Raw genomic sequence first — 41,987 nt, 5'->3', positions numbered from 1 at the left:
TGTGGGTAGCGGAGAAATTCCAATCGAACCTGGAGATAGCTGGTTCTCCCCGAAATAGCTTTAGGGCTAGCCTTAAGTGTAAGAGTCTTGGAGGTAGAGCACTGATTGGACTAGGGGTCCTCATCGGATTACCGAATTCAGTCAAACTCCGAATGCCAATGACTTATCCTTAGGAGTCAGACTGCGAGTGATAAGATCCGTAGTCAAAAGGGAAACAGCCCAGACCGCCAGCTAAGGTCCCAAAGTGTGTATTAAGTGGAAAAGGATGTGGAGTTGCTTAGACAACTAGGATGTTGGCTTAGAAGCAGCCACCATTTAAAGAGTGCGTAATAGCTCACTAGTCGAGTGACTCTGCGCCGAAAATGTACCGGGGCTAAATACACCACCGAAGCTGCGGATTGATACCGAATGGTATCAGTGGTAGGGGAGCGTTCTAAGGACAGTGAAGTCAGACCGTAAGGACTGGTGGAGTGCTTAGAAGTGAGAATGCCGGTATGAGTAGCGAAAGACGGGTGAGAATCCCGTCCACCGAATGCCTAAGGTTTCCTGAGGAAGGCTCGTCCGCTCAGGGTTAGTCAGGACCTAAGCCGAGGCCGACAGGCGTAGGCGATGGACAACAGGTTGATATTCCTGTACCACCTCTTTATCGTTTGAGCAATGGAGGGACGCAGAAGGATAGAAGAAGCGTGCGATTGGTTGTGCACGTCCAAGCAGTTAGGCTGATAAGTAGGCAAATCCGCTTATCATAAAGGCTGAGCTGTGATGGGGAAGCTCCTTATGGAGCGAAGTCTTTGATTCCCCGCTGCCAAGAAAAGCTTCTAGCGAGATAAAAGGTGCCTGTACCGCAAACCGACACAGGTAGGCGAGGAGAGAATCCTAAGGTGTGCGAGAGAACTCTGGTTAAGGAACTCGGCAAAATGACCCCGTAACTTCGGGAGAAGGGGTGCTTTCTTAACGGAAAGCCGCAGTGAATAGGCCCAAGCGACTGTTTAGCAAAAACACAGCTCTCTGCGAAGCCGTAAGGCGAAGTATAGGGGGTGACACCTGCCCGGTGCTGGAAGGTTAAGGAGAGGGGTTAGCGTAAGCGAAGCTCTGAACTGAAGCCCCAGTAAACGGCGGCCGTAACTATAACGGTCCTAAGGTAGCGAAATTCCTTGTCGGGTAAGTTCCGACCCGCACGAAAGGTGTAACGATTTGGGCACTGTCTCAACCAGAGACTCGGTGAAATTATAGTACCTGTGAAGATGCAGGTTACCCGCGACAGGACGGAAAGACCCCGTGGAGCTTTACTGTAGCCTGATATTGAATTTTGGTACAGTTTGTACAGGATAGGCGGGAGCCATTGAAACCGGAGCGCTAGCTTCGGTGGAGGCGCTGGTGGGATACCGCCCTGACTGTATTGAAATTCTAACCTACGGGTCTTATCGACCCGGGAGACAGTGTCAGGTGGGCAGTTTGACTGGGGCGGTCGCCTCCTAAAGTGTAACGGAGGCGCCCAAAGGTTCCCTCAGAATGGTTGGAAATCATTCGTAGAGTGCAAAGGCATAAGGGAGCTTGACTGCGAGACCTACAAGTCGAGCAGGGACGAAAGTCGGGCTTAGTGATCCGGTGGTTCCGCATGGAAGGGCCATCGCTCAACGGATAAAAGCTACCCCGGGGATAACAGGCTTATCTCCCCCAAGAGTCCACATCGACGGGGAGGTTTGGCACCTCGATGTCGGCTCATCGCATCCTGGGGCTGTAGTCGGTCCCAAGGGTTGGGCTGTTCGCCCATTAAAGCGGTACGCGAGCTGGGTTCAGAACGTCGTGAGACAGTTCGGTCCCTATCCGTCGTGGGCGTAGGAAATTTGAGAGGAGCTGTCCTTAGTACGAGAGGACCGGGATGGACGCACCGCTGGTGTACCAGTTGTTCTGCCAAGGGCATAGCTGGGTAGCTATGTGCGGAAGGGATAAGTGCTGAAAGCATCTAAGCATGAAGCCCCCCTCAAGATGAGATTTCCCATAGCGTAAGCTAGTAAGATCCCTGAAAGATGATCAGGTTGATAGGTTCGAGGTGGAAGCATGGTGACATGTGGAGCTGACGAATACTAATAGATCGAGGACTTAACCATATAATATGTAGCAATGTTATCTAGTTTTGAAGGAATATGCCTTCATAGTTTGGTGATGATGGCAGAGAGGTCACACCCGTTCCCATACCGAACACGGAAGTTAAGCTCTCTAGCGCCGATGGTAGTTGGGACCTTGTCCCTGTGAGAGTAGGACGTCGCCAAGCAAAAACCTAAGTCATTTTGACTTAGGTTTTTTTGTGTTTATTTTTATTTACCGAAGGCTATAATCCATAAATTTAATAAAGCTAAAGACGAAAAAAGAATGAAATAGAGACTGTTTAAAATAATAGCAATGATTTTTTGTGTTCCTGATTTTCCTAATGCCACTAAAGTAATACTTAAAATAGGACAAATTATTACTATCATAAGTATATATTTTAAATAATGAGATGCTATAAATAAGTATTTAATAATTACAGAAATTACTGCAATAGAGAAAAATAAATAGGATAATAGCATAGTTCTTTCTTTAACAGTTATCCTCCTTAGAAATTAAATCGTTATAATAATACAAGAGTGTATATATTTTGATTTAAAACATACTGAAGTGCCATTTAAACGATTATACGTAAAATAGATCTCTAGAAATATATATTCTAATTCCCTTTTCTTCTTGCATATAGTTGCAATTCTTCTTTTGAATATAACTAAAACACGAACGTTATTGACTACTAATAAAAAAACATTCGATTATTTATTGACATTGTTTATGAAATATTGTTAATATAACCATAGAAACAATAATATAAGACCTCATATAATCGCGGGGATATGGCCTGCAAGTCTCTACCTAACGACCGTTATTCGTTAGACTATGAGGGAAAGTCACTCGGTATTTTTCTATTCACAAGGGATACGTATGCCTGAGTAGAGCGCTTTCTCTCATAGTAAAAGAGAAACTGTTCTATTTCAGGCTTTTTTTATTTGAATCGGGGGGATTCTAATATGAAATCACTAGTTGGAGTCATAATGGGAAGCACGTCAGACTGGGAAACAATGAAATATGCTTGTGACATTTTAGATGAATTAAATATACCGTATGAGAAAAAAGTTGTATCCGCTCATCGGACTCCGGATTATATGTTTGAATATGCAGAGACGGCTCGTGAACGTGGATTGAAAGTTATTATTGCTGGAGCTGGTGGAGCAGCACATTTACCAGGAATGGTTGCAGCGAAGACAAATCTTCCTGTAATTGGAGTTCCAGTTCAATCAAAAGCATTAAAAGGCTTAGATTCATTATTATCCATCGTCCAAATGCCAGGAGGTGTTCCAGTTGCAACTGTTGCAATTGGTAAAGCCGGTTCAACGAATGCTGGATTACTTGCCGCACAAATACTTGGATCATTCCATGATGATATACATGATGCATTAGAATTGAGACGAGAAGCGATTGAAAAAGATGTGCGTGAAGGTAGTGAGCTAGTATGACGAGGATCATTTTACCTGGAAAAACAATCGGTATTATTGGAGGCGGCCAGCTAGGAAGAATGATGGCATTGGCAGCTAAGGAAATGGGATATAAAATTGCTGTTTTAGATCCTACAAAGCATTCACCATGTGCACAAGTTGCTGATATTGAAATTGTTGCACCATATGATGATTTAAAAGCAATTCAGCATTTAGCAGAGATAAGTGATGTTGTCACATATGAATTTGAGAATATTGATTATAGATGTTTACAATGGCTTGAAAAACATGCGTACTTACCACAAGGTAGTCAGTTGTTAAATACAACGCAAAATCGTTTTACAGAAAAGAATGCGATTGAGAAGGCTGGGTTACCAGTAGCAACGTATAGATTAGTTCAAAATCAAGATCAGCTTACAGAAGCAATTGCTGAGTTATCATTCCCTTCCGTCTTAAAAACGACGACAGGTGGATATGATGGGAAAGGACAAGTTGTTTTAAGAAGTGAAGCTGATGTTGAGACAGCAAGAAATCTTGTGGATAAAGCAGAATGTATTTTAGAGAAATGGGTGCCTTTTGAAAAAGAAGTATCAGTTATTGTGATTCGTAGTGTAAGTGGTGAAACAAAAGTGTTTCCAGTAGCAGAAAATATTCATGTAAATAACATTTTACATGAATCTATCGTTCCAGCTCGCATTACAGAAGAGCTTTCTCAAAAAGCAATTGCTTATGCAAAGGTACTTGCGGATGAATTAGAACTTGTGGGAACACTAGCTGTAGAGATGTTTGCTACAGATAATGGTGAGATTTATATTAATGAATTAGCGCCAAGACCTCACAATTCAGGACACTATACACAGGATGCATGTGAGACGAGTCAATTTGGTCAACATATTCGAGCAATCTGTAATTTACCTCTAGGAGAAACAAATTTGTTAAAACCAGTTGTCATGGTAAACATTTTAGGCGAACATATAGAAGGGGTCCTAAGACAAGTGAATAGATTAACCGGGTGCTATTTACACTTGTATGGAAAAGAAGAAGCAAAAGCACAGCGAAAAATGGGGCATGTTAATATTTTAAATGATAATATTGAAGTCGCTCTAGAAAAAGCGAAGAGTTTGCATATTTGGGACCATCAAGAACAACTGTTGGAGGGAAAAAGATGATTAGTCGTTATACACGCCCAGAAATGGGTGCAATTTGGACGGAAGAGAACAAATTTAAAGCATGGTTAGAAGTTGAGATTTTAGCTTGTGAAGCATGGGCTGAGCTTGGCGATATTCCAAAAGAAGATGTTAAGAAAATTCGTGAGCATGCATCATTTGATATTGATCGTATTTATGAAATTGAAAAAGAAACACGTCATGACGTAGTTGCATTCACTCGTGCTGTATCAGAAACGCCAGCATTAGGTGAGGAACGTAAATGGGTTCATTACGGTTTAACATCTACAGACGTAGTGGATACAGCATTATCTTACATCTTAAAACAAGCGAATGAAATTATATTAAAAGACTTAGAGAACTTTGTAAGCATTTTAGCTAACAAAGCGAAAGAGCATAAATACACAATCATGATGGGAAGAACACATGGTGTTCATGCAGAACCAACAACATTTGGTTTAAAACTTGGTCTTTGGTATGAAGAAATGAAACGTAACGTAGAGCGTTTCAAACAAGCTGCTGATACAGTTCGTGTTGGTAAACTATCTGGTGCGGTTGGTACATATGCAAATATCGATCCATTCGTAGAAAAATATGTTTGTGAAAACTTAGGATTAGAAGCAGCACCAATTTCAACACAAACATTGCAACGTGATCGTCACGCACACTACATGTCAACACTTGCACTAATTGCAACATCTATCGAAAAGATGGCAGTTGAGATTCGTGGTTTACAAAAGAGTGAAACACGTGAAGTTGAAGAAGCTTTCGCAAAAGGTCAAAAAGGTTCTTCTGCAATGCCACATAAACGTAATCCAATTGGTTCTGAAAATATGACTGGTTTAGCTCGTGTTATCCGCGGTTATATGATGACGGCTTACGAAAATGTTCCATTATGGCATGAGCGTGACATTTCTCACTCTTCGGCAGAACGCGTAATTTTACCAGATGCTACAATCGCGTTAAATTACATGTTAAATCGCTTTGGTAATATCGTTAAAAACTTAACTGTATACCCAGAGAATATGAAACGCAATATGACAAGAACATACGGCTTAATTTATTCTCAGCGCGTAATGCTTACACTAATCGACAAAGGTATGGTACGTGAAGAAGCTTATGATATCGTACAGCCTAAAGCGATGGAAGCTTGGGAAACACAAGTACAATTTAAAGAGCTTGTAGAAGCTGATGAGCGTATTACAAGCAAGTTAACACAAGAAGAAATTAATGAATGCTTCAACTATGAGCATCATATGCAACACGTTGATACAATCTTTGAACGCCTTGGATTAAACGAAGCGTAAAATTTCATATGGCACAGAATAGAGTCATTCTGTGCCATTCTTTATAAAAACATTATTCACATTTTTCAAACTACAGGGGGCTTGCGAAATGCAAAAGCTAGAATTGCTGTATGAAGGTAAGGCAAAAAGAATTTATCGTACAGAATCAGCAGATATGGTTTGGGTAGAGTACAAAGATAGTGCGACTGCTTTCAATGGGGAGAAAAAAGAGACGATTACAGGGAAAGGTCGTTTGAACAATGAAATTACAACTTTATTGTTCAGAAAGTTACAAGAAGTGGGAATTAAAACACATTTTGTTGAGAAGTTATCTGAAACAGAACAACTTGTTAAAAAAGTGAGTATTATTCCTTTAGAAGTTGTCACAAGAAATGTAATTGCAGGAAGTCTTTCAAAACGATTAGGAATGGAAGAGGGAACTGTACTTGCAGAACCAATCGTAGAATTTTACTTCAAAGATGATGATTTAGGAGATCCGCTTGTAACGGAAGATCATATTCGTGTATTAAACGTTGCATCACCAGAGCAAGTAAGCGTATTACGAGATATGGCTCTACAAATCAATCAAGTGTTGATTGATCATTTCGCAAGCTGTCGTGTAAGATTAGTAGATTTCAAATTAGAGTTTGGTGTAACGGAAGAAGGAGAAATCATTTTAGCGGATGAAATTTCACCAGATACTTGCCGTTTATGGGATGAAACGAGCAATGAAAAGTTTGATAAAGACGTATTCCGTCGCGATCTTGGAAATTTAACAGATGCTTATGAAGAGATTTTAAAACGTTTAGGGGGAATTTCACATGTATAAAGTTAAGGTATATGTAACATTAAGAGAAAGCGTATTAGATCCACAAGGAACAGCAGTAAAAGGAGCACTTCATAGTCTTTCATTCACAGAAGTACAAGATGTTCGAATCGGAAAGTACATGGAACTAACAATTGATAAATCTGTATCTGATTTAGATAGCAAGGTAAAGGAAATGTGTGAAAAACTATTAGCGAACGTTGTAATGGAAGACTTCCGTTATGAAGTTGAGGAGGTTGTCGCACAGTGAAATTTGCCGTAATAGTATTTCCGGGTTCGAACTGTGATGTCGATATGTTCCATGCAATTAAAGATGAGCTTGGCGAAGAAGTAGATTACGTTTGGCACGATACAGAGAATTTAGATGAATATGATGCAATTCTACTACCAGGTGGATTTTCTTATGGTGACTACTTACGCTGCGGTGCTATCTCTCGCTTTGCTAATGCAATGAAAGCAGTGCAAAAAGCTGCTGAGCAAGGAAAGCCGATTTTAGGTGTATGTAATGGATTCCAGATTCTTGTTGAATCAGGATTACTACCAGGAGCGTTAATGAGAAACGAAAACTTAAAATTTATGTGTCGCACTGTTCAGTTGCGTGTTGAAAATAATGAAACGATGTTTACATCACAATATGGAAAAGATGAAGTAATTAATATTCCAATCGCGCATGGTGAGGGGAATTACTATTGTGATGAAGCGACGCTTAAACAATTAAAAGAGAACAATCAAATCGCATTCCGTTACGTAGAAAACCCTAACGGTAGCGTTTCAGATATTGCTGGTATTGTAAATGAAAAAGGAAATGTACTTGGTATGATGCCACACCCAGAGCGTGCTGTAGATGAATTACTTGGTGGTGCTGAAGGGTTAAAAGTCTTTCAATCTATCTTAAAACAGTGGAGGGAAACATATGTCGTTAATGCTTGAACCAAATCCAACACAAATTAAAGAAGAGCGTATATATGCGGAAATGGGGCTAACAGACGAAGAGTTTGCCATGGTTGAAAAGATTTTAGGTCGTCTGCCAAATTATACAGAAACAGGGTTATTCTCTGTAATGTGGTCTGAACATTGTAGTTATAAAAATTCGAAACCAGTTCTTCGTAAGTTTCCAACGACAGGTGAGCGCGTTCTGCAAGGACCTGGAGAAGGTGCTGGAATTGTAGATATCGGTGATAATCAAGCAGTTGTATTTAAAATGGAAAGTCATAACCATCCTTCAGCTATTGAACCATATCAAGGAGCTGCAACAGGTGTTGGTGGTATTATTCGTGACGTATTCTCTATGGGAGCACGTCCGGTAGCTCTATTAAACTCACTTCGTTTCGGTGAATTACAGTCACCACGTGTGAAATATTTATTCGAAGAAGTAGTAGCAGGAATTGCAGGATACGGTAACTGTATCGGTATTCCGACTGTTGGCGGCGAAGTACAATTTGATCCATGTTATGAAGGAAATCCACTTGTAAATGCAATGTGCGTAGGTTTGATTAACCACGAAGACATTAAAAAAGGGCAAGCGCACGGTGCTGGTAACACAGTAATGTACGTAGGAGCATCAACTGGTCGTGACGGTATTCACGGTGCAACATTCGCGTCGGAAGAACTATCTGAAAGCTCAGAAGCGAAACGTCCAGCGGTTCAAGTAGGGGATCCATTTATGGAAAAGCTTCTTATTGAAGCGTGTTTAGAATTAATTCAATCCGATGCACTTGTTGGAATTCAAGATATGGGTGCGGCTGGTTTAACATCATCATCTGCAGAAATGGCAAGTAAAGCAGGAATGGGTATTGAAATGTACTTAGATGATGTACCACAGCGTGAAACAGGAATGACACCATATGAAATGATGCTATCTGAATCACAAGAGCGTATGTTAATTGTCGTGAAAAAAGGTAGAGAACAAGAAATAGTAGATTTATTTGAGAAGTATGGTCTTGCAGCGGTTACGATGGGGAAAGTAACAGAAGATAAAATGCTTCGTTTATTCCATAAAGGTGAAAAGGTAGCTGAAGTTCCAGCAGATGCTTTAGCAGAAGAAGCACCAATTTATCATAAGCCATCAAAAGAAGCAGCATACTTTGCTGAATTCCAAGCAATGAAAATGGAAACGCCAAAAGTAGAAAATTATAAAGAAACGTTATTCGCTTTATTACAGCAACCAACAATTGCAAGTAAAGAGTGGGTATACGATCAATACGATTACCAAGTTCGCACAAGCACAGTTGTTACGCCAGGTTCAGATGCTGCAGTTGTACGTGTACGCGGTACAGAAAAAGGATTAGCAATGACGACAGATTGTAACTCTCGCTACATTTATCTAGACCCAGAGATGGGCGGTAAAATTGCAGTAGCAGAGGCAGCGCGTAATATCGTATGTTCTGGCGGAGAGCCACTTGCAATTACAGATTGCTTAAACTTCGGTAACCCAGAAAAACCAGAAATCTTCTGGCAGATTGAGAAATCAGTAGACGGTATGAGTGAAGCTTGTCGCACATTACAAACACCAGTTATCGGCGGAAACGTATCGATGTATAACGAGCGTAGTGGTGAAGCTGTATATCCAACACCAACTGTTGGGATGGTCGGACTTGTGCATGACTTAAAACATGTAACAACACAAGAGTTTAAGCAAGCTGGTGATTTAGTGTATGTAATTGGTGAGACGAAAGCTGAGTTTGGCGGAAGTGAATTACAGAAAATGATTCACGGCAAAATTTTCGGTCAATCACCAAGTATCGATTTAGATGTAGAATTAAAACGCCAAAAACAAGTATTAGAAGCAATTCAAGCTGGTCTTGTTCAATCTGCACATGATGTTGCTGAAGGTGGTTTAGCAGTTGCGATTTCAGAAAGTGCAATTGGTGCTAAAGGCTTAGGTGCTACTGTGAAATTAGATGGAGAAGCAACAGCAGCATTATTCGCTGAATCACAGTCTCGCTTCGTGATAACTGTAAAACGTGAAAATAAAGAGGCGTTTGAGAAAGCAGTAGAAGCAATCCAAGTTGGAGAAGTAACAAGTACAAATGAAGTAACAATTCATAATGAAGAAAATGAAGTATTACTTACAGCAAATGTAGATGAAATGAGAAAGGCTTGGAAAGGGGCAATCCCATGCTTGCTGAAATAAAGGGGTTAAACGAAGAATGTGGCGTTTTCGGAATTTGGGGGCATGAAAATGCAGCACAAGTTTCATACTACGGATTGCACAGTTTACAGCATCGTGGGCAAGAAGGCGCAGGCATTGTCGTAAATAATGGGGAAAAAATCGTCGGTCACAAGGGGTTAGGTTTAATATCAGAAGTGTTTTCAAGAGGCGAGCTAGAAGGATTAAATGGAAAATCAGCAATCGGACATGTACGATATGCAACAGCTGGTGGAAGTGAAGTTGCTAACGTTCAACCATTGTTGTTCCGTTTTTCCGATCATAGTATGGCGTTAGCTCATAACGGAAATTTAATTAACGCAAAAATGCTTCGTCGTGAATTAGAAGCAGAGGGCAGTATTTTTCAAACTAGTTCAGATACAGAAGTACTTTTACATCTTATTAAACGTAGCACGAAAGATTCTTTAATTGAAAGTGTAAAAGAGGCTTTAAATAAAGTGAAAGGTGCGTTTGCGTATCTTTTACTAACTGGAAATGAAATGATCGTTGCATTAGATCCGAATGGGTTCCGTCCGCTTTCAATTGGAAAGATGGGGGATGCTTACGTTGTAGCATCTGAAACATGTGCTTTTGATGTAGTAGGTGCAACATACATTCGCGATGTAGAACCGGGTGAATTACTTATCATTAATGATGAAGGAATTCACGTAGATCGTTTCACAAACGATGTAGAACATGCAATTTGTAGTATGGAATATATTTACTTTGCACGACCAGATTCTAATATTGCTGGTGTTAACGTCCATGCAGCACGTAAGAATATGGGGAAACGTTTAGCGGCAGAAGCTCCTATTGAAGCAGATGTTGTTACTGGTGTACCAGACTCTAGTATTTCAGCTGCGATTGGCTATGCGGAGGCGACAGGTATTCCATATGAGTTAGGATTAATTAAAAATCGTTACGTTGGACGTACGTTTATTCAACCTTCTCAAGAACTGCGCGAGCAAGGGGTTAAGATGAAGCTTTCCGCAGTAAGAGGTGTAGTTGAAGGGAAACGAGTTGTTATGATTGATGACTCTATCGTAAGAGGAACGACAAGTAAACGAATTGTTCGTATGCTTCGTGAGGCTGGAGCGACAGAAGTTCACGTAAGAATTGCTTCACCACCTCTGAAATATCCATGTTTCTATGGCATTGATATTCAAACGAGAAAAGAATTAATTGCAGCAAATCATACAGTAGAAGAAATCCGTGAAATGATCGGAGCAGATTCTTTAACATTTTTAAGCGAAGATGGATTAGTAGATGCAATTGGGCGTCCATATGAAGGGAAATATGGCGGCCTATGCATGGCTTACTTTAATGGGGACTATCCAACAGCTCTTTATGATTATGAGCAAGAGCTTTTAGAAAGTATGAAATAAGAAAAGTGAGAAAAGCTTCTACTTCTTTTGATGTAGGAGCTAGATCCTTTCTTAAAATAGCCCGCCCTGGATGGGGAGAAATTAAAAGACGAGGTGTAAATAACGATGGCGAATGCATATAAGCAAGCAGGAGTAGATATTGAAGCTGGATATGAAGCGGTATCTCGCATGAAAAAACACGTACAAACAACTATGAGAAAAGAAGTACTAGGCGGTTTAGGCGGTTTTGGAGGTATGTTTGATCTATCAAAATTTGCATTAGAAGAACCTGTATTAGTATCTGGAACAGATGGCGTGGGAACGAAATTGATGCTCGCTTTTATGGCAGATAAACATGACACAATTGGTATTGATGCAGTAGCAATGTGTGTAAATGATATTGTTGTCCAAGGAGCAGAGCCGCTTTTCTTCCTTGATTATATTGCTTGTGGTAAAGCTGAACCTAGTAAAATTGAAAACATCGTCAAAGGTATATCAGAGGGCTGTCGCCAAGCTGGTTGTGCATTAATCGGTGGAGAAACAGCTGAAATGCCAGGAATGTATTCTACGGAAGAATATGATTTAGCTGGTTTTACAGTTGGGATTGTTGATAAAAAGAAAATTGTAACAGGTGAAAAGATTGAAGCTGGTCACGTGCTAATTGGCTTAGCATCTAGCGGTATTCATAGCAATGGTTACTCTTTAGTACGAAAAGTGTTATTAGAAGATGGGGAACTATCTTTAGAGCGTATTTATGGCCGCTTAGAACTACCTCTTGGTGAAGAATTATTAAAACCAACGAAAATTTATGTCAAACCTATTTTAGAACTATTGAAGAAACATGAAGTATACGGTATGGCGCATATTACAGGTGGTGGATTTATTGAAAATATTCCACGCATGTTGCCAGAAGGAATCGGTGCTGAGATTGAACTAGGATCTTGGGAAATTCAGCCGATCTTTAGTTTGCTTCAAGAAGTTGGAAAACTGGAAGAGAAAGAAATGTTCAATATTTTTAACATGGGTATTGGTATGGTAGTAGCAGTGAAGGAAGAAGATGCAAAAGATGTTGTTCGTCTTCTTGAAGAGCAAGGAGAAATGGCTCGTATTATTGGACGTACTATACAAGGAGCTGGCGTTACTTTTAATGGGGGCACAGCACTATGAGTAGATTAGCAGTTTTTGCTTCTGGAAGTGGATCTAACTTTCAATCTCTCGTTAATGCGGTAGAAGAAAAAAGATTGGATGCAGAAATTAGTTTATTAGTATGTGATAAACCAGAAGCACGAGCTGTTGGACGGGCAAATTATCATCATATTCCGTGTTTTGCTTTTTCAGCGAAAGCATATGAGTCAAAAGAAGCGTTTGAAAAAGAGATATTAAAGAAGCTAGAAGAATATGAAATTGATTATGTTATTTTAGCTGGATATATGCGTTTAATCGGGCCGACGTTACTAGAAGCATACGGCGGGAAGATTATTAATATTCATCCATCATTACTACCGAGCTTTCCGGGTAAAGATGCTGTCGGTCAAGCGTTAGAAGCAGGTGTGAAAGTAACTGGAGTAACAATTCATTATGTAGATGCAGGTATGGATACAGGGCCAATTATTGCACAAGAAGCAGTGGTTGTTTCTGAAGGGGATACGAGAGAAAGCTTACAAAAGAAAATTCAACAAGTTGAACATAAATTATACGTAAATACAGTGAATCAAATTGTTCAGTCTGTGAAAGAATCAACTGTTAACTAACATACAACCAGGGGTGAAGGATAAATGAAAAAGCGTGCATTAGTAAGTGTTTCAGATAAAACAGGAGTAGTAGAATTTGTTAAAGGGTTACTAGAACAAGGGATTGAAGTTATTTCAACAGGTGGTACGAAAAAGTTACTAGAAGAAAATGGCTTACAAGTAATCGGCATTTCTGAAGTAACTGGTTTCCCTGAAATTATGGATGGCCGTGTGAAAACATTACATCCAAATATTCATGGTGGTCTATTAGCAGTTCGTGATAATGAAACACATGTAACACAAATGAATGAGTTAGGTATAGAGCCAATTGACTTTGTTGTTGTTAACTTATACCCATTTAAAGAAACAATCGCTAAGCCTGATGTAACATTTGCTGATGCAATTGAAAATATTGATATCGGTGGCCCAACAATGATTCGCTCTGCTGCGAAAAATCATAAATTCGTATCGGTAATTGTAGATCCAGTAGATTATGATATTGTGTTAGCAGAACTGAAAGAGAACGGTGAAGTAGCAGAGGAAACAAAACGTAAACTAGCAGCGAAAGTATTCCGTCATACAGCAGCGTATGATGCGTTAATTTCTAACTACTTAACAGAGCAAATGGGTGAAGAAAGTCCAGAAACATTAACTGTGACATTTGAGAAAAAGCAAGACTTACGCTATGGCGAGAACCCACATCAAAAAGCAACTTTCTATAAAGCGCCATTCGCAGCAACGTCTTCTGTTGCATACGCAGAACAATTACACGGTAAGGAATTATCGTATAACAATATTAATGATGCAGACGCAGCGCTTAGCATCGTAAAAGAATTTACAGAACCAGCAGTAGTAGCAGTAAAGCATATGAATCCATGTGGTGTTGGAGTAGGAACTAATATTCACGAAGCATATACTCGTGCTTATGAAGCAGATCCAGTATCAATCTTCGGCGGTATTATTGCAGCAAATCGTGAAATTGATAAAGCTACAGCAGAAAAGTTACATGAAATTTTCTTAGAAATTGTTATCGCACCTTCGTTCTCGCAAGAAGCTTTAGAAGTGTTGCAAAGTAAGAAGAACTTACGTTTATTAACTATAAATATTGAAAAAGCGACAAGTGCAAGCAAAAAACTAACTTCTGTACAAGGTGGACTTCTCGTTCAAGAGGAAGATACGTTATCATTAGATGAAAGTACAATTTCAATTCCAACGAAACGTGAACCCTCAGAGCAAGAATGGAAAGATTTAAAACTAGCTTGGAAAGTTGTAAAACATGTGAAATCAAACGCAATTGTTTTAGCGAAAGATGACATGACAATTGGTGTCGGTGCGGGACAGATGAACCGTGTAGGTTCTGCAAAAATCGCAATTACACAAGCTGGTGAAAAAGCACAAGGTAGCGCGCTTGCATCTGATGCTTTCTTCCCAATGCCAGATACATTAGAAGAAGCAGCAAAAGCAGGAATTACAGCAATCATTCAACCGGGCGGATCAATCCGTGATGAAGATTCTATTAAAGTGGCAGATACTTATGGGATTGCTATGGTGTTCACTGGCGTACGTCATTTCAAACACTAATAGAGGATGTTTAAAAAGTCCGGTTAAGATAACCTTCGCATGTCGTCGTTGCATCGCCAGTGCGGTACTCATGTAGAAAAGCTACACTCCGTGTCCTCCTGGCAAATGCGCCTAGACCTGCTCGGTTCTCTTAATCCTCCTTTTTAAACCTTTATTGATATGGATGTTTAAAAAGTCCGGTCGAGATAACCTTCGCATGTCGTCGTTGCATCGCCAGTGCGGTACTCATGTAGGAAAGCTACACTCCGTGTCCTCCTGGCAAATGCGCCTAGACCTGCTCGGTTCTCTTAATCCTCCTTTTTAAACCTTTATTGATATGGATGTTTAAAAAGTCTGGTCGAGATAACCTTTTATTGATATGAAAAAGCAAACTAGGAGCATAGCTTCTAGTTTGTACTTATTTAATTATTGGGGGATGAAATATGAATGTTTTAGTAATTGGCCGCGGTGGGCGTGAGCATGCTTTAGCTTGGAAGTTTGCACAATCTGAAAAAGTAGAAAAGGTATATGTAGCACCAGGTAATGAAGGTATGAGAGATGTTGCAACACCAGTTGATATTGATGAAAATGATTTTGATGCATTAGTTTTATTTGCAAAAGAGAATAATGTTGAGTTAACTTTCGTTGGACCAGAAATTCCGCTTATGAATGGAATTGTTGATCGTTTTAAAGAAGAGGGACTTCGCGTATTTGGTCCGAATAAAGCGGCTGCTGTTATTGAAGGTAGTAAAGCTTTTACAAAAGAGCTTATGAAAAAGTATGATATTCCAACTGCGGCGTACGAAACTTTTACAGATTATGAAGAAGCAGTACAGTACATTCAAAAAGTTGGTGCACCAATCGTTATTAAAGCTGACGGCCTAGCTGCTGGTAAAGGTGTAACGGTAGCGATGACGCTTGAAGAGGCATTACAAGCTGTGAAAGAAATGCTGCAAGATGTGAAATTCGGCGCGGCAAGTAAGAAGGTCGTTATTGAAGAGTTTTTAGATGGACAAGAATTTTCATTAATGGCATTCGTGAATGGAACAACTGTACATCCAATGATAATCGCCCAAGATCATAAAAGAGCTTTTGATGGTGATAAAGGTCCAAATACGGGCGGAATGGGTACATATTCTCCAGTACCACAAATTCCAGAAACAGCAGTTCAAGAAGCGATTCAAACCGTATTGCATCCAACTGCTAAGGCGATGATTGAAGAAAACCGTTCGTTTACAGGTATTTTATACGCAGGTCTTATTTTAACAAATGATGGTCCGAAGGTAATTGAATTTAATGCACGCTTCGGTGATCCTGAAACAGAAGTTGTATTACCTCGATTAGAAAACGATTTAGTTGATGTATGTAACGCTGTATTAGATGAAAGTGAACTAACGTTACAATGGTCAGAAGAAGCGGTAATCGGTGTTGTACTTGCTTCTAAAGGATATCCAGAAGCATATAAAAAAGGTGATATTATTAGCGGACTAGATGCACTGCAAGATGTGATTGTTTTCCATGCAGGTACAGCAATGAAACATGGGAACTTTGTAACGAACGGTGGCCGTGTATTATTTGTTGCTTGTAAGGCAAATAGTTTACAAGAAGCAAAAGATAAAGTATATAAAGAAATCGGTAAAATTGAGAGTGATGGTCTATTTTATCGAAGTGATATAGGATATCGTGCAATTGGGCATGAGATGACGAAAAGTTAATATGTAAAAATCCCGCTGAGGAATCAGCGGGATTTTTTATGCATCTTCATCTTTTTTTAATTTCCCTTTTTGCTTTGCCATTTCTCGAAGTAAATACTCGATGTGTGCATTGACGCTACGAAATTCATCATTTGCCCATTTTTCGATGACTGCGTGTAATTCAGGATCAATACGTAATGGAAAGCTTTTCTTTTTAGCCATAATTACTTATAGCCCTTAGTATAGGCTTCCTGTATTAATAACTGGCTGCGCACCTTTATCTGAAACGATGGCAACTAATAAGTTGTTTACCATATTTGCTTTACGCTCGTCATCGAGTTCTAGTACGCCTTCTTCATCTAACATATGGATGGAATCTTTCGCCATCTTCACAGCACCTTCAACAATTTCTTTTCTAGCAGCTAATACTGCTTTTGCTTGCTGGCGTTGTAGCATTGCATGGGCAATTTCTGTTGCGTAAGCTAAGTGCGTTAAACGAGTTTCTAATACTTCTACACCAGCAATTTCAAGACGCGCCTCTAACTCACGTTTTAATTCTTCAGAGATTTCTTCAGTATTTCCGCGTAACGTAACGCAGGTTTCATCTTGGAAATTGTCATAAGGATATTTTGTTGCAACATGGCGGATTGCCGTTTCGCTTTGAATTTCTACAAATCGATCATAATGTTCAACACCAAACATTGCTTTTGCAGAATCAACAACTTTATATACGATAACAGCTGCAATTTCAATTGGATTTCCATCAACGTCATTTACTTTTAATTTTTTACTGTTAAAGTTTTCAACACGTAAAGATACAGTTTGACGGAATGCGAAAGGAATCGTTAAAAATAAACCGTTTTGACGAATTGTTCCTAAATAATTACCGAAGAACGTAATAACCTTCGCTTGATTCGGTTGAACAATACCGATACCTGTAGCGAGAACTGCGGCTAATATAATAGTTAGTGCCGCTCCTATGAAAATTTCTTGTGCAAGGAAAAATACACCGATAGCAGCTAAAATCAAAATTCCAATAATACCGAGAAAACCATTTACATAAAATACTTGTTTTTCTTTCATATGATCGCCTCCTGATATAAAAATGATATCACTTTTATATCATTTTAAGCAAGAGGTATGCATCTAATTTTCTGAATTTTATTGGTTGATATCTTTTATATACATTTTAAGGTTCAAAAAGAGAATATACGTTCTGTTTTATAGTAAAATAAAGAAGACTTAACCGCCCACTGCAGCAGCTAAGTCCCTTTGAGAGCATCTTGCATCGTGACAAATGATTCAAAGCGGTTTTGCCAGGATTATATCTTCAATCGCTGACTCAATCTCTTTGTCAGAAGCGTCATAACTTCCTTTTGACTCTGGCTTGTCATGAGTGGAAGTTTGATTCACTTCTTCTTTAGCATGTCCTTTTTCACCAAAATTCATGCTAGGCATTTTAAATGCCCCCATATTCATGTATTTTCCGAATTTCCACATTTCAACAACAGGGCAGAAACGAACAATTCCTTCTGCAACTTTCATTGCACCAATCCATAGAAAAATGTTAGACCAAGTGCACCACGGCTTGCGTACAAGTTTAGTTGCACTACATCCGAAGAGGACGAGCCCAAGTGTAATTCGAATTAGAGCGTTTATTGTCCCGATATTTTGCTTCATTAGAAAAACACTCCTTTTTATGAAAGTTGAAATAGATAATACTATTTCTCTTATTAGTATCCCGTTTGATTTTTGGGATATGTAATCCAACATTTGACGTGGAAAAAGATGTTGGATTGTGCGTGTGTGTAAGTAACTTTTTTTGTTATAATGAAAGAATGCATAAAAGGAACTTCAAAATTAAATCCTCTAGTTTAAAAAATATGGAAGAGGTAATTCCAAACTTAATTCTCCGTTTTAAACAAATATTTAAGATGAAGTTAAAAAAATAATGATGAAAATAAACTGTTATTTTGAACAGAAATATATATAACTAGAGAAAAGGAAGGGTGTTTTCATGTACGATATTTCCGGATGGAAACATGTATTTAAGCTTGATCCAAATAAGGAGTTAAGCGATGAACATTTAGAAATGATTTGTGAGTCTGGAACTGATGCGGTTATTGTAGGCGGAAGTGATGGAGTTACAATTGATAACGTATTACACATGCTAGTTAGCATTCGTAGATATGCAGTTCCTTGTGTATTAGAGGTTTCTGATGTAGAAGCAATTACACCAGGATTTGATTTTTATTACATCCCAAGTGTTTTAAATAGCCGAAAAGTAGAATGGGTAACAGGTGTTCATCATGAGGCATTGAAAGAATTTGGGGATATTATGGACTGGGACGAAATTTTTATGGAAGGGTATTGTGTTTTAAATCCAGAAGCGAAAGTAGCCCAGCTTACAGAAGCGAAATGTGATTTAACAGAAGATGACGTTATTGCATATGCTCGTTTAGCAGACAAGCTATTACGTTTACCGATATTTTATTTAGAATATAGCGGTACGTATGGAGATGTTGAACTTGTTAAAAATGTAAAAGCAGAATTGAAACAAGCTAAGTTATATTATGGCGGTGGTATTTCTAATGCAGAACAGGCGAAAGAAATGGCACAATATGCTGATACAGTAGTTGTTGGAAATATTATTTATGATGATATAAAATCGGCGTTAAAAACAGTTAAAGCAGTAAAAGGAGAGTAGGTGCAGGCGTATATGAGTATGACAGATAAGTTATTAAACGGTTTAAATCCACAGCAACAAAAAGCAGTACAAACAACGAATGGACCACTTCTATTAATGGCAGGTGCAGGTAGTGGTAAGACACGTGTGTTAACACATCGTATTGCGTATTTACTTGGTGAAAAAGGTGTAGCACCATGGAATGTACTAGCTATTACCTTCACAAATAAAGCAGCTCGTGAAATGCGTGAGCGTATTGATACACTTGTGGGACCAGAAGCAGAAGATATTTGGATTTCGACGTTCCACTCTATGTGTGTACGTATTTTACGACGCGATATCGATCGTATTGGTATTAATCGTAACTTTACAATCTTAGATTCAGGTGATCAGCTAACTGTAGTCAAAAAAATTATGAAAGAGCGCAATGTTGATCCGAAGAAATTTGAGCCGCGCTCTATTTTAGCGGGTATTAGTAATGCGAAAAATGAACTGTTATCTGCGGATAAATATGCAAAAAAAATTACAATGGCTGATCCATATGAAAAATTAACGAGCGATGTATACACAGAGTATCAAAAACGTCTTTTGAAAAATAATTCATTAGACTTTGATGATTTAATTATGACGACGATTCAGCTATTTGAACGTGTTCCAGAAGTATTAGAGTTTTATCAGCGTAAGTTCCAATATATTCATGTTGATGAGTATCAAGATACGAACAAAGCGCAATATCTTCTTGTTAAACATTTGGCAGCGCGTTTTAAAAATCTTTGTGTTGTGGGTGACTCTGACCAGTCTATTTATTGCTGGCGTGGTGCAGATATTTCTAACATTTTGTCATTCGAAAAAGACTATGAGAATGCACAAGTAATTCTGTTAGAACAAAACTATCGTTCGTCACAAAATATTTTAAATGCAGCGAATGCTGTTATTGAAAAAAATACGAATCGTAAGCCGAAGAAATTATGGACAGACAATCAAGTTGGAAGTAAAATCTCGTATTATCGTGCTGCAACTGAAAAGGACGAAGCGTATTTTGTTGCAAAAAAAATTCGTGACGATATTCAAATGGGGAAACGAAAATATACTGATTTTGCAGTGCTATATCGTACGAATGCTCAGTCTCGTATGGTCGAGGAGATTTTCCTTAAATCTAACATTCCGTATAAAATTGTCGGGGGTACGAAGTTCTACGATCGTAAAGAGATTAAAGATATTTTGGCGTACTTACGTTTAATCGGTAATCCAGATGATGAAATTAGTTTTGCACGTATTATAAATGTGCCAAAGCGTGGCATTGGTGCGACTTCTATCGATAAAATTATTAATTACGGTGTGCAAAATGGAATTTCATTAACTGCTGTATTTGATGAGATTGAGCATGTTGGAGTAAGTGCAAAAATTACAAAGGCAGTAAAAGAATTCGCGAATTTATTAAATAACTGGGTAAATATGCAAGAGTATTTATCTGTTACAGAATTAGTAGAAGAAGTTATTGAAAAAACAGGCTATCGCGATATGTTGAAAAATGAACGTTCTTTAGAAGCGGAAGGTCGTTTAGAAAACTTAGACGAGTTCTTATCTGTTACGCAAACATTTGAATCTCAAAGCGAAGATAAGAGCCTTGTTGCATTCTTAACAGATTTAGCACTTGTTGCTGATATTGATCGTGTAGATGAAGACCCAACTGCTGGTGAAGAAGTTATTTTAATGACGATGCACTCGGCGAAAGGATTAGAGTTCCCGGTTGTCTTTATTGTTGGCTTAGAGGAAGGGATATTCCCTCATACTCGTTCTCTTATGGAAGAGGATGAAATGCAAGAAGAACGTCGTCTTGCTTATGTAGGTATTACTCGTGCAGAAGAAGAGCTATATTTATCTAACGCGCAAATGCGTACATTATTTGGTAGAACAAGTATGAACGCTGCGTCTCGATTTATTACAGAAATCCCGACAGAACTAGTGGAATCATTAAATGAAACAGCGCCGAAGCGTGAAACATCGTTTGGTACAAAAGGCAGAACGGCAAGTAGCGGCAAAACGACAATCACAACAGCAACACGCTCTCGTTCAGCTTTCGCGCGCCCTGCAGCTAAGACGACAGGCGGCGAACAAATTGGCTGGGCAGTAGGAGATAAAGCTTCCCACCAAAAATGGGGAGTCGGTACAGTTGTAAGTGTAAAAGGTGAAGGTGATGCAAAAGAATTAGATATTGCGTTCCCAAGCCCAATTGGTGTTAAACGTTTGTTAGCAAAATTTGCGCCTGTGACGAAACAATAGGAAAGGAATGAGGATATGTCAAAAGAGATAGTAAAAAAACGTATAGAAGAATTACGTGACTTGTTAAATACATTTAACTATCAATATCACGTATTAGACAATCCTTCTGTTTCTGATGCGGAATATGACCGTAATATGCAGGAGCTTATAAAATTAGAAGCAGAGAACCCAGAGTTTATGAGTGAAGATTCTCCCTCCGTTCGCGTTGGGGGGACTGTTCTTGATATATTTGAAAAAGTAACACATAAGTCACCAATGTTAAGTTTAGGAAATGCATTTAACGAAGGAGATTTACGTGATTTCGACAGAAGAGTACGTCAAGGAATTGATGGTGCGAATGTAAGATATATATGTGAATTAAAAATTGACGGGCTTGCCGTTTCGCTTCATTATGAAAAAGGACGCTTCATTCAAGGGGCGACACGTGGTGATGGTGTAACAGGTGAAGATATTACTCAAAATTTAAAAACGATTAAAGCTATCCCACTTCGTTTAAATGAAGAAGTAACGTTAGAAGCAAGAGGCGAAGCTTATATGCCGAAGCGTTCATTCGTTAAACTAAATGAAGAAAAAGAGCAAAATGGAGAAGATGTATTTGCGAATCCGCGTAATGCAGCAGCAGGTTCAATACGTCAACTTGATCCGAAAATTGCAGCGAAGCGTAACTTATCTATGTTTGTGTATGGTCTTGCGAATGTAGAAGAAAAAACAATTTCATCACATAGTGAATCGCTGGATTTCTTAGGTGAACTTGGATTTAAGACAAATCCAAATCGCCGTACATGTGAAACAATTGAAGAAGTTATAGCTTATGTAGAAGAATGGCAAGAAAAACGTCCGCATCTTGATTATGAGATTGATGGAATCGTTATAAAAGTAGATGATGTTGCTCTTCAAGAAAGTCTAGGAACTACAGCGAAGAGTCCAAGGTGGGCGATTGCTTATAAATTTCCGGCTGAAGAAGTTGTAACGAGATTAACAGGCATTGAATTAAGTGTTGGCCGAACAGGGGTTGTAACACCGACTGCAGAACTAGAGCCAGTGAGAGTTGCTGGTACGATTGTTCGTCGTGCTTCTTTACATAACGAAGATTTAATTCGTGAAAAAGACATTCGAATTGGTGACTACGTTGTTGTGAAGAAGGCTGGAGATATTATTCCTGAAGTTGTGAACGTTATTTTTGATAAGCGTACTGGTGAGGAAGAAGAATACCGCATGCCAACTCATTGTCCAGCATGTGAGAGTGAACTTGTTCGTTTAGAAGAAGAAGTAGCACTTCGTTGTATAAATCCAACTTGTCCTGCTCAAATTCGAGAAGGGTTAATCCATTTCGTTTCAAGAAATGCAATGAATATTGATGGACTTGGAGAACGTGTCATTACACAACTCTTTGATGCTGATTACATTCGTACATTTGCTGATTTATATGCATTGACGAAAGAGCAATTATTACAGTTAGAACGTTTTGGTGAAAAATCAGCAACAAACTTAATACAAGCAATTGAAAATTCTAAAGAAAACTCGTTAGAGCGATTATTATTTGGTCTTGGAATTCGCCACGTTGGAGCGAAAGCAGCACGTACATTTGCAGAGCACTTTGAAACGATGGATGAGCTTGTAAAAGCAACGGAAGAAGAACTAAAAGCAATTAATGAAATTGGCGAAAAAATGGCTCAATCTGTTGTGACATATTTTGATAATGAAGATGTATTAGAGTTATTACAGCAGTTTAAAGAGTATGGCGTGAATATGACATACAAAGGTATAAAAATTGCAGATTTACAAAATGTTGAATCTTACTTCGCAGGAAAAACGGTTGTTTTAACAGGTAAGCTAGAAGTTATGGGACGAAGTGAAGCGAAGAAGAAGATTGAGGCATTAGGTGGAAAAGTAACAGGAAGTGTTAGTAAGAGTACGGATTTAGTTGTTGCAGGTGAAGCAGCTGGTTCGAAATTAGCACAAGCGGAGAAACATAATGTTGAGGTTTGGAATGAAGAGAGGTTCTTACAAGAGCTAAATAAGTAAGAGGTGCAAACTTACCATGAAAAAAATAGCATTAGCGGTATTAAGCCTTGGCCTACTTGTAAGTGGGTGTAGTGCAGGTGCCGACAAAGATGAAAAAGTGGCTGGGAAATCGGGGAAAGCAAAAGAACAATCAGTTGTTCCAAAATACGCTATTTCGGATGAATATTATAAGACGACTATTCCATTTGATGGTGGAAAGGCACGTGGTTTAGTGGTGCAAGGGTTAAATAGTCGCCTTGATATAGATGAATTTGAAACAGGATTAATGCGAATTGCAAAAGAATCATTTAGTACGAAAGATAATTTTTTAAAAGGCGGAAAAGCTCTAGATACTCAAACTATACAGATGCTTGTTAAAAGAAAACGTACAGATGCTGAACAAAAGGAACTAGAGGAAAAATTAAAAAAAGATGCAGTTAAATTTCCAAATATAGGATTAAATCCTGCGTTAGGAACAGGATCCGAATCACTAGAAGTGAAAAATAAAAAAAATCCAATATATATTTCAAATATTTTAGAGCATGATTATTATGTGAAAACAGGCGATAACGGCGAGGAACGTGTTGGTATGGTAGTTGGATTAGCGATGAATTCTGTTCAATATTTTAACGAAGAGCATGGTTACCCACGTGAAGCTGCAATCCCAGATGAAAAGATGTTAGCTGAAGGGAAAAAAATGGCGCAAGAAATTTTGAAAGTCATACATCAAAAAGAACCTGAAACAAAAAATATTCCGATAACATTTGCGATTTATCGCCAAGCTCCAAAGTCTTCGCTCGTGCCAGGTAATTTTGTTTCTTATGCAAATGTCGAAAAAGGTAGTGAAACGGTTGAAGATTGGAAACAAATTAATGAAAAATATTATTTGTTCCCATCAGAGCAAGCGAAAACAGATAATAAACGTGAAGATCTTGCAAGAGTATCCAACTTTAAGGCAAAACTAAGCGATTATTTCCAAGGCGACTATACAGCTGTTATTGGTACTGGTATGTATAGAGATGATGAATTAAGAGAAATGAAGCTTGATATTCCTGTCCAGTTTAATGGAAAAGCGGAAATAGTTGGTTTTACACAATATGTGGCAGGGCTTGTTATGGAATACTTCCCGAATTATATGAAAGTACAAGTAACGATTAAATCTGTAGAACGCCCAGAAGCTATTATTATACGTGAAGCAAAACAAGATGAACCACTTGTGAAAATTTTAGATTAAATATGAAGGCTGTTCCTCTATGGAACAGCTTTTTTTCTTATGTAATTTTGTTATAATTTAAAATGTTGTAAAAAATAGGGGTGAGGGGTAAAGCTCATGGAAGAATTAAGTTTTCAAGTCATTATTTTATTAATTGCATTCGGTTTTTTAGCAGCTTTTATTGATTCCGTTGTTGGAGGAGGAGGGTTAATTTCGCTTCCTGCACTTATGTTTGTTGGCCTATCGCCAGCTTCGGCAATTGCAACGAATAAATTAGCGGCAACAATGGGGACGTTTACGAGTGCGATGTATTTCATTCGATCAGGAAAAGTTGATTTTAAAATTGTAGGAAAGTTAATCCCGTTAACTATTGTTGGAGCTGTTGCAGGTGCTTTAGTAGTAAAATTTATTCCATCGGATATTTTACGCCCATTAGTACTTGTAATGTTGGTATTTATTGCTATTTATATTATTGCAAAAAAGAATTGGGGAAGTGTGTCTACCTATAAGAAGATGACGCAAAGAAAAACATTAATATTTTTCTTTGCTATTTTAATGATAGGATTTTATGATGGGTTTTTTGGACCAGGGACAGGGTCGTTTTTAATTTTTGCATTTTTATTAATTGGCTTGGATTTTATTCAAGCGGCAGCATCTGGAAAACTTTTGAACTTTGTTAGTAATATTGTATCTTTAATTACTTTTTTATTCTTAGACATAATTCATTTTGAATACGGTATTATCATGGGATTATCAATGATCTTAGGTGCTTATTTTGGATCGAAGTTTGCGGTTCAAAAAGGTGTTGGATATGTAAGGACTTTATTTTTATTAGTTACTATATTATTGATCGGGAAAAATGTTTTGGAATATACTCATATTTTGTAGATTCATACGCATGTATGAATCTCTTTTTTTTATTATATTTTAAAAATTTATTAATTTTTAAAATATAAGTCTAGGAATATTTGAATAAATCTAAATTATCGTGTAGAATAATGTTGTAAAATGTAAACGTTTTTCTAAGGGGAGGCTAAAAAAAATGGTAGTAGCATACAAACATGAGCCATTTACAGATTTTTCAGTGGAGGCTAACAAATTAGCGTTTGAAGAAGGTTTAAAGAAAGTAGAATCTTATCTTGGACAAGACTATCCATTAATTATTGGGGGAGAAAAAATCACTACAGAAGACAAAATTGTTTCTGTAAACCCTGCAAATAAAGAAGAACTTGTTGGTCGTGTTTCAAAAGCAAGCCGTGAGTTAGCTGAAAAAGCAATGCAAGTAGCGGATGAAACATTCCAAACTTGGAGAAAATCAAAGCCAGAAATGCGTGCAGACATTTTATTCCGTGCTGCAGCAATCGTTCGTCGCAGAAAACATGAATTCTCTGCTATTCTTGTAAAAGAAGCAGGTAAGCCATGGAATGAGGCAGATGCTGATACAGCAGAAGCAATCGACTTTATGGAATATTATGGTCGTCAAATGTTAAAATTAAAAGACGGTATTCCAGTAGAAAGCCGTCCAATTGAATATAATCGTTTCTCTTACATTCCATTAGGAGTAGGTGTTATCATTTCTCCTTGGAACTTCCCATTCGCAATTATGGCAGGTATGACAACAGCTGCTTTAGTTTCTGGTAACACAGTATTACTAAAACCAGCTAGTACAACTCCTGTAGTAGCGGCGAAATTTATGGAAGTATTAGAAGAAGCTGGCTTACCAGCTGGTGTAGTAAACTTCGTTCCAGGTAACGGTTCTGAAGTTGGTGACTACTTAGTAGATCATCCTCGTACACGTTTCGTAAGCTTCACGGGATCTCGTGATGTAGGTATCCGCATCTATGAGCGTGCAGCGAAAGTAAACCCAGGACAAATTTGGTTAAAACGCGTTATCGCTGAAATGGGCGGTAAAGACACAATCGTTGTTGATAAAGAAGCAGATCTTGAATTAGCAGCTAAGTCTATCGTTGCATCAGCATTCGGATTCTCAGGACAAAAATGTTCTGCATGTTCTCGTGCAGTAATCCATGAAGATGTATACGATCACGTATTAAATCGTGCTGTTGAATTAACAAAAGAATTAACAGTTGCTAACCCAGCAGTATTAGGTACAAACATGGGTCCTGTTAATGACCAAGCTGCATTTGATAAAGTAATGAGCTATGTTGCAATTGGTAAAGAAGAAGGTAGAATCTTAGCAGGTGGCGAAGGAGACGATTCTAAAGGCTGGTTCATCCAACCAACAATCGTTGCTGACGTTGCAGAAGATGCTCGCTTAATGAAAGAAGAAATCTTCGGACCGGTAGTAGCATTCTGTAAAGCGAAAGACTTCGATCATGCACTTGCAATTGCAAACAATACGGAATACGGTTTAACAGGTGCTGTTATTACTAACAACCGTGACCATATTGAAAAAGCACGCGAAGACTTCCACGTTGGTAACTTATACTTCAACCGTGGATGTACTGGTGCAATCGTAGGTTACCAACCATTCGGTGGCTTTAACATGTCTGGTACAGACTCTAAAGCTGGTGGACCTGATTACTTAGCACTTCACATGCAAGCAAAAACTACTTCTGAAACTTTATAAGAAATAGTAGAGGAGCTCTTCACAGAATGTGAAGAGCTCCTTTTAAAATTGAAACCCCATATATTACCGTCGTTCGAAGAGAATGAGCTAAAACCTATTAATAGCGTGATAAACATGTGAACAGAAATAAAATGATGAGAAAAGTTGACTTATTAGTCATATTTTTTAGTATTCATTTTGAGAATTTCCTGTATAATACAATTTGAAAGAAAATCTATGGTTCGACAAGGAACACTCCTTTCAGTTTTGCTCACTGAAAGGAGTGTTTTTTTATGTAGCTAAAAATTCTTGCGTGCTTATTACATTTGCATATACGCCATTTAAACTAGCTAAAATTGTATTGTGAATATAAACAGCTGGTATAGTAGCGTTCTTAAAAGAAAGGTCTTTTGTAGCACAAGCGTCATGTATAACGGTACATTGAAAGCCAAAATCGAATGTAGCCCTTACTGTTGCATCGATACACATATGAGTCATCATCCCGCATACAACGACATGTTCAATATTTAAACGTTTTAATTGCTCTAGAAGATTAGTTTCTCGGAAGCTATTTGGATAATGTTTGACTATAACTGTTTCTTCTCTAAGTGGACGTACGCTTTCATGAATATGTACACCTTCTGTATTAGGTAGGAAAAAAGTAGCGTCATCTTTTATAGCTACGTGTTGGATATGAAAAATAGGTTCGCTGTTTGTTCTAAATTGTTGTAATAACTGATTAGCATATTCGCTTGCTTCTACTGGATTACGCAATTCCATCTTTCCATTTGGAAAATAATCGTTTTGAATATCGACGAGTAAAAGAGCTGTTTTCATATATTTATCTTCCTCCGAGTTTCATATTCAAATAAATTTATTCAATTCGTAGAGAGGATTCTCCTGTTTAAAAATATGAGGAAGAAGAATTTTAAATAACCTTGAAAGTTACTAATTTTCAGATGAATATTCATCTGAAAATTTTAATAAAGGAATAATTAATATTTTTCTAAAAAATGTATTGACTCTTATTATTCTGAGTTCTATAATGAGAATTAATTAAACGACAATTAAATCGATACATTCTTATCCAGAGAGGTGGAGGGACTGGCCCTACGATACCTCAGCAACGGGTTTTTTTAATACCGTGCTAACTCCAGCAAGCCATATAAAGGCTTGGAAGATGAGAAGATGTGAACGAGTACATATAAGTGCTCTCCTTCTTATCTTTATGGTTGATAAGAAGGAGGGCACTTTTTATTTTACCTCGAAAGCTCTGCTTCAAGTTTTTACAGCATATAGGAGGGAAAAAAATGATTTCTTTTACCAATGTAAGTAAAGTGTATGAATCAGCTGGCCAATCTGTTCATGCGGTGGAGGATGTAACATTATCAGTTGAGAAAGGCGAAATTTTTGGCATTATCGGTTTTAGTGGCGCTGGAAAGAGTACGTTATTACGCTTAGTAAATATGTTAGAGAGACCGACGGCAGGAACGATTTCAATAGATGATAAAGATATTACATCATTATCGACGAAAGAATTGCGTAAACTAAGACAAAGAATCGGAATGATTTTTCAAAGTTTTAATTTATTTAATTCAAGAACAGTATTTGGAAATATTGCTTATCCATTAAAGTTAGCGAAAGTACCAAAGAATGAGATAAAAGAAAGAGTAAATGAACTGCTGAAGTTTGTAGGGTTAGAAGATAAAGCAAACTATTATCCAGAGCAGCTATCAGGTGGGCAAAAGCAGCGTGTGGGCATTGCTAGAGCACTTGCGACATCGCCAGATATTCTTATATGTGATGAGGCAACATCAGCCTTAGATCCAGAAACGACGACAGAAATTCTAAACTTATTAAAGAAAGTAAATCGAGAATACAATTTAACAATTCTTCTTATTACACATGAAATGCATGTTGTGAAAGAAATTTGTCACCGTGTAGCTGTAATGGAGAAGGGGAAAGTTATTGAAGAAGGAAAACTGTTTGATGTTTTCACGCAACCAAAAACAAAGACGACTCAAAACTTTGTACGTTCTGTCATTAATGATCATTTACCGGAAAGTGTTCTAGCGAAAATTCAAAATGGTGGTCAAATTTATCGTCTAACATTTACTGGTGAGGAGACAGGACAGCCGGTACTATCATATATCGCAAAAAACTATAACGTCGATGTAAATGTACTGTACGGAAATATTATTGAACTTCAAAATGTGCTATTTGGAAATCTTCTTGTAGAGTTGCAAGGTGAGCAGAGGGAAATTCAAAAAGCATTACAACATCTAAGACTGCAAGTGCAGCTGAAGGAGGTAGAAGCTCATGCGAGTTGATTGGAGTATATTTTGGCCGCGCATACTAGATGCGACGGGGGATACCCTCTTAATGGTAATTGTAACCCTTATATTCGCTACAATTCTGGGTATACCTCTAGGTTTACTTTTATATGTAACGAGAAAAGGAAACTTTTTAGAAAATAAATGGGTCTTTTCTATTCTTAACATCATAATTAATACAATTCGTCCGGTACCATTCATTATCTTGTTAGTAGCCTTAAGTCCACTAACAAGAAGTGTTATCGGAACGACGATTGGAACAGCAGCGGCAATTTTCCCGATGACGTTAGTCGCATCAATTGGTATTGCTAGAATGGTTGAAACAAACCTTGTTTCCGTTCCGAAAGGAGTAATTGAAGCAGCGCAAGCAATGGGCGCCTCACCAATTAGAATTGTTTTTGAAATCCTTGTACCAGAAGCGTTAGCACCATTAATCTTAGGTGTCACATTTATGACAGTTGGTTTAATTGAATTCTCTGCAGTTGCTGGGCTTGTCGGTGGTGGCGGTCTTGGTGACTTGGCAATGACATATGGTTATCAACGTTTTGATACATCAGTTATGTTCGTAACGGTCGTGTTACTTATCATTCTCGTACAGATAGCTCAAAATTTAGGAAACTACTTTGCGAAAGTCTTGTTACGCAGATCATAAAAAGGAAGAGAGGAAAAGAAAATGAAGAAAATTTTAGCATTTGCATTATCAGCGATTGTAGGAGTCTCAGCATTAAGCGGCTGCTCAAGTGGAGACACGGGTGCAGGAGCGAAAGAAAAAGTAGTTCGCGTCGGTGTAACTGGAACGGATGGAGACGCTTGGGAAATTTTGAAGAAAAAAGCTGAAAAAGAAGGGATTAAGATTAAACTGGTCGAGTTCTCTGATTACACAACGCCAAATAAAGCGTTAGCTGATGGAGATATTGAATTAAACTCATTCCAGCATATTGCTTTCTTAGAGCAATTTAAAAAAGAGCATAAGTTAGATATTACAGCTGTTGGTACAACGCAAATTGCGCCAATGGGTTTATACTCTGAAAAATATAAGAAAGCAAATGAAATCCCAGATGGTTCAGAAATTGCAATTCCAAACGATCCAACGAACCAAGCACGGGCATTAAAACTTCTTGATGCAGCTGGATTATTAAAGCTTAAAAAAGACTTTGGTCTATTTGGAGATCCAAGTGGTATTGCTGAAAATCCGAAGAAATTAAAAATTACACCGGTTATCGCACAGCAAACACCTCGTGTGTTAAAAGATGTAGCGGCATCAGTTATTAATAACGGTGTTGCTGGTCAAGCTGGATTAGATCCAGCGAAGGATCCTATTTTCTTAGAAGATCCAAAGAATGAAAATGCAAAGCCATATATTAATATTTTTGCAGCTCGTAAGAAAGATAAAGATGATCCAACATTGAAAAAAGTAATTGAACTATATCATTCAAAAGAAGTAACAGACGCAATTAAGAAAGAAACAAATGATGGTTCCATTTCAGTAGATCTTTCACTTGATGAGCTTGAAAAAATCGTAAAATAATCATTGGGTTTAATGGACTAACAGAAGGAACCCCTCCGCTGTTAGTTCGTTCAACATATAAACTTAACAAACAAACCCTAATTCTGTACCTTCCAATTTTGTATAACATAGAATCCAATGTTTGTTAAGTAGAGTGATAGACCAGGAATTTTCCTGGTCTTTTTTTATGAATGAAAGTAGCTAGCGAACAGTAAGGTGATCCAAATTATAATGGGATAAGAAAATAAGCTGAAAAGGAGTGTAATTACGAATTGCTTTGGATGAATTAAGTGTTTTTTTGATAAAAAAAAGAAAATAGAAAAGAGAGTAATGAAAAATGCTGATATTACGCCGGGGTTATAAGAGCGATAAATGAAAAACAAAATAATATGTTGAACAGAGTTGAAGAAGATGGCCCCTTGTATAAAAATAATCCAGCATATAGAAGACAAGAAGTTAAGTTGATATAGAAAGACGATAAGTAATACAAAGATTGTTAATACGGAAATGGCGATGAAAAATTGTTGGCTAGTTATAAGACGGATTGAAAATTGATTAGCAAGGTATTGTGGCATTTGGAAAGCTTCTTCAAGGTTATGAATGAAAAATAATAAGGGAATGATCCAGAATATAGTAGTGGAATGTTTTTTCATCAATTTACATCACTCCAATAAAGTATAGAAAGCCTAAAAAAAGGCCCTCTATACAGAGATGGTTATTCAATTATGATATTTTTTAAATTAACTTCATGATGCTCTCGTTCTTTCAGATAAGCAGCTAGTTCCTCTTGTAAAATATTTAATATTTGCTTAGCTGATTGTTGGATTGGATTAGGTAGCTCTTCTAATATATGCATCCCGACTTTTACTTTTGTACGAATTACCCTTCGTAGTAATTCCTCATGCATGTACTACACCTCCAAACCGAATATTTAGTACATCTTCTTCAAATTTTGCTCCTTGAATAGAAAGGTGTGTTAATGTTTTTGGTAACGTGATGTTCCGTTTAACAGAACCCGCTCGAATAATAAGTTCATCACCTTTTTGATTTAAGGAAAGTTCACTTTTGTTTGAGAAGGGAATGGACAGAACGAAAATATACTCATCGCCATCCTTTTTTACATATTGAGTGCGCCCGTTAAATTTTACTTCTGTAGGGGAATGATCAGTTTTAAATAAAGAATCTCCTACACGTTCTAACATAGACAAACCAACAACTTCTTGTTCAAACATTGGAGCTTCGTAAATAGGAAGGGGTTGAAAACTATCTTTAATTAATGTTTTATATTTCTTCTGTGTATCTTTCCATGCCTGAAAATAAGGATCGGTGACAGTGTTAGGGATGACGCGGTTAATCATAATGGCATCTACGTTATAATCGTATAAATTCAAATAAGTAAAGCTGCGCTGGGCTTCTTTAATGACCATTTTTTCAGGATTTACAACGATGCGGATACTTGTTACTTCTCGATTTGATAAAATATCTCTCATTTCTCCGAGCTGTTCAAGTGTACTTGTTAATTCGTCCATAATATCGTCGGTTGGAAGAGGGACACCAAGGAGTGGTTGAGCTACAGGACGAACGACTTTTAAAACTTTTCTTTTAATAGGAAATAATTTTTCCATCCACCAGCCGAGCATGTCTGGAAAGCTTAGCATTGCTAATGTTTCTCCTGTAGGGGCACAATCAATAATGATAACATCATATGTGTCTTGCTTATAATAATCGAGTACGCGAAGTAGGCTAATTAAATCTTCCATACCGGGAAACATCGTTAATTCTTCTGTTGTAATATCATCAGCTGCTTTAGAAGTGAAGAGTAGTGTAATATATTTCTGTAATTTTCCCCAGCCTTTTTCCATTTCATAAATCGTATTAATTTCTTGTGCCCACAAATTTTCACGAATTTCTAGTGGTTCAGAAGATAGCTTTATACCAAATGAATCTCCTAAACTATGAGCAGGATCTGTGCTCATTACTAATGTTTTTAATTCTTGTTTCGCACTTTGAATTGCTGTTGCTGCTGAAATGCTAGTTTTTCCTACGCCGCCTTTACCTGTATACAAGATAATTCTCATCATTCATATCCCCTTTGTTTCGAATGTCGAATATTACGAGTGTCGAAGTAAATGGTTGAATAAAAACCCAGATAGGGTTTTATTCAATCGGAATGTTTTTCATTTTAGGTGTAGAAATCTTTTCTTCTGTTTTTTGCTGTGACGTAGCGATGTGATTCATGATTTTTTGGAAGATTTGTAGTAAGAATGCTTTTTCTTCTTCTGATAATGCTTCTGTTACTAAGCTAAAGTAATGGGCCGCATTTTGTTTTACTTCTTGAACGAGCATTACGCCGTTTTCTGTTAACCGAATTAATACAATACGTCGGTCATTTTCATCACGGTAGCGTTCAATATATCCCTTTTTTACAAGGCGATTTACAACGCCCGTTGTTGTACTCATCGGTATATCAAGAAGATCAGCAATTTTCGTCATTGTAATATCTGTATTTCGTTCCATCCAAAGTAAACAAAATACTTCTGTTTTAGAAAGTGTTAAATCTAGGCTTACCCATTCTTCAGGATAGAAAAGTTTCTTGGCGTTATCTAGCAGTAAGTCTAAAAAATGTTCATATTGCAACAATTAATTCCACTCCCGTATATTTCGAGGTTCGTAATATTTATTTTTATTTTATGTAGAATAGAAATAATTGTCAATGATTTTAATTGTTTTTTCAGATTAGGCAGAAAACTTTCTTTAAAATAGTATTCTTTTATGATAGATTTATAAATATAAAACGAGAATTTACATAAAAATCCATCATGGTAAATATACTTATCTATAATGGGTATGCAGCTAACGAGGGGGAGAACGATGAGAAGACGTAATACGCAAGCGTTCACGTTTTTAGCATGGACTTCATTTGTTTGTGCGATTTCAGGTATGCTAATTGGGATTTATACGTTAGATGAAACGCTTAGTGTAAAAGGATACTATTTAATTGGAACATTATTTTTAACGATGTCTTGTTTTGTATTACAAAAAACAATTCGTGATAATGAAGAAGATAACGAGAGATTTCCGAAAAATAAACCGTTAGATAAAGAGTAAATTGTAAAGAAAGGCATTTGCCTTTCTTTTTTTATGTAAAAATGGCGTAAGTACTCTGTGTTGACTTGCTTGAAGTACTGAAAATTTGGTATCATCAATAGTATTGTAGATTGAACGATATATTATGGAGGTGGCCTAGCCGTGTCAAGAATTTCCGTTGAGAATGTAAAGCACGTAGCACATTTAGCACGTCTTGCAATTACTGATCAAGAAGCAGAAAAATTTCAAAAACAACTAGATGCAATTGTTACATTTGCAGAACAGTTAAATGAATTAGATACAACAGATGTAAAACCAACAACTCATGTATTAACTATGAAAAATGTTATGCGTGAAGATGTACCAGAAAAAGGTTTACCAGTCGAAGAAGTATTAAAAAATGCACCGGATCACAAAGATAATCAAATCCGTGTTCCAGCAGTATTAGAATAGAGGAGGGGAATTTCGATGTCATTATTTGATCATTCAGTATCAGAGTTACATAAGAAGTTAAACAACAAAGAAATTTCCGTTACGGATTTAGTAGAAGAATCTTACAAACGTATTGCGGATGTTGAAGATAACGTAAAAGCTTTTCTTACATTAGATGAAGAAAATGCACGCGCAAAAGCGAAAGAATTAGATGCAAAAATCGGCGCTGAAGATAATGGTTTATTATTCGGTATGCCAATTGGTGTAAAAGATAACATTGTAACTAACGGTCTTCGTACAACTTGTGCGAGCAAAATGTTAGCAAACTTCGATCCAATTTATGATGCGACAGTTGTGCAAAAGCTAAAAGCTGCTGACACAATTACAATCGGTAAATTAAACATGGACGAGTTCGCAATGGGTTCTTCAAATGAAAACTCAGGATTCTACGCTACGAAAAACCCATGGAACTTAGATTACGTTCCGGGCGGATCTAGTGGTGGTTCTGCAGCAGCTGTAGCAGCAGGAGAAGTACTATTCTCTCTAGGTTCTGATACGGGTGGTTCTATCCGTCAGCCAGCTGCATATTGCGGTGTTGTAGGTTTAAAACCAACTTATGGACGCGTATCTCGTTACGGATTAGTAGCATTCGCATCTTCACTTGACCAAATCGGACCGATTACACGTACAGTAGAAGACAATGCATACTTATTACAAGCTATTTCAGGTATTGACCGCATGGATGCAACTTCTGCAAACGTTGAAGTTGGAAACTATTTAGCTGGTTTAACAGGCGATGTTAAAGGTTTACGCATTGCTGTACCGAAAGAATACTTAGGCGAAGGTGTTGGCGAAGAAGCTCGTGAGTCAGTACTAGCTGCTTTAAAAGTATTAGAAGGTATGGGCGCAACTTGGGAGGAAGTATCGCTTCCACACTCTAAATACGCTCTAGCAACGTATTACTTACTATCTTCTTCTGAAGCATCTGCGAACCTTTCACGCTTTGATGGCGTGCGTTACGGTGTTCGTTCTGATAATGTAAATAACTTATTAGATCTTTACAAAAACACACGTAGTGAAGGTTTCGGTGATGAAGTTAAACGTCGTATTATGCTTGGTACATTTGCGCTTAGCTCTGGTTACTATGATGCATATTACAAGAAAGCACAACAAGTACGTACATTAATTAAAAACGACTTTGAAAATGTATTTGCTAACTATGATGTTATTATTGGACCAACAACGCCAACTCCGGCATTTAAAGTGGGCGAAAAAGTTGATGATCCAATGACAATGTATGCAAATGACATTTTAACAATCCCAGTAAACTTAGCGGGTGTTCCAGCGATTTCTGTTCCATGTGGATTCGGTGCTAACAACATGCCACTTGGTCTACAAATCATTGGTAAACACTTCGATGAAGCGACAATTTACCGCGTTGCACATGCGTTTGAGCAAGCAACAGACTATCATACAAAAAAAGCAAGTCTGTAAGGAGGCGAGCATAGATGAATTTAGAAACAATTATTGGTTTAGAGGTTCACGTTGAGTTAAAAACAAATTCGAAAATTTTCTCTGCGAGTCCAACAGAATTCGGAGCGGAGCCAAATACACAAACAAGTGTAATTGACTTAGGATACCCAGGGGTACTTCCTACTTTAAATAAAGAAGCAGTTAACTTTGCAATGAAAGCTGCAATGGCATTAAACTGTGAAATCGCAACGGAAACGAAGTTTGACCGTAAAAACTATTTCTATCCAGATAACCCGAAAGCTTACCAAATCTCTCAATTTGATAAGCCAATTGGTGAAAATGGTTGGATTGAAATCGAAGTAGACGGTAAAAAGAAACGTATCGGTATTACACGTCTTCATTTAGAAGAAGATGCTGGTAAATCAACGCATACAGCTGATGGTTCATTAGTAGACTACAACCGTCAAGGTATGCCTTTAATCGAGATCGTATCTGAGCCAGATATGCGTACGCCAGAAGAAGCATATGCATACTTAGAGAAGTTAAAATCAATCATTCAATACACTGGTGTATCTGATTGTAAGATGGAAGAAGGTTCCTTACGTTGTGATGCGAACATTTCCCTTCGTCCAGTTGGACAAGAGAAGTTCGGTACAAAAGCGGAACTGAAAAACTTAAACTCATTCACTTACGTACAAAAAGGTCTTGAGCATGAGCAAGTGCGCCAAGAAAAAGAACTGTTATCTGGTGGCATCATCCAACAAGAAACACGTCGTTATGATGAAGCAACAAAGAAAACAATCTTAATGCGTGTGAAAGAAGGATCTGACGATTACCGTTACTTCCCGGAGCCAGACTTAGTTGAACTTTACATCGATGATGAGTGGAAAGAAGCAGTTCGAGCTTCTATTCCAGAACTTCCAGATGCACGTAAAGCTCGCTACGTTGCAGAATTAGGCTTACCAGCTTATGATGCACACGTGTTAACATTAACGAAAGAGATGTCTGATTTCTTTGAAGCAACTGTTGCAGACGGTGCTGATGCGAAATTAACATCGAACTGGTTAATGGGTGAAGTACTTGCATACTTAAACAAACAACAAAAAGAATTAAAAGACGTTGCATTAACGCCTGCTGGTTTATCTAAAATGGTTCAATTAATTGAAAAAGGTACAATTTCTTCTAAAATCGCGAAGAAAGTATTTAACGAATTAATTGAAAAAGGTGGAGACCCAGAAGAAATCGTTAAAGCGAAAGGTCTTGTTCAAATTTCTGACGAGGGTACACTTCGTAAAGTTGTAACAGAAATTCTTGATAATAATGAGCAATCTATCGAAGACTTTAAAAACGGTAAAGACCGTGCAATTGGCTTCTTAGTTGGTCAAATTATGAAAGCTACAAAAGGACAAGCAAATCCACCACTTGTTAACAAAATCTTACTTGAAGAGATTAATAAGCGATAATAGTAGTGACTTTTAAAGATTAAGCAGAAAAACACCCGTACATGGGTGTTTTTCTAGGTTAATCAAACGTTTGTTTAAATGAGACAAAATCGTTTAAACAAACGTTTGATTAACTGTCAAAAGTGGAAAAATGTTTGTATAGCAACTATGGTATGATAGTTGCAAAAAGGTGGGAATAATGATAAATCTAAACATAGAGGTTTTTTTCATCTCATGAAATAATAGATAGTTATTATTCGTTATATGTAAATTTTTATGGAAGAATGGATAGAAATAAAGTGAAACTTTAATCAGTAGGAGGTTCATCCACCATTGATTATTAGCCCTCACCAATCGGGCATTTACTGCCCGCAAATAGCGGGATAAATTTTGAAGTCAAATAAAAAACCATTGAAATGAATATTTACTTTTGATGGACTACACGAATCGGGTTCTTACTGCCTGTTTGAGCGGGATAAAAGAAGGATAGCAAGATGAGAGGAGGTAGGCATGGGAATACTGAATAGAAGTTCAGTATGTTCTTTTTCGATACATAAAGAAATTTCCTGTGCTAATAAATGATGAAGCGAGCAAGAATTATTTATAATCCTACTTCGGGGCGTGAGCTATTTAAGAAGAGCTTACCAGAAGTATTACAAAAATTAGAACAAGCTGGCTATGAGACATCTTGTCATGCGACAACGGGTCCTGGAGACGCTACTGTGGCGGCGAGGCAAGCTGCGGATCGTAAGTTTGATGTTGTTATTGCGGCTGGTGGCGACGGTACATTAAATGAAGTAGTAAACGGTTTAGTTGGGCATGAATTCCGTCCGAAATTTGGAATTATTCCAGTTGGAACGACAAATGACTTTGCACGTGCAATTGGTGTACCTCGTTCTATTGAAGAGGCAGCAGATATTATTTGCGAAGGAAAAACAGTGCCATTAGACCTTGGTAGAGCGAACGATACATATTTTATTAACATCGCTGGTGGCGGTCGTATTACAGAATTAACATACGAAGTACCGAGTAAGTTAAAGACAGTATTAGGACAACTTGCTTATTACCTAAAAGGTATCGAGATGTTACCATCATTGCATCCGACATATGTTGAAATTGAGTATGATGGAAAGTTACTACAAGAAGAAATTACGATGTTTTTAATTACGAATACCCGTTCAGTAGGTGGATTTGAAAAGGTAGCACCGTATGCATCTATTAACGATGGGTTATTTGACCTATTAGTACTGAAAAAAGGTTCTATCGCTGATTTAATTAAAGCAGCAACACAAGCACAACGTGGTGAACATATTAATAATCCAAAAGTGTTATATACACAAGCGAACCGAATTAAAGTACATTCACCAGATAAACTAATGATTAATTTAGATGGTGAGTATGGTGGAGATGCACCGATGGAATTCGAAAATATATATCATTGTTTAGAACTATTTGTTCCTGAACATCAAGAGGATGCCCTGTAAAGGCATCCTTTTTACTTTGTTAAAATGAATTGTAAATTGGGAGTTAGTTTGATTTTTATGGTATTTTTACAATTCTTTTATTTTACATCCATACTTTATTGATACACTGGAAGAGATAAGAAATGAGAGGTAGGGTGCTATGGAGAAGGTAAAGGCGATATTATTTGATAAAGATGGGACATTAATGGATTTTCATTCAATATGGATAAAAGTAGCTGAAGAACTTGTAGCTGAATGTATAAGTTTATATCATTTACCAAGTACAATGCGGCAGACCTTATTAGAAGAGATTGGTGTAGAGGGAGCATTTGTTAATCCGAGGAGTGCAATAGCTGCTGGAACAAGCCTTGATGTAGCGAAGGGGCTTTGTAATTATATTGAGTCTGCTAGAGAAGAAGAGATGCATCATTGGGTAAGTGAGAAGTTATTTTCCCTTATGTATGAGCATCGTTCGCATATGAAAATGACAGCAGATTTACCGAAAGTGTTACAGGCATTAAAAGATAAAGGATTTATATTAGGGGTTGTCACGGCGGATGATTTCGCACCAACAGAATTATTTTTAAAACAATATAAGTTGGAGAACTTTTTTGATTATATTATAGCCTCGGATACATTCCCTGCGCAAAAACCAGATAAAAAGATTATAGAAGTGTTTTGTGAAAAATTTAATTTAGCATCATGTGAGGTTGCGGTTGTTGGAGATACGCCAACTGATTTACATTTAGCCAAAAATGGCGATTGCTATGCAATTGGGGTGCTATCTGGTACGGGAGACCGTCCAACATTAGAACCACTTGCTGATTTAGTGTTAGATTCTGTTGGAGAGTTTATTTCTCAATCGGGTGAGTTTTTCTGGGAGAAAGAAAAGTCTAATGTGTAAGGAAAATAAGTCTATAAAGACTCTTAATGAGTCTTTATAGACTTATTTTTTATGCCTGGATACAAAGAATATAGGATAAATGCTAGAAAAGAAAGTTGGCATACATTTTGCAATAAAAAGAGAAAACAATGTAAAGAAAAGGATGGGGTACGCAATGAACACAAAAAAATTTGCTAAAGTAAATGAACAAATTCCAGGACCGAAAGCGGCATCTTTATTAGAACGCCGTCAAAATATAGTACCAAAAGGAGTAAGTAACGGCATCCCAACGTTTGTACAATCTGCAAATGGTGCTCTTGTAACAGATGTTGATGGTAATCAGTACATTGATTTTGCAGGAGCAATCGGGACAATTAACGTAGGGCATTGTCATCCAGCGGTTAAAGAAGCGCTCCATAAACAAGTCGATCAATACATTCATACTGGATTTAATGTCATGATGTATGAGCCATATATTGAATTAGCGGAAAAGCTTGCGGCATTGGCACCAGGAAGTTTCGATAAGCAAGTCCTCTTTTTAAATAGTGGTGCAGAAGCAGTTGAGAACGCGGTGAAGATCGCTCGTAAATATACGAAGAGACCTGGTATTATCGCATTTTCTAAAGGTTTCCACGGGCGTACATTAATGACAATGACGATGACAAGTAAAGTGAAGCCATATAAATTTGGGTTTGGTCCCTTTGCTCCAGAAGTATATAAAGCGCCATTTCCATACGAATACCGTCGCCCAGAGGGATTAACGGAAGAGCAATATGATGATTTTATTATTGAAGAGTTTAAGAACTTCTTCATATCGGAAGTAGCACCAGAAACAATTGCAGCTGTTGTAATGGAGCCTGTTCAAGGGGAAGGTGGATTTATCGTCCCAAGTAAGAAATTTGTTCAAGAAGTACGCCGCATTTGTTCAGAGAACGGCATCTTATTTGTAGCGGATGAAATACAAACAGGCTTTAGTCGTACAGGAAAATATTTTGCAATTGATCACTATAATGTCGTTCCAGATTTAATTACAGTGTCTAAATCATTAGGTGCTGGTGTACCGATAAGTGGTGTCATTGGACGTAAAGAAATTATGAATGAGTCTGCACCAGGTGAACTTGGTGGAACGTATGCAGGAAGTCCATTAGGATGTGCGGCTGCATTAGCTGTTCTCGATGTAATAGAAAATGAGAAATTAAATGATAGAGCGATAGAATTAGGAAAAGTCGTAATGAACCGATTCGAAGAGATGAAAAATAAATATCATTGCATCGGCGATGTGCGTGGGTTAGGTGCAATGTGTGCATTTGAGGTCGTTCAAGATCGTAAGACGAAAGCACCTGACAAAACGTTAACGGCTAATCTATGTGCAGAGGCAAATAAGCGTGGGTTACTGTTATTATCAGCAGGAACATATGGAAATGTTATCCGTGTGTTAATGCCTTTAGTTATTACAGATGAGCAACTTGAAGAAGGTTTAACAATAATTGAAGAATCATTGCAAGCTTGTTATGAGCAAACAAACATCGCTCGCGTTTAAAAAATGAAGTATAAATAGCAAACATTCTAGCTGACTCTATATTAAATGCAGAAAATTCACTTTATAATAAAGGTAGTGAAGTGGATCGATGGATTTGAAGTTAGGGGTGGCTAGGATGGTTGCAGAAAAGGAACGAGTGTTAATGGATTTAAAAGATGTATTTGAATATGCGTTTGACGAAATTTTTGTTACAGATGAGCAAGGGATCGTTGTGCGTGTAAATAGTACATGTGAAAGGCACTACCAACTAGCTGCCGAAGAGTTAGTTGGTAAGCATGTAAAAGAACTACAAAAGGATGGAATCTTTTATCCATCAGCGACATTAGAAGTGATTGAAAAAAAGAGGCCAATTGAACTCGTTCAAACTACAAAATCAGGAGAGTATTTACACGTTCGTACAAGGCCTGTTTTTGATGATGAGGGAAATTTAAGAAGAGTGATTAGTTATTCTCGGGACCTTACTAAACTCTATCAATTACGTCAAAAGGTAGAGGAAATGGATAATCAGCTAAAAACATATAAAAAAGAATTAAGAGAAACATATGAGCATGAAGGACTTATTTTTAAAAGTCTAGCTATGCAAAAAATAGTCGATACAATCAAAAAAGTATCTGTAGTGGATAGTACTGTTCTCGTTTTAGGCGAGACTGGAGTTGGGAAAAGTCGATTAGTACGCCATTTACATGAAGTGAGTCACCGTAAGAATGAAAGTTTCTATGAAATTAATTGTGCGGCATTGCCAACTAATTTAATTGAATCAGAGCTTTTTGGATATTC

General features: G+C 37.7%; 37 protein-coding genes, 2 rRNA genes, 1 pseudogene and 2 riboswitches (2 of these 42 cut by a window edge). Of the genes and pseudogenes, 31 read left to right on the top strand and 9 right to left on the bottom strand.

Annotated features, from left to right (window positions below; translation table 11 throughout):
• Both QCI79_RS11460 and rrf read left to right on the top strand, forming a co-directional pair.
• Nucleotides 1-2,111: ribosomal RNA gene (locus tag QCI79_RS11460) — 23S ribosomal RNA — on the top strand; it begins 812 nt to the left of the window's first position.
• A 48-nt stretch (nt 2,112-2,159) separates the two neighbouring features.
• Nucleotides 2,160-2,275: ribosomal RNA gene (gene rrf, locus QCI79_RS11455) — 5S ribosomal RNA — on the top strand.
• 43 nt (nt 2,276-2,318) lie between these two features.
• On the opposite strand, the gene QCI79_RS11450 is transcribed toward rrf, so the two are convergent.
• A complete protein-coding gene (locus QCI79_RS11450; protein ID WP_000927502.1) occupies nt 2,319-2,570 on the bottom strand; it encodes a hypothetical protein in 252 nt (83 codons plus the stop codon).
• Between the two features lie 274 nt (nt 2,571-2,844).
• Nucleotides 2,845-2,946, top strand: a riboswitch (purine riboswitch).
• A 110-nt stretch (nt 2,947-3,056) separates the two neighbouring features.
• On the opposite strand from QCI79_RS11450, the gene purE reads away from it, so the two are divergent.
• The 12 genes from purE to purD all read left to right on the top strand — a co-directional run bounded on the left by purE (nt 3,057) and on the right by purD (nt 16,316).
• Nucleotides 3,057-3,542, top strand: a complete 486-nt coding sequence (gene purE / locus QCI79_RS11445) for a 5-(carboxyamino)imidazole ribonucleotide mutase (RefSeq protein WP_000839364.1) — start codon at nt 3,057-3,059, stop codon at nt 3,540-3,542.
• Nucleotides 3,539-4,690: a 5-(carboxyamino)imidazole ribonucleotide synthase gene (gene purK / locus QCI79_RS11440; RefSeq protein WP_000196770.1), complete on the top strand. Its 1,152-nt coding sequence runs from the start codon at nt 3,539-3,541 to the stop codon at nt 4,688-4,690. The genes purE and purK overlap by 4 nt, the downstream gene beginning before the upstream one ends.
• Nucleotides 4,687-5,994 carry an adenylosuccinate lyase gene (gene purB, locus QCI79_RS11435; RefSeq protein ID WP_000625682.1) on the top strand — a complete coding sequence of 436 codons (1,308 nt, stop codon included), beginning with the start codon at nt 4,687-4,689 and terminating at the stop codon, nt 5,992-5,994. Before purK ends, purB begins: the two co-directional genes overlap by 4 nt.
• An 88-nt stretch (nt 5,995-6,082) precedes the next feature.
• Nucleotides 6,083-6,802, top strand: coding sequence for a phosphoribosylaminoimidazolesuccinocarboxamide synthase (gene purC / locus QCI79_RS11430; protein WP_001170544.1), 720 nt, complete (start codon nt 6,083-6,085; stop codon nt 6,800-6,802).
• Nucleotides 6,795-7,049 carry a phosphoribosylformylglycinamidine synthase subunit PurS gene (gene purS / locus QCI79_RS11425; RefSeq protein WP_000278823.1) on the top strand — a complete coding sequence of 85 codons (255 nt, stop codon included), beginning with the start codon at nt 6,795-6,797 and terminating at the stop codon, nt 7,047-7,049. The genes purC and purS overlap by 8 nt, the downstream gene beginning before the upstream one ends.
• The gene (purQ, locus tag QCI79_RS11420; protein WP_000666789.1) at nt 7,046-7,729 is read left to right on the top strand and encodes a phosphoribosylformylglycinamidine synthase subunit PurQ; all 684 of its coding nucleotides are present in this window, start codon (nt 7,046-7,048) and stop codon (nt 7,727-7,729) included. The genes purS and purQ overlap by 4 nt, the downstream gene beginning before the upstream one ends.
• Entirely contained in the window at nt 7,713-9,932 is a 2,220-nt protein-coding gene (gene purL / locus QCI79_RS11415) for a phosphoribosylformylglycinamidine synthase II (RefSeq protein WP_000055562.1), read from the top strand. Before purQ ends, purL begins: the two co-directional genes overlap by 17 nt.
• Nucleotides 9,917-11,332: an amidophosphoribosyltransferase gene (gene purF / locus QCI79_RS11410; protein WP_000879025.1), complete on the top strand. Its 1,416-nt coding sequence runs from the start codon at nt 9,917-9,919 to the stop codon at nt 11,330-11,332. The genes purL and purF overlap by 16 nt, the downstream gene beginning before the upstream one ends.
• A gap of 105 nt (nt 11,333-11,437) precedes the next feature.
• Nucleotides 11,438-12,478 (top strand): phosphoribosylformylglycinamidine cyclo-ligase, encoded by a 1,041-nt coding sequence (gene purM, locus QCI79_RS11405; RefSeq protein WP_001262439.1) that lies wholly within the window; start codon nt 11,438-11,440, stop codon nt 12,476-12,478.
• A complete protein-coding gene (gene purN / locus QCI79_RS11400; RefSeq protein ID WP_000088589.1) occupies nt 12,475-13,062 on the top strand; it encodes a phosphoribosylglycinamide formyltransferase in 588 nt (195 codons plus the stop codon). Before purM ends, purN begins: the two co-directional genes overlap by 4 nt.
• 24 nt (nt 13,063-13,086) lie before the next feature.
• Entirely contained in the window at nt 13,087-14,622 is a 1,536-nt protein-coding gene (gene purH, locus QCI79_RS11395; RefSeq protein ID WP_000745434.1) for a bifunctional phosphoribosylaminoimidazolecarboxamide formyltransferase/IMP cyclohydrolase, read from the top strand.
• 422 nt (nt 14,623-15,044) lie between these two features.
• On the top strand, nt 15,045-16,316 hold the full coding sequence (purD, locus tag QCI79_RS11390; protein ID WP_021728760.1) for a phosphoribosylamine--glycine ligase: 1,272 nt from the start codon (nt 15,045-15,047) through the stop codon (nt 16,314-16,316).
• 36 nt (nt 16,317-16,352) lie between these two features.
• On the opposite strand, the gene QCI79_RS11385 is transcribed toward purD, so the two are convergent.
• The 3 genes from QCI79_RS11385 to QCI79_RS11375 form a co-directional block, all read right to left on the bottom strand.
• Entirely contained in the window at nt 16,353-16,517 is a 165-nt protein-coding gene (locus QCI79_RS11385) for a type II toxin-antitoxin system antitoxin (protein WP_001085170.1), read from the bottom strand.
• 15 nt (nt 16,518-16,532) lie between these two features.
• Nucleotides 16,533-17,378, bottom strand: coding sequence for an SPFH domain-containing protein (locus QCI79_RS11380; RefSeq protein ID WP_000660669.1), 846 nt, complete (start codon nt 17,376-17,378; stop codon nt 16,533-16,535).
• 219 nt (nt 17,379-17,597) lie between these two features.
• Complete coding sequence (locus tag QCI79_RS11375) at nt 17,598-17,975, bottom strand: YgaP family membrane protein (RefSeq protein ID WP_000812348.1); 378 nt, start codon at nt 17,973-17,975, stop codon at nt 17,598-17,600.
• Between the two features lie 337 nt (nt 17,976-18,312).
• On the opposite strand from QCI79_RS11375, the gene pcrB reads away from it, so the two are divergent.
• The 6 genes from pcrB (at nt 18,313) to pruA (ending at nt 27,071) form a co-directional block, all read left to right on the top strand.
• On the top strand, nt 18,313-19,002 hold the full coding sequence (gene pcrB, locus QCI79_RS11370; RefSeq protein ID WP_000272102.1) for a heptaprenylglyceryl phosphate synthase: 690 nt from the start codon (nt 18,313-18,315) through the stop codon (nt 19,000-19,002).
• A gap of 12 nt (nt 19,003-19,014) precedes the next feature.
• Nucleotides 19,015-21,264, top strand: coding sequence for a DNA helicase PcrA (gene pcrA, locus QCI79_RS11365; protein ID WP_031303419.1), 2,250 nt, complete (start codon nt 19,015-19,017; stop codon nt 21,262-21,264).
• 15 nt (nt 21,265-21,279) lie between these two features.
• Nucleotides 21,280-23,289, top strand: a complete 2,010-nt coding sequence (ligA, locus tag QCI79_RS11360; protein WP_000031613.1) for an NAD-dependent DNA ligase LigA — start codon at nt 21,280-21,282, stop codon at nt 23,287-23,289.
• A gap of 16 nt (nt 23,290-23,305) precedes the next feature.
• On the top strand, nt 23,306-24,502 hold the full coding sequence (locus tag QCI79_RS11355; protein WP_021728762.1) for a CamS family sex pheromone protein: 1,197 nt from the start codon (nt 23,306-23,308) through the stop codon (nt 24,500-24,502).
• Between the two features lie 96 nt (nt 24,503-24,598).
• Nucleotides 24,599-25,369, top strand: coding sequence for a TSUP family transporter (locus QCI79_RS11350; RefSeq protein WP_000391975.1), 771 nt, complete (start codon nt 24,599-24,601; stop codon nt 25,367-25,369).
• Nucleotides 25,370-25,523: 154 nt separating this feature from the next.
• Nucleotides 25,524-27,071 (top strand): L-glutamate gamma-semialdehyde dehydrogenase, encoded by a 1,548-nt coding sequence (gene pruA, locus QCI79_RS11345; protein ID WP_000259555.1) that lies wholly within the window; start codon nt 25,524-25,526, stop codon nt 27,069-27,071.
• Between the two features lie 250 nt (nt 27,072-27,321).
• Here the strand turns inward: pruA and QCI79_RS11340 are convergent.
• Nucleotides 27,322-27,887, bottom strand: a pseudogene (locus QCI79_RS11340) (cysteine hydrolase family protein).
• A gap of 243 nt (nt 27,888-28,130) precedes the next feature.
• A riboswitch (SAM riboswitch) is annotated at nt 28,131-28,237 on the top strand.
• Nucleotides 28,238-28,360: 123 nt separating this feature from the next.
• Here QCI79_RS11340 and QCI79_RS11335 point away from each other — a divergent pair.
• The 3 genes from QCI79_RS11335 to QCI79_RS11325 are packed head-to-tail and all read left to right on the top strand — an operon-like array spanning nt 28,361 to nt 30,911.
• Nucleotides 28,361-29,380 carry a methionine ABC transporter ATP-binding protein gene (locus QCI79_RS11335; protein WP_000623013.1) on the top strand — a complete coding sequence of 340 codons (1,020 nt, stop codon included), beginning with the start codon at nt 28,361-28,363 and terminating at the stop codon, nt 29,378-29,380.
• Nucleotides 29,370-30,035 (top strand): methionine ABC transporter permease, encoded by a 666-nt coding sequence (locus QCI79_RS11330; RefSeq protein WP_021728764.1) that lies wholly within the window; start codon nt 29,370-29,372, stop codon nt 30,033-30,035. Before QCI79_RS11335 ends, QCI79_RS11330 begins: the two co-directional genes overlap by 11 nt.
• 21 nt (nt 30,036-30,056) lie before the next feature.
• The gene (locus QCI79_RS11325) at nt 30,057-30,911 is read left to right on the top strand and encodes a MetQ/NlpA family ABC transporter substrate-binding protein (protein WP_000721594.1); all 855 of its coding nucleotides are present in this window, start codon (nt 30,057-30,059) and stop codon (nt 30,909-30,911) included.
• A 164-nt stretch (nt 30,912-31,075) separates the two neighbouring features.
• Here the strand turns inward: QCI79_RS11325 and QCI79_RS11320 are convergent, their stop codons facing one another.
• The 4 genes from QCI79_RS11320 to QCI79_RS11305 form a co-directional block, all read right to left on the bottom strand.
• Nucleotides 31,076-31,543, bottom strand: coding sequence for an HXXEE domain-containing protein (locus QCI79_RS11320; RefSeq protein ID WP_001986283.1), 468 nt, complete (start codon nt 31,541-31,543; stop codon nt 31,076-31,078).
• A gap of 62 nt (nt 31,544-31,605) precedes the next feature.
• A complete protein-coding gene (locus QCI79_RS11315) occupies nt 31,606-31,797 on the bottom strand; it encodes a DUF3926 domain-containing protein (protein ID WP_000544105.1) in 192 nt (63 codons plus the stop codon).
• Complete coding sequence (locus QCI79_RS11310; protein WP_021728766.1) at nt 31,790-32,971, bottom strand: ArsA family ATPase; 1,182 nt, start codon at nt 32,969-32,971, stop codon at nt 31,790-31,792. Before QCI79_RS11310 ends, QCI79_RS11315 begins: the two co-directional genes overlap by 8 nt.
• A 76-nt stretch (nt 32,972-33,047) precedes the next feature.
• Nucleotides 33,048-33,530, bottom strand: coding sequence for a MarR family winged helix-turn-helix transcriptional regulator (locus QCI79_RS11305; RefSeq protein ID WP_000942481.1), 483 nt, complete (start codon nt 33,528-33,530; stop codon nt 33,048-33,050).
• A gap of 231 nt (nt 33,531-33,761) precedes the next feature.
• Here QCI79_RS11305 and QCI79_RS11300 point away from each other — a divergent pair, with 231 nt between their 5' ends.
• The 8 genes from QCI79_RS11300 to QCI79_RS11265 form a co-directional block, all read left to right on the top strand.
• Nucleotides 33,762-33,998, top strand: a complete 237-nt coding sequence (locus QCI79_RS11300; protein WP_001254391.1) for a YiaA/YiaB family inner membrane protein — start codon at nt 33,762-33,764, stop codon at nt 33,996-33,998.
• Nucleotides 33,999-34,139: 141 nt separating this feature from the next.
• On the top strand, nt 34,140-34,430 hold the full coding sequence (gene gatC, locus QCI79_RS11295; RefSeq protein WP_000086999.1) for an Asp-tRNA(Asn)/Glu-tRNA(Gln) amidotransferase subunit GatC: 291 nt from the start codon (nt 34,140-34,142) through the stop codon (nt 34,428-34,430).
• Between the two features lie 15 nt (nt 34,431-34,445).
• The gene (gene gatA, locus QCI79_RS11290) at nt 34,446-35,903 is read left to right on the top strand and encodes an Asp-tRNA(Asn)/Glu-tRNA(Gln) amidotransferase subunit GatA (protein ID WP_000051441.1); all 1,458 of its coding nucleotides are present in this window, start codon (nt 34,446-34,448) and stop codon (nt 35,901-35,903) included.
• A gap of 14 nt (nt 35,904-35,917) precedes the next feature.
• Entirely contained in the window at nt 35,918-37,345 is a 1,428-nt protein-coding gene (gene gatB, locus QCI79_RS11285; protein WP_001047685.1) for an Asp-tRNA(Asn)/Glu-tRNA(Gln) amidotransferase subunit GatB, read from the top strand.
• A gap of 557 nt (nt 37,346-37,902) precedes the next feature.
• The gene (locus QCI79_RS11280; RefSeq protein ID WP_000977679.1) at nt 37,903-38,808 is read left to right on the top strand and encodes a diacylglycerol kinase; all 906 of its coding nucleotides are present in this window, start codon (nt 37,903-37,905) and stop codon (nt 38,806-38,808) included.
• Nucleotides 38,809-38,947: 139 nt separating this feature from the next.
• Nucleotides 38,948-39,691, top strand: coding sequence for an HAD family hydrolase (locus QCI79_RS11275; protein ID WP_000416667.1), 744 nt, complete (start codon nt 38,948-38,950; stop codon nt 39,689-39,691).
• Between the two features lie 154 nt (nt 39,692-39,845).
• Nucleotides 39,846-41,210 carry a 4-aminobutyrate--2-oxoglutarate transaminase gene (gene gabT / locus QCI79_RS11270; protein WP_001093008.1) on the top strand — a complete coding sequence of 455 codons (1,365 nt, stop codon included), beginning with the start codon at nt 39,846-39,848 and terminating at the stop codon, nt 41,208-41,210.
• 115 nt (nt 41,211-41,325) lie between these two features.
• Nucleotides 41,326-41,987 carry the beginning of a sigma-54 interaction domain-containing protein gene (locus tag QCI79_RS11265; protein ID WP_021728767.1) on the top strand. The gene runs 706 nt beyond the window's last position, so 662 of the gene's 1,368 nt are visible here — the first part of the coding sequence; it begins with the start codon at nt 41,326-41,328; its stop codon lies beyond the right edge, outside the window.

The sequence above is a fragment of the Bacillus cereus group sp. MG1 genome (genome assembly GCF_040460035.1).
Classification (GTDB): Bacteria; Bacillota; Bacilli; order Bacillales; family Bacillaceae_G; genus Bacillus_A; species Bacillus_A cereus.
Note: the sequence above shows the minus strand (reverse complement) of the source record. Positions and strands in the feature narration are given on the sequence as shown.

Excerpts from the sequence above, each read along its gene's own strand:
- QCI79_RS11450 (WP_000927502.1), bottom strand. The coding sequence starts at position 2,570 with ATGCTATTATCCTATTTATTTTTCTCTATTGCAGTAATTTCTGTAATT.
- purE (WP_000839364.1), top strand. The coding sequence starts at position 3,057 with ATGAAATCACTAGTTGGAGTCATAATGGGAAGCACGTCAGACTGGGAA.
- purK (WP_000196770.1), top strand. The coding sequence starts at position 3,539 with ATGACGAGGATCATTTTACCTGGAAAAACAATCGGTATTATTGGAGGC.
- purB (WP_000625682.1), top strand. The coding sequence starts at position 4,687 with ATGATTAGTCGTTATACACGCCCAGAAATGGGTGCAATTTGGACGGAA.
- purC (WP_001170544.1), top strand. The coding sequence starts at position 6,083 with ATGCAAAAGCTAGAATTGCTGTATGAAGGTAAGGCAAAAAGAATTTAT.
- purS (WP_000278823.1), top strand. The coding sequence starts at position 6,795 with ATGTATAAAGTTAAGGTATATGTAACATTAAGAGAAAGCGTATTAGAT.
- purL (WP_000055562.1), top strand. The coding sequence starts at position 7,713 with ATGTCGTTAATGCTTGAACCAAATCCAACACAAATTAAAGAAGAGCGT.
- purF (WP_000879025.1), top strand. The coding sequence starts at position 9,917 with ATGCTTGCTGAAATAAAGGGGTTAAACGAAGAATGTGGCGTTTTCGGA.
- purM (WP_001262439.1), top strand. The coding sequence starts at position 11,438 with ATGGCGAATGCATATAAGCAAGCAGGAGTAGATATTGAAGCTGGATAT.
- purN (WP_000088589.1), top strand. The coding sequence starts at position 12,475 with ATGAGTAGATTAGCAGTTTTTGCTTCTGGAAGTGGATCTAACTTTCAA.
- purH (WP_000745434.1), top strand. The coding sequence starts at position 13,087 with ATGAAAAAGCGTGCATTAGTAAGTGTTTCAGATAAAACAGGAGTAGTA.
- purD (WP_021728760.1), top strand. The coding sequence starts at position 15,045 with ATGAATGTTTTAGTAATTGGCCGCGGTGGGCGTGAGCATGCTTTAGCT.
- QCI79_RS11385 (WP_001085170.1), bottom strand. The coding sequence starts at position 16,517 with ATGGCTAAAAAGAAAAGCTTTCCATTACGTATTGATCCTGAATTACAC.
- QCI79_RS11380 (WP_000660669.1), bottom strand. The coding sequence starts at position 17,378 with ATGAAAGAAAAACAAGTATTTTATGTAAATGGTTTTCTCGGTATTATT.
- QCI79_RS11375 (WP_000812348.1), bottom strand. The coding sequence starts at position 17,975 with ATGAAGCAAAATATCGGGACAATAAACGCTCTAATTCGAATTACACTT.
- pcrB (WP_000272102.1), top strand. The coding sequence starts at position 18,313 with ATGTACGATATTTCCGGATGGAAACATGTATTTAAGCTTGATCCAAAT.
- pcrA (WP_031303419.1), top strand. The coding sequence starts at position 19,015 with ATGAGTATGACAGATAAGTTATTAAACGGTTTAAATCCACAGCAACAA.
- ligA (WP_000031613.1), top strand. The coding sequence starts at position 21,280 with ATGTCAAAAGAGATAGTAAAAAAACGTATAGAAGAATTACGTGACTTG.
- QCI79_RS11355 (WP_021728762.1), top strand. The coding sequence starts at position 23,306 with ATGAAAAAAATAGCATTAGCGGTATTAAGCCTTGGCCTACTTGTAAGT.
- QCI79_RS11350 (WP_000391975.1), top strand. The coding sequence starts at position 24,599 with ATGGAAGAATTAAGTTTTCAAGTCATTATTTTATTAATTGCATTCGGT.
- pruA (WP_000259555.1), top strand. The coding sequence starts at position 25,524 with ATGGTAGTAGCATACAAACATGAGCCATTTACAGATTTTTCAGTGGAG.
- QCI79_RS11335 (WP_000623013.1), top strand. The coding sequence starts at position 28,361 with ATGATTTCTTTTACCAATGTAAGTAAAGTGTATGAATCAGCTGGCCAA.
- QCI79_RS11330 (WP_021728764.1), top strand. The coding sequence starts at position 29,370 with ATGCGAGTTGATTGGAGTATATTTTGGCCGCGCATACTAGATGCGACG.
- QCI79_RS11325 (WP_000721594.1), top strand. The coding sequence starts at position 30,057 with ATGAAGAAAATTTTAGCATTTGCATTATCAGCGATTGTAGGAGTCTCA.
- QCI79_RS11320 (WP_001986283.1), bottom strand. The coding sequence starts at position 31,543 with ATGAAAAAACATTCCACTACTATATTCTGGATCATTCCCTTATTATTT.
- QCI79_RS11315 (WP_000544105.1), bottom strand. The coding sequence starts at position 31,797 with ATGCATGAGGAATTACTACGAAGGGTAATTCGTACAAAAGTAAAAGTC.
- QCI79_RS11310 (WP_021728766.1), bottom strand. The coding sequence starts at position 32,971 with ATGATGAGAATTATCTTGTATACAGGTAAAGGCGGCGTAGGAAAAACT.
- QCI79_RS11300 (WP_001254391.1), top strand. The coding sequence starts at position 33,762 with ATGAGAAGACGTAATACGCAAGCGTTCACGTTTTTAGCATGGACTTCA.
- gatA (WP_000051441.1), top strand. The coding sequence starts at position 34,446 with ATGTCATTATTTGATCATTCAGTATCAGAGTTACATAAGAAGTTAAAC.
- gatB (WP_001047685.1), top strand. The coding sequence starts at position 35,918 with ATGAATTTAGAAACAATTATTGGTTTAGAGGTTCACGTTGAGTTAAAA.
- QCI79_RS11280 (WP_000977679.1), top strand. The coding sequence starts at position 37,903 with ATGATGAAGCGAGCAAGAATTATTTATAATCCTACTTCGGGGCGTGAG.
- QCI79_RS11275 (WP_000416667.1), top strand. The coding sequence starts at position 38,948 with ATGGAGAAGGTAAAGGCGATATTATTTGATAAAGATGGGACATTAATG.
- gabT (WP_001093008.1), top strand. The coding sequence starts at position 39,846 with ATGAACACAAAAAAATTTGCTAAAGTAAATGAACAAATTCCAGGACCG.